This is a genomic window from Parabacteroides sp. AT13 (assembly GCF_002272965.1).
Classification (GTDB): Bacteria; Bacteroidota; Bacteroidia; order Bacteroidales; family Tannerellaceae; genus Parabacteroides; species Parabacteroides distasonis.
In genome coordinates, this window is record NZ_NQMH01000001.1 from 2,328,015 (window position 1) to 2,385,685 (window position 57,671).

Genomic DNA, 57,671 nt, shown 5'->3' on the forward strand with positions numbered 1-57,671 from the left:
ATCAGCGTGTTGCTGAAAGAGGCGGACGCTACTACTCGTGATATTACGCAGGCGATCTCCTATTTGAGAGATATGGCTGATTATGCGGTGGTTAAGAAGTATTTTGAGGCGCATTACCCGGATTTGCCACATTTGATAGTCTTGGCCCCCGTTTGCCGTCCCGGATGGTTGATAGAGACTGAGTGTATAGCGGTCGTGCCGACGGAGTCGTCCTTTAAGCCTTTGTGAAATAATAATAAATGTACGAGATATGGAAGAAAAAGGAGTATATTTGGCTATTCAAACACCAAGACAAGTTAGAAAGAAGCCTATGTATAAAAATGGAATGTACCGGGAAACCGATAAAATGAGTGATCTGATCTGCGAGAACTATCCGATGGTTTTAGTCATGAGCCGCTTTGGTATAGCGCTCGGGTTCGGAGAGAAGAATATCGGGGAGGTTTGCCGGCAGAATGGGGTGGATGCTTGTACTTTCCTGACGGTCGTGAATTTCTTGGTCGAGGAAGTGAATACGCCTGTCGAGAATATCAGCAAATGCCTGTCGATCGAGAACTTGATCCGCTATTTGCATAATGCCCATGATTACTTCTTGAACTTCCGCTTGCCACATATCCGTCGTAAATTGGTAGACGCTATATCCGGGTGCCCGGAGGATGTCGCTTTTGTGATCACGAAGTTTTTCGATGAGTATGCGGAGGAGGTAAATAAACATATGTCTTATGAGGAACGTGCTGTTTTCCCTTATGTCCGTAATTTGTTGGAAGGAAAGAGAGATCCGAAATACAATATTACGATCTTCCGTAAGCGTCATGATCAGATCGAGATGAAGATCACGGAGTTGAAAAATATCCTGATCAAATACTATCCGGGAGCGGGTACGAATATGCTGAATAGTGTCTTGTTCGATATTTTTGCCACGGAGGAAGACTTGGCTTCACATACCCGTGTGGAGGATTATTTGTTTGTACCGGCCATATTGGCTTTGGAAAAACAATTATAAGCATGAATCGATGAGTACAAATCTAAAGATTGCGATAGCCGAACCTTCTGTTATCATAAGGAGCGGACTGGAGAACCTGTTGAAACGGTTACCGGGTTTCCGTATCCAGATGGTGGAGATTCATTCGGTGGAATCTCTTTTCGACTCGCTTCGTATGCACAAACCGGATGTGTTGATCGTGAATCCGGCTTTGCCCGGCTATTTCACGTTGCAACATTTGAAGGAGGAAAGCGGCTGTGCCGAGATGAAATGTATCGCTTTATTATATTCTGTCTCAGACAGTGTGTTATTGCGTTCTTATGATGAACAAATTAACATATACGATAGCCCTGATGAGATCAAGCACAAATTGGAACGGTTGAACGCCGAGGTACTTCCGGATGACGAGCCGGAAGGGGATGACGAGCAACAATCGTTAAGCTCGAGGGAAAAAGAGATCGTAGTCTGCGTCGTGAAGGGAATGACAAACCGGGAGATAGCGGATCGTTTGTTTCTTTCTACGCATACGGTCATCACCCACCGCCGTAATATCGCTCGGAAACTTCAAATTCATAGTGCCAGCGGTCTTACGATCTATGCGATTGTCAATAAGCTGGTCGAATTAGGCGACATTAAACAGTAATCGTATATTTATAAGTAAGTTAAAGGGAATGTGGATAAGCGATAAAAGCGCCTTCCGCATTCCCTTTACTATTAATATAATTAAATTTAATGATCATATCTTATTAACGCTTATCGAAAACTAAAACCCGTTTATTCCTGTTTCTTCTTCAAATCATTAAGCTTATAAGAAATGAAGAAAGCATTTTTACTTGGATTAGCATTGTTATTTTCCTTATCTATGAGCGCACAGCATTTCGCGTTGAAGAACAATCTTCTCTACGACGCGACTACGACTCCGAACTTAGGATTCGAGGTGGGCTTAAGCAAAAAGGTTACATTGGATGTCTCGGCGGGATATAATCCTTTCAAGTTCAATGACGGTAAGAAACTGAAGCATTGGCTTGTCATGCCGGAAGTGCGTTATTGGACTTGCGAGAAATTCAACGGTACGTTTATTGGCGTGCATGCGTTGGGCGGACAGTATAATATCGCCGGGATTAAATTACCCTTTGGCATATTCCCTAATTTGAAGGATCATCGTTATGATGGTTATTTGTACGGTGGCGGACTTACGTTGGGACATCAATGGATACTGAATAAGCGTTGGAGTATAGAAGCCGCTATCGGCGCCGGTTATGCCCGTGTACATTATGATAAGTATAATTGCGGGGAATGTGGCTCCAAGATCGAGACCAAGAACTCGAACTATTGGGGTGTAACGAAAGCGGCCCTTTCTATCATTTATTTTATCCACTAAAAAACGATCTAGAGAGATATGAGACATTTATTGAGTATATGTATCGCTTTATTGTTCCTCGGAGGTGTGAGCCTACAGGCACAGAACGGTGTGCGGGGAACTGTTAGTTTCGAGAATGTAAGCGCAAAGAAGGACGGAAGCCAGCTTATGATGAATTTTACGACCAATCTGAGTAATCTGCGTTTGAAATCCCAAGAGATGGTCATACTGACACCGGTATTGCAATCGGTGGATAAATCGCAGTCTTACCAGTTTAACCCGATCGTGATTACCGGGCGGGCACGTATGAAGGCGTTGAACCGTGAGTTGGGTTTCGATAGTTATGAATTTCCCCAAACTCCTAGCTTGATTATCCGTCAGACGAAGAAGGGGCCGGAATTGATTCCGGTGGAATTGTCCGTACCCTATGCGGGATGGATGCGAAACGCTACCTTGATGGTGGATGAGAATACCACGGGATGCGCTTCTTGTGAGGTCTCAAATGACATCTATGGGGTGATGAGCCGTGTATTGCCTCCGTTAGCCCCTCCCGTTTATGAGCTTAGCTATGTTACTCCTCCGGTAGAACCTGTGAAACAACGGAGCGAGACGCATTCCGCTTATTTAAACTTTGAGGTAGGCAAGTCCGTATTGTTACGTGATTTCAAAGATAACGCTACCGTGCTGAATGAGGTGAATAAGATTGTAACGGAAGTCCGTAACGATAAGAATCTAAGCTTTACCGAATTTAAGGTTACCGGATACGCTTCCCCGGAAGGTGGCTACGATTATAATATGAGATTGTCCGAGAGTCGTGCCAAGGCTTTTGTCGCTTACATGAAAGATAAGGAGAAGATGGATCCTTCCTTGATGAAAGTGAATTGGATGGGTGAGGATTGGATCGGATTGCGTCAAGAGGTTACGAAATCAGATTTGGCGAATAAGAAGGAGATTCTGGAGATCTTGGATATTCAAGATATAAACAAGCGCAAGGCTAAACTACATGCCTTGAACGGAGGTCGGACTTATAAGATATTATTGGATAAATACTATCCTCCTTTAAGACGTATTGATTATACCTTGGCTTATATCGCACGTCCGTTCGACGTGAACGAGGCCAAGCAAGTGATCAAAACGAAACCTCAATATTTAAGTTTGAATGAGATGTTCTTGGTAGCCAATTCTTATGATAAAGGTAGCGATCAGTTCAAGGAGGTATTCGATATCGCCGTTCGTCTTTATCCGACCGACCCGATCGCTCAATTAAATACGGCGGCCCTTGAGATTGAGACTGGTGCTTACGATCCGGCCATCAGTCGTTTGCAAGGTATTAATTTGCCGGAAGCATGGAATAACCTAGGTGTCGCTTATGCGATGAAGAAGGATTATACGACCGCTATGCAATATTTCGATCAAGCTGCCCAAGCCGGCATGCAGGATGCCGCCGCGAACCGGGATGAGCTGGCCGCTTGGTTGGCCGAGCAATAATGGAGATACTTACCTTCGAATATAAAAAAAGCCCCCGTTTCCGGAGGCTTTTTTTGTGCTTATAATTTAGCTTTCCATTCATTCATCAACTCGGTAATGGTTTCCCGTACCGAAGTGATCTTATTCGCTCGCCAAGCGTTACTGCCGGCGAAAGCGTATCCATTCTCGAAATTCCCTTTGAAGGCGTTGTACAAGGCGGTGACGATACAATACGGGCTGCGTGATATATCGCACGTCTTGATACAGTTGAAGGGACAAGCTTTCGGTTGCTTGATTCCCGCCTTCACTTTCTCAAGGAAACTGCAATGGATGGCTCGTCCGGGCATGCCGACGGGACTTTTGATGATCTCTATGTCCTTCTCCTCTGCCTGTATATAGGTCTGTTTGAAGGCTTCCGAGGCATCGCATTCCGTGGTGGTAACGAACCGGGTTCCTAACTGAACGCCTGATGCTCCAAGGTCTATCATGCGTTTGATATCTTCACCCGTATAAATGCCTCCTGCCGCAATTACCGGGATCTTTTTGTCGTATTTCTGCTCGAAATGAGAGACTTCCTCTACGACTTGAGGTAATAATTCTTCCAATGAGAAATGCTGGTCTTCCAACTGGTTTTCCTTATATCCCAGATGTCCACCCGCTTTCGGGCCTTCTAGTACCACCGCATCCGGAAGATAATCATAGTTATTCTTCCATTTCTCGCAGATGATGCGTACGGCACGTGCGCTGGAAACGATGGGAACCAGCTTGGTGACGCTATCTTTCTTGAGGAAAGAAGGCAAGTCCAAAGGCAGTCCGGCACCGCTGAAAATGATGTCTACCTTTTCCGCTATACTGGTTTTCACCAATTCGGCGAAGTCGGAAAGAGCCACCATTACGTTTACGCCGATGATACCTTTCGCTTTTTCCCGGGCCTTGCGGATCTCTTCCGCTAACCCGAGATTCCCAGCTTCCGTATAATTGCTGGGTGACAATTTCTTATATAAAAGTCCGAGACCGGCTGCGGAGATAACGCCGATCCCACCTTCATTTGCAACGGCCGAGGCTAAGCCGGAAAGAGAGATGCCTACGCCCATTCCACCTTGGATGATTGGAATACGAGCCTTTAGGTCTCCGATTGTTAATGTCTTCATTAAAAAAATAAATATAGTGTTTCAATAATCGAGGCAAAGGTAGCACAATATCCCAATAAATGTGCGAAATGGACCAGAATTATCGCGCAAATATTCTAGTCATGTGCAATGTATGGAACGAACCGATTATTTTATGTAAATTCGTCCCTGAATAATTAGGCAAGACGTCTGTAACAGGATTGTAATGTATGTGAAACGGGTGTGAAACAGGAGCGTTGTAACTTTGCGACGCAAATATAGTTTTTATAGTTAGGAATGAAATTAGGAAAAGTTATAGCGCTCATGTTAGTGCTGCTTCCATTCAGTATGGGAGCGCAGGAGGTGGATCAGTCGGTGGAAAAACATATCGATTCCTTGGCTACGGAAGTGACTACCTTGGATAAGGTAGTCCAGAAGCTAAGCAAATTCAAGGTTTCCGCTTATATCCAAGGACAATACCAATATGGACAGGAGGACGCTACCTTGAAAGTGGGCGATAAGAACGAGAACTTGGATAAAGGGTTTAACCGGATCGGTATCCGCCGGGGGCGTATGAAGTTTGAGTACAATGATGGGATCGGAACAGGTGCTGTCCAGATCGAGGTGAATGATAAGGGAGTAAGTTTCCGTGATCTGTATATCGGTATCAAGGACCCTTGGACGAAGCGTAGCCAGTTGATGGCTGGTGTGTTCAACCGTCCTTTCGGTTATGAGGTCTGTTATTCCACGAGTTCTCTCGAATCTCCGGAGAGAGCGACTATTATCCAGTATTTCTTCCCGGATGAGCGTGACTTGGGAGCGATGCTTACCTTACGTACCAAGACTACCAGCCCATTGAGTTTCTTGCGATTGGATGCCGGTCTGTTTGCCGGAAACAGTATTAACCGGGAGACGGATAGCCGGAAAGATTTCATCGGGCGTCTGGGTGCCGAGAAGGCGATAGGCGACTGGGGAAAATGGGGAGCCGGTTTCTCCTATTACCATGGTTTTGTCTACAACCCGACTACCGAGGCGTATGAGATGCGTGGCAATCATTTCGTTAAGAGGGATATGGGAGAGACGGGTACTTATATGAAGCGCCAGTATTTAGGTTTGGATGGACAGTTTAGTTTTCTTTCATCTTTAGGAAAGACCACTCTCCGTGCGGAAGGTTTAATCGGTACCCAACCCGGTATCGCCGGGAGCAGTAAAAGCCCGAACTACAGTACCCGACCGGAGAATTTGCCGGAAAATTCTTTGTTTAAGCGCCCTTTCCTTGGTTACTTCTTTTATTTGGTACAGGATATAGGCGCCTCTCCTTTCTCCGCCGTATTGAAATATGACGTTTACGATCCGAATACGAAGGTGAGTGGAAATGAGGTAGGGGCGGAAAATAGTTTCACCTCAAAAACCGACTTGGCTCAAAGCACGATAGGTATTGGCGGTATCTATAATTTCAATAAACATATCCGTCTACAAGCTTACTACGAGTTTAACTTCAATGAGAAAAGTAACCTCGTGAAGGGCTACGAGAACGACCGGAAAGATAATGTATTGACAGTCCGTCTTCAATATAAGTTTTAATTCATAGGATTGTAATATCTGTTTCATCCCATTGAAATACCGAAGTATTTATTTTGTATCGTAAATAAAAGATAAATACAAAGTAATGAAGAAGACGATTTTATTAGCTGCCATGGCAGCGTGTTTGTTTGCTACGAATGTGTTTGCCCAGAAGATAAAGGGTAGCGATACTTGTTTGCCTCTTACCCAGACTGAAGCCGAGAATTTCATGAATAAGAACAAAGCCGCTAAGATAACGGTGACGGGTGGTGGCTCCGGCGTGGGGATCTCCGCTTTGATGGAAGGCACTACGGATATAGCGATGGCTTCCCGTAAGATGAAATTCGACGAGCGCATGAAGTTGCAAGAAGCCGGAAAGAAAACTAAAGAGGAGGTGATCGCCTACGACGCTCTGGCTGTTGTCGTGCATCCTTCCAACAAGGTATCCAATCTGACCCGGGAGCAATTGGAAGGCATTTTTACCGGCAAGATTAAGAATTGGAAAGAAGTGGGTGGTGCGGATATGAAGATCGTGGCCTATTCCCGCGAGACTTCTTCCGGAACCTACGAGTTCTTCAAGGAGAGCGTGTTGAAAAATAAGAACTATATGAACGGTATCTTGAGCATGCCGGCTACAGGTGCCATTATACAAAGCGTAAGCCAGACGAAAGGAGCCATTGGCTATGTAGGTCTTGCTTATTTGAATAAAGAAGTGAAGCCGATCCATGTATCGTATGATGCCGGAAAATCCTACGTGGAGCCTTCGTTGGAGAACGCGAGGAATAAGACCTATCCGGTTGTCCGTCCGTTGTTCTACTACTATGAGACGAAGAATGCCTCAAAGGTGCGACCGTTCATCGATTATGTGATGTCTGCCGAAGGACAAGCGACGGTGAAGAAGGTTGGTTATATCCCGGTAAAGTAAGCGGAGAATCCGGACAGCGTTGTATGAGCACATCATACAACGCTGTCTAAGGTGCTTCGACAGTACTGTCTAAGGTGTTAAGACAACGCTGTCTTATGTGTTGGGATAAGATTGTCCGTCCGTCTCTTCCAGAAACTGATCCATATACAGATTCTCGCCATCCCATACGATATAAGAGAAGAATTGCATCCAATCCCCGGCTATGAGAATACGGGAGGTACGGCTTAACATCAAGTCCAACATGATGTGGCGATGGCCGAAAATGAAGAAGTTTATATCGGGATGCGTCTTTAGATATTCCTTGGCGAAAACAACCATATATTCTGCGTCTTCCCCTTGATACTTTTTAGCCTCTTGCTTTTCCAGTCCGCTCTTCCGGCTGTTGAGCGACCAGCCTAAAGCGAACCCGAACGTCCAGCGGGGATGTATTCCCGCATATAACCATTGGCAGAACTTGTTCCGGAAAATAGCCCTGATCAGACGGAATGCCTTACTCCGGAAATCTACCTCATCGCCATGCCCGAGGAAGAAACGTTTCCCCAATAAATCGACTGTCAAGGTATCCCGATGGATGATGGCGCCTATCTCTTTCGGCAAGTAGTCGAACATCCAGATGTCATGGTTACCGATAAAGATATGTATTTCTATACCTCTGTCCGCTAACTCGGCCAATTTCCCCAGAAAACGTACATGGCCTTTCGGCACGACGTATTTGTATTCGTACCAATAGTCGAATAGATCTCCCAGAAACCAAATGGCGGAAGCGTCTTCCTTGATGCTATCCAGCCAACGTACCAGTTTCTTCTCGATGGCTAAAGGGTCCTTGTGGAAACGGGCTCCCAGATGTGCGTCTGAGGCGAAATATATTTTCATAGAAAACCTAATTCCAGTTTAGCCTCCTCCGTCATCATGTCCTTGTCCCATTCCGGCTCGAAGACGAGGTTTACCTCTACATTGTTCACCCCATCGACCGCTTCTACCTTCATACGGACATCTTCCAATATGAAATCGGCCGCCGGACAGTTCGGGGCGGTGAGGGTCATATCGATGCGTACATTTTTTTCCTCATCGATATCTACCTTATATATAAGCCCAAGATCGTATACGTTTACGGGTATTTCCGGGTCGTATACCGTCTTCAGCATAGCGACGATCGCTTCTTCTGTTTGGAGAAATTCGTTGTTCATCTTCTTTTGTTTTATACGCGAATATACATTAATACTTCTATATACTAAACCGGGGGAAAAGAGAATTTGTTTCACCGGATCAGCCTTCCTTCGTCTGCATAGCTATAATAGCCGCTATCGGACAGGATGATATGGTCCAGTATCCTAATATCCATCAGCTTCGCCGCCTTTTGGATACGCTCGGTCAAGGCATCGTCGTGCGTACTGGGGCGGAGGCTACCGGATGGATGATTATGGCATAGGATTATACCGGAGGCCAAGGCGTTGATCGCCGCTTTTAATACCAAACGGATATCCACGGAAGTCTGGTTTACTCCGCCCTGACTGATTTTTACCTTTTGTATCACCTTATTTAATGGATTGGTTAGAGCGATCCAGAGTTCCTCATAAGGTAAATCGCATAGTTGGGTACGGAATAGGAGATAGGAGTCTTTGCTGCTTCGGATAGCATCTTGAGGAGACGCCTCTGAGGTTTCCCGCCGTTTCCCTAGTTCCATAGCGGCGCAGATCGTGACCGCCTTCGCCTCTCCGATACCTTTAAAGCCGGAAGTTAATTCTTTGATGGAACGTTTACCCAATGTATTCAGATTGTTGTTTACGGAGTGAAGTATCCGTTGAGAGAGTTGTACGGCCGTCTCCTCATTGTTGCCGGATCCGATCAGTATGGCGATCAATTCGGCATCGCTTAATACGGAAGCGCCTTTTTGAAGCATTTTCTCACGGGGCCTGTCTTCTTCGGCCCATTCCTTGATGGAAAGTTTTCCTGTCTTTTCTTTCATAGTCGGGAAAGGTTTATGATTTGGTTAAAAAAATAGTTCCCGCCTGCTTATCAAGCGGGAACCGTATATTTTGACAAGACCCGGATTACTCGCGGATACGGCCTACGTAAGAACCATCAGTCGTATTGATCTCGATAACCTCGCCCTCGTTGATGAACAACGGAACGCGAACTTCCGCACCAGTCTCTACGGTTGCCGGTTTCAAGGTGTTAGTAGCAGTGTCACCTTTAATACCCGGTTCTGTATAAGTAACTTTTAATTGAACTTTTGTAGGCATGTCGGCGAAAAGAACCGTATCGGTAGATGCATCAGAAACAACGTCTACAATTTCTCCCTCTTTCATGAAATCAACGCCGTTGATCAAGTTTTTGTCGATGATCACGTCATCGAATGTCTCTTGGTTCATGAAATGATAATGCTCGCCTTCCGTATAAGTGAACTGATACGGGCGACGTTCTACGCGTACATCTTCCAACTTCTCACCGATATTGAAACGACGCTCGATCTGACCGCCTTTTACAACATCTTTCAATGTGGTACGCATGATGGTATTACCTTTACCCGGTTTTACGTGAAGGAAATCGACGCAGAAATAGAGTTTTCCGTCCAAACGGATACAAGTTCCTTTCTTAATGTCTTGTGAATTGATCATATTTATTTTCTTTATTTATAATGTTATAGAGTAATCCTTAACGATTTTCGGGGGCAAAAGTAGTACATTCCTGCTAAAGTAGCAAAAAGTTTTGCGTATTTATATGGAAAAATAGTTGCAAATCAACCGAATAACCGGAACCAAGACCGCTGTCATGATACCCATCAAGCCAATCGCCAGTCCGCTTAATGCTCCTTCGATGGCCCCGATTTGAATGGCCGCTGCTGTTCCTACTCCATGGGAGGAAGCCCCTAACGCCAGTCCTTTAGCGATATGGCTATCTATTCCCAGTACCCTCATCACGATAGGGCCCACTATACTGCCAAAGATTCCTACCGCTACGACGATGACGGCGGTAAGTGAAGGTATGCCGCCCGCTTTCTCCGCTATCCCCATAGCGATCGGGGTGGTGACGGATTTCGGTTGGAGCGTGGCGATCAACGCTTGGTCGGCTCCCATCAATTTACCGATGATGATTACGCTTACGATTCCGACAATGGCCCCGACAAATACGGAAGTCAAGATCGAAACGACATTTCCCTTTAGATATTGGATTTGCTCATATAACACATAGCCAAGGGCCACTACGGAAGGCCCCAGCATAAAATGGATCAAATGACTGCTTTGCTGGAACGACTCATATTGAATGCCTAGGACTTCCAGTACCACGATAATCACGAAGATGGTCGTAAGCAAAGGATGCAAAAGACTGATATGGACTTTCTTGTAAAGAGCCAAGGAAGTCAGGTAGGTACCAATTACCAAGGTAAGAGCGAAAATCTCGGAATGCGCCAGATTATCCATGGTCTATTTCCCCTTTTCCAGTTTTTGTTGCACCAACGCTACGCTGGTGATGACTAAAATTGTACTTACTACGGAAGCGATCAGCAGGACTGCCCAATACTCGGAGATGATCCCGAAGGAATTCATAAGCCCTACACCAGCTGGAACGAAGAATAATCCCATGTTTTGGGTAAGAACCGTGGAAAGACGTTTCACCTTTTCAGGTTTTACTTTCTTGAACGCGAGGGCTAAAAATAATAGCACCATCCCAATTACGCTACCCGGTATGAAACCGTCGATAAAGTAGCTGATAAACTCTCCCGTGAAATAGAAGAAGAGAATGTAAAATGCTTCTGTTAGCATAGTTTTTCTACCTTTTTTGATAACCGCTACAAAGATAACAGCTATTTCGTAGATATGTTCTATAACATATTATTTTAACATTGTAGGGACGGCGTCCGTCCCCCCGTGGTATCAAGCTAACGCGGAAGTAATGAACATATAAATCATCATACCGATAATATCGTTGGTAATGGTGATAAACGGCCCGGTCGCCAAGGCCGGATCTATCTTCATCTTATCTAAGGTCATGGGAACTAACGTGCCGAATATACTGGCGAACATTACGACGGCGAATAGGCTTAAAGATACGGAGGCCGTAATCCCCCGGTCTCCCAGCATGAAGAAGTTGTAAATGAACACGACCAGACTGATAATGCTGGCATTGATTAACGAAACTACGGACTCTTTTAGGATTTGCGGTACGATATTCCCTTCCTTCAAGGTATTGTTTGCCAAGCCTTGTACCACGATAGCGGAAGATTGTATGCCTACGTTTCCACCGGTACCACCGATCAGCGGGATAAATAGCGCCATCTTCGGGTTAGTGGCGAAACTGCTCTCGAAACCACCGAGGATAACGGAGTTTCCCAATCCTCCGATCATGCCGATCAGCAGCCAAGGTAGGCGGGCGGCGGTTTGGGTGAATACATTATCCGAGGTTTCCACGTCTTGCGAGATACCGGATGCCAACTGGTAATCACGCTCGTGTTGCTCGCGTACCTCATCCATAACGTCATCGATCGTGATACGTCCTACCAGACGTCCGATACTATCGACTACGGGCAAGGCTACCAAGTCGTATTTCTCGATCGTCTCCGTAACCTCCTCGATACTGTCGCTGTCGCGAACGGAGATCGGGTCTTTTTTCATGACATGCTTGATCTTGGAGACGGATGGGTGGGTAATCAGTTTCTGCAAGGGGAGCACGCCTTTCAAGCGCTCGTCGTCGTCCACTACATATACATAATAGATCTCGCTCATCTCCTCCGCTTGCTTGCGCATCTCGTCGATACATTTGGGCATACTCCAATTCTCGTTCACCACGATCATCTCGGTACCCATCAAACCGCCGGCGGTGTCCTCGTCGTATTTCAACAAGTCCACGATATCACCGGCCTGTTCTACGTCCTCGATATGCGAAAGGATCTCCTCTTGGGTATCCTCGTCCAACTCACGCATCAAGTCAACGGCATCATCCGTTTCCATGTTATCGACGAAACGCTTGGCGATAAGCTCATTGGGAAGTTCCTTCAATAACTTATGACGGTCTTCCTCATCCAACTCCATCAATACATCCGCCGCTTTGTCGCCATCCATCAATAGATAGAGATAAATGGCCTCTTGCAAGTTCAGTTCTTGATAAAGCTCGGCTATATCGGCAGGATACAGTTCATGAAGTACCTCCTGTGCCTTCGCGTCATCTTTGGCCTCGATGATGCTTTTCAGGTTCTCGATGTAATCTTTCGTCAGTTCGATCATTGGACTCTTATATTATTATAGGACATCACCAGCCTGCTTCTCCAGATGCTTTTGGCTGATCAAGGTCAGTTCCACGAATTGCTCCACGGATAACTGTTCCGGGCGCTTGTCGAATATCGGCAAGGCGTAATCCGGGCAATCTTTACCCAATAGGGGTTTCATGGAATTACGAAGCGTTTTTCTTCGTTGGTTGAATGAGGTCTTTACTACGGTCTTGAATAACTTCTCGTCGCATCCCAGCTCCTTGCGGTCGTTACGAGTCATTTTCAATACGGCGCTTTTCACCTTTGGAGGCGGATCGAATACTTTCTCACTGACAGTAAAGAGGTATTCCACGTCGTACCAAGCTTGAAGCAATACGCTCAAGATTCCGTACGTCTTGCTACCGGGACCTGCCGCTAGGCGTTCCGCTACCTCTTTTTGTAACATCCCCGAGCAGCAGGGAATCTGGTCCTTATAATCGAGGACTTTGAAGAATATCTGGCTGGAGATATTATAGGGATAATTACCGATCACACAAAACTGCCCCGGAAATAGCTTCGAGAGATCCAATTTCAGGAAATCCTCGGCGATGATACGTCCTTTCAGATCGGGGAAATTCTGGTTCAGGTAATCTACGGATTCCATGTCCAACTCGACAACGGTCAAATCATGTCCCGCCTCCAGCAAGAACTGGGTAAGGACTCCCATTCCCGGTCCGATTTCCAAGACCGGCAAGGATTTGAAAGTATCGAGTGTGTCCGCAATGCGCTGTGCTATTTGCAGATCCTTTAGGAAATGTTGCCCTAATGCTTTTTTTGGCTTAACTAATCTCATCCACTTTTCGGTGTAATGTGTTTGTTTTTAAATATTATGCTTATCTTTGCGGATGCACAAAAGTACAATAAATAATTTAAAGTTCCCTATACCTAATGGATTTTAAGAGCATTCTACGTACGTTTCTGAAGATAATTCTACCTTTAGCCTTCGGCTGTTTACTCCTTTGGTTTTTGTATCGGAAAATGGATATCACTGAGATTTGGCGAGTAGTCAAGGAGGGGGTTCGTTATGATATTATTCTGGTTTCTTTACTGTTCGGCTTGTTCGCCAATATCGTCCGTGGTTTACGGTGGGGATTGCTGATCAGTTCCTTGGGCGAGCGTTTCAAGATGAGTAACGTGATTTACGCCGTGTTGGGTAATTACGCGGTGAATCTGGTATTGCCCCGTGTCGGCGAGGTATGGCGTTGCGGCATGATCACGAAATACGATAAGATCTCGTTTACCAAGCTTTTAGGTACCTTGTTGATCGACCGTGTGAGCGATACGATCATGGTCGGTTTGATAACCTTGATGATATTCATATTTAATATAAGCTTCTTTACGAGTTTCTTCGCCAAGAACCCGGCTTTGCTCGAAGGGTTCCAATCCATGTTTAATTCGATATGGATTTACGTGGCGGTGATAATTTTTGTCGCTGTAATTTGGTTTGTATTCACTTATATGAGTAACTTTACGCTGGTACAGAAAGCCAAAGGCATGTTGAAGAATATATGGACCGGTATGAAGAGTATCTGGTACATGGAGCATAAGATGCGTTTCGTGATAGAGACGTTATTGATTTGGGGAGGTTATTTCTGTTACTTTTATATAACGTTCTATGCTTTCGACTTTACCAAGGACTTGGGTATCGTGGTCGGGCTGATCACGTTTACGATGAGTAGTATCGGCGTGGCGGTGCCTGTTCAAGGCGGTATCGGACCGTGGCATTTCATGGTGATCGCTACCTTGGTTTGTTTTGGCGTGAACGAGAATGACGCGGCGGCGTTCGCCTTGGTCGTTCATACGGTACAGACGGTATGGACTGGATTGTGCGGATTATTCGGCGTGGTGGCTTTGCCGCTCACCAACCGGGAGAACAAAGAGGCTCCGGTCGCTGTTTCGTGATGAATACAAGATATGTATTAAATATGAACTGAACTAAATTATTAACATCTATGTCAGCAGAAATCAAAGATCTATCTCCGAAGCATGTATGGGGTTATTTTTATGACCTTACGCAAATCCCCCGTCCGACCGGACATATGGAGGCAGTAACCCGTTTTATGATATCCTTTGGTAAAGGATTGGGACTGGAAACCCTGCAAGATGAGGTGGGTAACGTATTGATCCGTAAGCCGGCCACGCCCGGAATGGAAGGTCGTAAGACCGTGACATTGCAGTCTCATCTGGATATGGTTCCCCAAAAAAACTCTTCCGTAAAGCATGATTTCGAGAAAGATCCGATCGACGCTTACATAGACGGTGATTGGGTGACGGCCCGTGAGACGACTTTGGGGGCGGACAATGGCATGGGCGCCGCTCTGGCGATGGCCGTGTTAGCGGACAATAGCTTGCGTCACGGACCGATCGAGGCCCTGTTTACGATTGATGAGGAACAGGGAATGGACGGCGCTTTCGGCTTGAAGCCGCATTTCTTACAGGGTGATATTTTATTGAATTGTGATTCCGAGAAGGAAGGGGAGTTGTTCGTAGGTTGCGCGGGTGGCGCTAACGTGAATGTCTCTTTCCAATTTAAGGAGGATACTTATATTCCGGAAGGTGACGTGGCTGTCAAGGTTAGCTTGTCTGGCTTGAAAGGTGGCCATTCCGGTGTGGATATTCATTTAGGGCGTGCGAATGCGAATAAGTTGATCTTCCGTTTCTTGAAAGAGGCGGTTTGTGATTATGGCGCTCGCTTGTCCTCTGTGGCGGGTGGTTCCTTGCCTAACGCTATCCCTCGTGAGGCTTTTGCCGTGATAACGATTCCGGGTGATAACGTGGAGTCTCTTTGGGAGCTAGTGGCTGATTACCAAGATATGTTCCGTACGGAGTATATGGGTGTGGAGGATCAGATCGATTTCGTCGCGGAGATGGTTGAATTGCCGTCTACGTTGATTCCGGAGGAGATACAGGATGATTTGATCAATGCGATCGAGGGTTGCCAGAATGGTGTGATTAGCATGTTGCATGATTTCCCGGGTACGATTGAGTCTTCCTCTAACTTGGCGATCGTGAAGACATCTGATGAGTTGATCGAGGTGAAGATCTTGGTGCGTAGCTCATCCGAGTCTCGCAGGGATTCTGTTTGCTCAAGTCTGGAAAGTGTATTCGCTTTGGCAGGGGCTAAGGTGGAGGAGTCCGGTCATTATAATGGCTGGCAGCCTAATATCAATTCCCCGATCTTGAACTTGATGAAATCTACCTATCTGGATTTATTTGGTAAGGAACCTGAGGTGAAGGTGATGCATGCCGGATTGGAATGCGGTATCATCCAAGGCGCTTATCCGGATATGGATATGGTTTCTATCGGACCGGATTTGGAATATCCGCACTCACCGGACGAGCGAGTGAATATTCATTCCGTACAGAAGATCTGGGAGTTTATTACAGCTACATTGGAGAGAATCTAAGGATCTCTTTCCTTATAGATATTAAACAAGCCCTCCAGCCTTTGTTCTTCTAACCATTCGGTTAGCGAGAATAGGGCTGGAGGGTTTATTTTTATAGTTTCTCTATATCCTCAAGGGAGAGCCCTGTACATTTTTGGATGATGAGAGGTGCGATTCCCTCGGCTTTCATGTTACGGGCCGTAGATTCTTTCCCTTTCAATATCCCTTTCTCCTCTGCGTAATCGATCGTATTCTTATAATCCCTGTATCGTTTCAGGGCCTCGTCGTATTGTATGCGTTCTTCCTTGCTGAGGTTTGCCACGTCGGCTACTTCTAGCAACTTATCGAAGACCGCCTTTTTTGCCTTGAACGGCATTCTCTCTAAAGTGTCCATATGCTTCAATAAATAAATCCAACGTTCAAAATCGTTCTCGCACTCGTCCGGTTCTTTTTGGAAGTAAGGCAGCTCGAGATAGACTTGCCGTATCCTGTCGCTGAACATCCTTCCGGTTTCCCGGTCCGCCAATATAACATCGGTCCGGAACTTTGAGTTCACGTCCATCTTGTAATTAAGTAGGAATACCCCGTATACGGGTTGTAACGCGAATTTCCAGTCCTTCCCTTTTTGTCCTTGGTTACTGATGGCCCTCGCCAAATAGTACAGTCCCCTGTCGTGGAAATAGGGTTGTGCGCCGGTTTGCATCTCAACCACGAACAGGTTTCCGTTGCTATCCTTGCAATGCACGTCAAAAACGATTCCCCTGTCGTCCAGCGTCTCGGGGGTCTGAATCGGGTTAAGGAACGTGATGTCCTCGATGTCGTGCTCTCCGAAGAACAATTGGTTCAGGAAATCGATTAGTAACTCCTTGTGTACCTCCTGTCCGAATATCCGGTGAAAGCCGAAATCGGTGAAGGGATTGATAAATTTTCCCATAGTGCTTATAGGTTTTAGTGATTAATATGAAAGGGATGGTTCTTTTTCCATCTCTTGCGGTAAAGATACGCTTTTAAAAATAAATACGTACGTCTTTTTGAAAAAACATGTACATGTTTCCGGAAAAAGACGTACGTGTTTTTTGAAGGTCATAATATTACCGTTATATCAAGTATCTTGAAGGAATTTTATGTCGTGAAAACGGTTGTTGTCTTGACTTTTTGCTTGATATAAGGCTTGAATCGTGACAATCCCTTTTTGCTGGCATCGTGAAATAGGGGGAAGGGGAAGACGATAATCGGGGTTTTTCATGGAAAAGTACGGCCTTTTACGCACGATATACGACAAAAGCCTGCACATATAGTCGCGTTGGGTAACGCCTATACTGCCGTTGGGCATTATAAACAGTCACGAATAGGGTTGGCGGTAGTCGTGAATGGGCATTGTAACCCTGTTAGAACCCAGTCGTAACCCTATGGGATAGCCCGAAGAAGTCAATAGATATGAATTACGATGGATTAATTTCGCTATAACGAAAGGCGTTTTTTTAGCATCTGTCTGTTAATTAGTTGATTGCTGTTTTTTTCTTACTTATTTGGGAACGAACTGTACCTTTGTTCGAAAAAATCGATTCTCCGGGAGTTAAGAATACAAAATGTCAAAGTGTTACTTTTGGATAAATATATAAATGTACGTATGTACATTATTATAAAGGCGTAAAGTTTGTATGATTCATAAATACTATTATCGTGTAGAAACGACTAGTTTAAACGATCGATTCTTTTAGTCATTTGCAAAGGTACGCGTTTCTTCGACTTCTGCAACCCTTCCGGGCTATTTTTTTCACCCCTTATCCTCTTTCTTATCAATCAAATAGGCTATCCGTTACGAAACAAGCGATTCCGTAAACGAACCTCTCTTTTCCTCCCTTAAAAAACGACTAATCTAGACGATCGTTTAGACTAGTCGTTTTATGTGATTTTGGAATCGATTTAATAGAGCTAAGTATTTGATTATCTTAATAAACACTAGTATTAATATTAATTTCAGTATTATGAACAAAAAGTTTTCTACTCTTTTGGCGGCTGCTTTGTTCGGAACTTTCTCTGCTTTTGCGGTTGCTCCGACAAATGGTAAGTTGCATCAGATTAAGATTGGAACAGAGGGTACTCAGGTTCTGTCTGTCGTAAAAAATAAGGCGAAGACAGCTGATAGTTTGGTGGTTGTGGATGCTCCGGGAAACTCCGACATCATGAAGGATGTTTACAAGAAGTCTTTGTGGAAGTTCGCTAGCTCCAAGGTAGACAATTCCGAGACGGATGTTTGGACTATGACGAACTATGCTACGGGTAGCGTATTGAGCTTGGATCTTTCCAAGGAAGGTGCTTCTTTCGTAAGTAACGGCCAGTCTAAATGGTTGGTTTCTGCTGAAGGCAAGATCACGGCTATCAAGAATGGTGATACTTATTCTATCCAATTGCAATATTTGGATGAGGATGGAGAAGTTGTAGATGTAGCTGTAGAAGGTGGTAAGACTCGCGTGATTGTGAAAAAGAACAAATCCGCAGAGGCGTTCAATATCGCTAAACCAGCATCTGTTGATGCTATGACTGCCGATCAGATCAACGGTTTGTATGGTACTTCTTCTGTTCTTGATTTCGACAAGAACTTGGATGGCAACCCAATCGACGGCGTGGCTTTCCGTGCTGTGGCTACAGATGCTGAGTCTTATGTAAACGTTCGTTTGAACTCCGGTAAGTATTTGGTAGTTGACTCCGCTCAATGGACGAACACCGTAAACAACAATGTTTATTTCAAATTAGCTACTGATGCTCTTCCTACAGAGGCTGCTAAAGAGAGTTCTGTAAACTCTGCTGTAGGGGCTGAATTGTTGAAGAACGGTCGTGCCGCTGATTTCTATGCATTCCAATTCAAGTTGGATATCGCTGCCGGTTATGTGGTAACTATCACTCCGAAGGGTGTTCCTACTTATGCTCCGACAACTCCGGAAGAAAACAAGGCTCATGCTGGTATGTCTTATGACGTAGCAACAACAACTCGTGCTTTGGTTTACGGTAAGTTCGCTAACAGCTTGGAGGTTTTGACGGCTACTAAGGCTACAGGCGATAAGTTGACAGAGGCTAAGGCTACATTCGGTGTAGTTGATACTCCGGATGCATTGGACGCTGACTATACTTACTATGTACAATTAATATACAAAGATACTACAAAAAAGTGGAATACAGAAGAATGAAGTAATAGAATTGATTTACAGAGGTTTCATTTAAGCAGCCGATTATCTCCAACGCCACCACAATCCTTGCCGAAGCCAAGTCAAGACGTCGCAACGTTACTTGTTCGTAACCACACCATATAGGTGACGAAATTGGCACGAATGGCAAAACAAGGCGTTGTGATATAGTGAGTTACTAACAACTCACGCGACAAATCCAGTTACGGAAAAAGATTGCGTCGTTCCTCCGTGTTTTGCGTACCGACGAAGGATTCTTCACCGACTAATTTTGAACCTAAAAAAATTAAGGACGATGAAGAGTACATTTTCAGTTATCTACTACCTCAAACGTCAGGTAGTGAAAAAGGACGGGACAGTACCCGTCATGGGACGTATCACGGTGGACGGCAGCCAAACACAGTTCAGCTGCAAACTGACCGTCGATCCTAAGCTGTGGGACACCAAAGGAGGACGTGTCACGGGCAGAAGCACGGCTGCACTCGAAACGAACCGTATGCTCGACAAGATGCGCGTACGCATCAACAAGCACTATCAGGAAATCATGGAGCGTGACAACTTCGTCACTGCGGAAAAGGTGAAAAACGCCTTTCTTGGACTGGAACACCGCTACCACACGCTATTGCAGGTGTTCCGGCAACACAACGAGGACTATGCCAAGCAGGTGGAGGCAGGCATGAAAGCCAAAGGCACGTTTGACAAATACAAGATCGTTTACAAGCACCTGCAAGAGTTCCTCACCATCCGCTACCACGTGAAGGACATCGCCCTGAAAGAGCTTACCCCCGCTTTCATTTCCGATTTTGAAATGTTCCTGCGCACGGACAAACACTGCTGCACCAACACCGTGTGGCTGTATGTCTGCCCGCTTCGGACGATGGTGTTCATCGCCATCAACAATGAGTGGCTCACGCGCGACCCGTTCCGCGAGTATGAAATCAAGAAGGAGGAAACGACCCGCAGCTTTCTGACGAAAGATGAAATCCGCCTGCTGATGGAAGGTAAGCTGAAGAATGCGAAGCAAGAACTGTATCGTGATTTATACCTGTTCTGCGCCTTCACGGGCTTGTCGTTCGCCGATATGCGCAACCTGACGGAAGAGAATATCCGCACCTACTTTGACGAACACGAGTGGATAAACATCAACCGCCAGAAGACGGGTGTGGTGTCCAACATCCGTATGCTCGACATAGCGAAGCGCATCATCGACAAATACCGTGGGCTGTGTGGGGACGGCAGGATATTCCCCGTACCCCACTATAACACGTGCCTTGCCGGAATCCGTGCCGTCGCCAAGCGTTGCGGTATCACCAAGCATATTACATGGCATCAAAGCCGCCACACGGCCGCCACGACGGTGTTCCTCTCCAACGGCGTACCCATCGAAACGGTCAGTTCCATGCTGGGACACAAAAGCATAAAGACAACGCAGATATACGCGAAAATAACCAAAGAGAAGCTCAATCAAGACATGGAGAACCTTGCCGCGAGATTGAACCAAATCGAAGAATTTGCAGGTCGTACCATCTAAAACAGAGAAGCCATGAAACGTGACATAATCATCATTGAGGACAAGGCGGTCAGCGTAACCGGTAACGATGTATGGATGACCGCCGGAGAAATCGCCAGACTGTTCCACACGGGTGTCCCGGCAGTGAACGCCGCCATCAAAGCCATCCTCAAAACGGACGTGCTGAACGACTACGAGGCATGCCGCTACATCCAACTTGAAAACGGTCTGTATGCGGATGTTTACTCGCTTGAGATAATCATCCCCGTCACCTTTCGGCTGAGCACATACCATGCCCATCTTTTCCGCCGCTGGCTGATGGACAAGGCACTTGCAAAAGACAAGCATACCGCCTACATGTTATTCGTACATAGCGGAAAAGGCGGTTACTGCTGAAAAGACGATGAAAATCAATTAAAAACGGACAACCATCAAGCTGTCCGTTTTAACTTTAAAATAGTCAATTTTGAATATACAAATTATGTGCTAAAGAATATGAGGTATCAAAATTGAGATGGCTTATATAACATCTCATACTTTAACGAGCCACAATCAATGTACATATCATATTCCGCAATTCCTTTTTCTTGTGCTATATAATGCAAAGTTTTCTTGTGGATGTTTGAAATTCTCTCTCCATAATAGATTGCTTTAGGAACAATTTTCAGGCTTGTTGCACGAGAATGTGCGGCAGGTTGTTTCTCTGAATGAATAATACGCCATTCATTTTCATATTCCCACTGTGTGGATTTGTGAATAGCCATTTTCAAATGCGATAGTGAATCTATATTTTTAACATCCAGCCCCAAGCTCTTTGCTATATACCATTGAATAAAACTATTTGCATCAAAGCGGTTATTATCATATATAACAGGCAAGATACAACAATTCATTTCTCCTTGTTCTAATAAGAACCTTAAATCATATTCCAATGCAAACCCTTCATGATTTTGGGCATAGTGACTCCACATTATAACAGAATCTATGCTTTCACTTAAACATGCTATTGTAGATACGACCTTTAATGTATCCCCCATTTTTAATAGGATTTCTTTCAATATGTTTTCCATTACAACACTAAAAAGAGCTAATGTCAATGGATTTATGCCGTTACACGATATTACCTGTTTTTTTAAACCTGTCAAATTGTTTCTTCCGAAAAATTGGATTACACTTGGAGGAAATTCGAAATCTTTAGTTTCAAGTATCTGTTTGAATTGTTCAAGAAATTCTTCTGTACAACAAGCTCTCATTTGCTCTTGAATATTATCCAAACTATAATAAACAAGAGTGTCATAGGGGTCATTAAACTTATCAGCAGTAACAGCATAAACCAGATCCTTGTCAAAAGCATCAAGGTTTAATGTTGAACAACTCCTATATCTATACAGTTTTTGTGGCAACATTGACATCAATGCTGCACTTATAGGATAGATTCGGGATTTTATGTCCTCTTGCTCAATTCCTTCAGGAATTATTGTGGATTCTAACAATTTTGCAAATTCACTCCGAAGCATAATGGTATTCGTTTTAACCACAAAGGTACGCATTTTATTCCGGAATGTCAGGACATTACTCCATCGGTTTGCGGTAATTCGCCTCCAGCAGTTCACGCAATCCCGATTCGGGGTAAAGCACCTTCCCGCCTAAAAGGATAAAGGGCAACACTCTGTTGTTACGGTATTCCTGCAAGGTACGGCGGCTCACACGGAGCAACTCCGCCACCTCCCTGTCCGTCAGGTAACGTTCCCCGTCCAGCGGTGGACGGTAGTTTTCCAAAAATGCAGAGAGCCATTTAGAGCCTTTGCGCATATTCTGCACCACGGTGGCAAGCGGCTCGTCCTCCAGTGTAAAAACATCGTTGTTCTCGTTCATCATAACTTTGGATTCAGTGGGTGAATAATAAGATTACCTGCCGCCGGGATAGAGCGTACCGATAAGCGGAATCAGCCTCCTAACTTCTTCCGGCTTGTAATAGAACCTGCGGTTTATCTGCGAGTAGCCGATAAGCCGCTTGTCGCGCAACGTCTGCAACGTGCGCGGGCTTATTCTCAACTGCCCGCAGACCTCCTCGCCCGTGAGCCATCTTTCCATGCGCCCCGTGTCGCTTTTGCGCCTCAGTGCGGCGACCTTCTCCGAGAGTGCGCCGAATGTCGCCACCATCATCTCGAAAGTCTTTTTCTCAATTGATACTATTTCCATATTCATGCAATTATCGGTTTGCCCGCAAAGGTAACGATACACTCCCGGACACGTGCCGTTTTCCACTGAAAGGCTGCCTGTTGCGCCGTTTGACCGGGTTACGGAGCCATCTTCCGTAAAAATCTTACGTGAGTCACGTAGTGAGTTGTTAAAGCCCCTTTTGTTTATTGCCGAATTTTGCCGCAGATACAAAAAGAAAGGACTGAATATGAAAGTGATAACAATGGAAAGTTCCGTCTTCCGGTCATTGACGGAACAGATAGCGGAGATTGCGGCACACGTCCGTGCCGTCTCCGGTGACAAGAGAGCGGCATCGCCCGACAGGTTGCTCACCACACGCGAGGCGGCGCACCTGCTTAACGTGAGTACCCGCACCCTCCAGCGTATGCGCAGCGAGCAACGCATCGGCTATGTCGTGCTTCGCGGCAAATGCCGCTACCGGCAGTCGGAAATCGACCGCCTGCTTGATGAGAGTACCGTCAACGAGGACGCGGCGACACCGCAGGAACTGAAACGCAACCACACGTTGCGCACGGGCGGCAACCCCAAAGGAAGGAGGACATAGGTCATGGAACTGCTCACACGAAACAACTTCGAAGGCTGGATGCAGAAGTTGATGGAACGGCTCGACCGTCAGGACGAACTGCTGCTGGCGATGAAGGCTGAGGGGAAACAGCCTACTATCACGGAAAGCATCCGCCTTTTCGACAATCAGGACTTGTGCATGCTGCTTCAGATAAGCAAGCGCACCCTGCAACGCTACCGCAGTGTCGGCGCATTGCCCTACAAGACACTGGGCAAGAAAACCTATTACAGCGAGGAGGACGTGCTGACATTCCTTTCCAACCATATCAAGGACTTCAAAAAGGAAGATATAGCCTTCTACAAGGCTCGTATCCATAATTTCTTTCATAAATAACCCATTAAAACATTTTTCAGATGGCAAAGAAAAAAGACGAAAAGGACGTGCTGGTGGTCCGTGACGAGAAGACGGGCGAGATCAGCGTGGTTGCCGGGCTGAACGCGGACGGCACACCCAAGCGCACCCCCGCGAAAGCGGAAAACGCGCAGAGTTTCCTGCAATTCGACCGACACGGCGACGTGCTGGACAACTTCTTCAAGAACTTCTTCCGGCAGTGCAAGGAACCCAGCCGCTTCGGTTTTTACCGCATCGCGGCAGACCAAGCCGAAAATCTCTTGGAGGTGATGAAGCAACTGCTGAAAGACCCCGAAGCGAACAAGGAGCTGCTTGCCCCTCACAAGGTGGACACCTCCGACTACGAGAAAAAGGTGCAGGAAGAACTGGCAACCGAAAAACAAGAACCTCAAAAACAGGAAAACATGGAGCAACAAAAAGAACAACAGGAAGATCCCGAACAGACGCAGGGCAAACGGGGCTACCAGCCCATCGACGAGAGCAAAATCAACTGGCAGGAGCTGGAGGACAGATGGGGCGTGAAGCGTGACGACCTTGAAAAGTCCGGCGACCTTACGAAGATGCTCCACTACGGCAAGTCCGACTTGGTGAAGGTCAAGCCCACCTTCGGCGGCGAAGCATTCGAGCTGGACGCCCGCCTTTCCTTCAAGAAGGACGGCGAGGGAAACATCAGCCTCGTGCCGCACTTCATCCGCAAGGAGCAGAAACTGGATGAATACAAGGAACACAAATTCTCCGACGACGACCGGAAGAACCTGCGCGAGACGGGCAACCTCGGCAGGGTCGTGGACATCGTGGAGAAGGAAACGGGCGAGATTATCCCCTCCTACATCAGCATCGACCGCAAGACGAATGAGATCACGGACATTCCGGCGAGCAAGGTACGCATCCCGGAGCGCATCGGCAAGACGGAAATCACCAAGCAGGAGCAGGATATGCTCCGCGCCGGACTGCCCGTGCGCGACAAGCTCATCGAGCGCAACGACGGCAGGAAGTTCGTCACCACTCTGCAAGTGAACGTGGAGCAGCGCGGCGTGGAGTTCGTGCCGGGAACCGGAAGGTCGCCCCGTACCGTACAGACGCAGGAAACCAAAGGCGACACGTCGAAAAGTCAGGCGCAAGGCGGGGAAAATGCCACACAGACCAAGAAGGAGCAACGCCGCAACACGTGGACGAACGAGGACGGCAGCATCCGCCCCATCAGCAAATGGAGCGACGTGAACTTCACCGAACAGCAGAAAGCCGACTATGTGGCGGGCAAAGCCGTGAAACTGGAGAACGTGACCGACAAGCAGGGCTTCCATGCCACGATGTATATCAAGTTCAACCCGGAGAAGGGTCGCCCGTACCGCTACGAAACAAATCCCGACATCGGGCAGCAGGTCGCCCCGTCCAACGAGAGCCGCACGCAGGTGGCGGTGAACAACGAGGGCAAGACCAACGAGGCGACAAAGAACCTGAAAGAGCCTTTGCAGAAAGGTCAGACCACTCCGAAGGACGCCCGCCAGCAACAGCAGCAGGACAAGCCGCAGAAGAAAACGGGCAAGGGCATGAAAGTATAGACCGATGTCCGCCACTGAATCCAAAATAAAATCCAAAGTATCAACAAAAAAGAAGAAGACATGAAGACAATCATTGCAGAAAAGCCCTCCGTGGCACGTGAAATCGCCCGCATCGTGGGCGCGACAAAGAGAGAGGAAGGATATTTCGAGGGAGGCGGCTATGCCGTGACATGGGCATTCGGACACCTTGTCCAGCTCGCCATGCCCGATGGCTACGGCGTGCGCGGTTTCGTCCGTGACAACCTCCCGATTATCCCCGACACCTTCACGCTCGTCCCCCGTCAGGTCAGGACGGAGAAAGGCTACAAGCCCGATAGCGGCGTGGTGTCGCAGATAAAAACAATCAAAAGGCTGTTCGGCACCAGCGACCAAATCATCGTGGCAACCGATGCCGGACGCGAGGGTGAACTTATCTTCCGCTACCTCTACCACTACACGGGCAGTACCACTCCTTTCGTGCGCCTGTGGATAAGCTCGCTCACCGACAAGGCTATCCGCGAGGGATTGCGCAACCTCGAAGACGGCGGCAAGTATGACAACCTATACCTCGCCGCCAAAGCGCGAAGCGAATCCGACTGGCTCGTGGGCATCAACGGCACGCAGGCTCTCTCCATCGCCGCCGGACACGGCACATACTCCGTGGGGCGGGTGCAGACACCAACGTTGGCTATGGTATGTGAACGCTACTGGGAGAACCGCCGCTTCACGCCCGAAGCCTTCTGGCAACTCCATATCGCAACGGACGGTTGCGACGGCAAGGTCGTGAAATTCTCATCCTCTGAAAAATGGAAGTCGAAAGAACCGGCAACGGAGCTATATAATAAGGTAAAGGCGGCAGGCTTCGCAACGGTAACGAAAGCCGAGCGCAAGGAGAAAACGGAGGATACCCCGTTGCTGTACGACCTGACCACGCTTCAGAAAGAAGCCAACGCCAAGCACGGCTTCACGGCGGAGCAGACGCTTGAAATCGCGCAGAAGCTCTACGAGAAGAAGCTGATAACCTATCCGAGAACGGGTAGCCGCTACATCCCCGAAGACGTGTTTGCCGAAATTCCCAAACTGCTCGCTTTCATCGGCACACAGCACGAATGGAAAGACAAGGTGCGGGCAAAAGCCATCCCGACACGCCGCAGCGTAGACGGCGGCAAGGTGACAGACCACCATGCCCTACTCGTCACGGGTGAGAAACCGCTCTTCCTCTCCAAAGAGGACAATACCATCTATCAGATGATTGCCGGGCGCATGGTCGAGGCATTCTCTGAAAAATGCGTCAAGGACGTGACCGCTGTCATGGCGGAATGTGCCGGAGTGGAGTTTACCGTGAAAGGCAGCGTCATCAGGCAAGCCGGATGGCGTGCTGTCTATGGCGAGGAAAACAAGGAGGAAACCACCATTCCCGGCTGGCAGGAAGGCGACACGCTGACACTGAAAGCCTCTTCCATCACAGAAGGGAAGACTAAGCCCAAGCCGCTACATACCGAAGCCACCCTGCTGTCCGCAATGGAAACGGCGGGCAAGGAAATCGAGGATGACGCACTGCGGCAGGCGATGAAGGACTGCGGCATCGGTACTCCCGCCACACGCGCCTCCATCATCGAAACGCTCTTCAAGCGCGGTTACATGGAACGCTGCAAGAAATTGCTTGTCCCCACCGAAAAGGGGCTTGCACTCAATTCCGTGGTGAAGACGATGCGCATCGCCGATGTCGCCATGACAGGCGAATGGGAGAAGGAACTGGCACGCATCGAGCGTGGGGAGCTGTCCGCCGATACCTTCCGCAAAAAGATAGAGGCGTACACGCGGGAGATTACCTCCGAACTGCTCTCATGCGACAAACTCTTCGGCAGCCGCGATTCCGGTTGCGCGTGTCCCAAGTGCGGCACGGGCAGGATGCGGTTCTACGGCAAGGTGGTACGCTGCGACAACACGGAGTGCGGGCTTCCCGTGTTCCGGCTGAAAGCGGGACGCACCCTGTCCGACGATGAAATCAAAGACCTGCTCACCGAAGGGCATACCCAGCTGCTCAAAGGCTTCAAGAGCAAACAGGGCAAGAGCTTCGATGCCGTCGTCGCCTTTGACGGGGAATATAACACGACGTTCGTGTTCCCGGAGGCTAAAAAGGGCAAGAAATTTTCAGGACGGAAGAAATAGTATTAACTTTGCCACTTGTTCAGAGTAATGAATTGTTCTTCGATACCGGATTACACTCATACTTTGGATTTAGTGGCGGCACTCGGAGGGATACCGAGTGCCTTTTTCTTCCTTTTTTCCAACCGATTATCCCGTTAAATATCAATCCACTAAACTCCAAAGTAATGAACAACAAGAAGAACAACGAAGGGCAGTCCGACTTTTCCTATTACGGTCTGTACCTGATGGACTACCTCCGCACGAACAAGTTTGAACAGGCTACCGACACCGCTTTCATACGGGAACGCGCCGATCGTGCCGCCGAAACGTATGAAAAGGCGCGGATTGAAGGCTATCCCACCGACGGTGCGCAGGAACTGGCGATGGAAACACTGCTGCGCGGGTTGCACTATTCCCGGTACGCCATGCTCCACGAAGTCGTGGAGAACGAGTTTGCCAACGAAGTGCCGGAAGAGAAACAAGAAGCCTTTATCCATAAACTCCTGCCGCTTGTCGGCAACGTGTTCTCCGTCTATGACCTTTCGGACGACAACTTCGCCCTGTCTTCCGATTACGACCTGCTCTACACGGAGCTGACGGGAGCAACCGTCCTTTACTTAGACGAATATGGCGTTTAACCGCAAACAGAAACTGCGGGACAACATCGAGGCGATACGGACGGCATTCATCCTTGACAGGGAAAATAGGACAGCGACAACCGAAGAGCGTGCCATACTTCAAAGGTACTGCGGTTTCGGCGGTCTGAAATGTATCCTCAACCCTGCAAAGGAACTGACGGATGCCGTCCGGTGGGCGAAATCCGACCTCGAACTGTTCGCCCCGACGGTGGAGCTGCACAGGCTTATCCGTGAGAACAGCAAGGACGAAACAGAGTACAAGCGGTTTGTGGATTCGCTGAAAGCGTCCGTGCTGACCGCTTTCTACACCCCCAAAGAGATAACCGACACCATCGCGGACGTGCTGGCAGATTACAGCGTCCGCCCCGCCCGTATGCTCGAACCGTCGGCAGGTGTCGGCGTGTTCGTGGATTCCATGCTGCGGCACAGCCCCAATGCGGATGTGATGGCTTTCGAGAAGGATCTGCTCACGGGTACAATCTTGAGGCATCTCTATCCCGACCAGAAAATGCGCACCTGCGGTTTTGAGAAAATCGAAAGACCGTTCAACAATTATTTCGACTTGGCGGTGTCCAACATTCCGTTCGGTGACATTGCCGTGTTCGACGCGGAGTTTCAGCGGAGCGACTCTTTCGGCAGACGCTCCGCCCAGAAAACCATCCACAACTATTTCTTTCTCAAAGGACTGGATGCCGTGCGTGACGGCGGTATCGTGGCGTTCATCACCTCGCAAGGGGTATTGAATAGCACCAAGACCTCCGTGCGTAACGAGCTGTTCAGTCAGGCCAATCTGGTATCCGCGATACGCCTGCCCAACAACCTGTTCACGGACAACGCGGGCACGGAGGTGGGCAGTGACCTGATTGTCCTGCAAAAGAACCTCAGCAAGAAGGAAATGTCGCAGGACGAGCGGCTGATGACCGTGATACAGACGGACACGAAAACCGCCCTGACCGACAACGCCTATTTCATCCACCACCCGGAACGCATCGTGCATACGATGGCGAAACTTGACACAGACCCCTACGGGAAGCCCGCTATGGTTTATCTGCACGAGGGCAAGGCAGCAGGCATCGCCGGGGATTTGCGCCGTATGCTCGACGAGGATTTCCATTACAGGCTTGCCATGCGCTTGTATTCGGGTTCAATCCGGCAGGCAGGAACGGAAGAAAAAGTTGCCGTTCAAAATAAAGTAGAGCGTCCTGCCATAAAATTGGAAACAGTATCCTCGGCGCAGACGGTGGAAACTCCGACAGAAAAGCCGCAACCCGCAGATGAAAAGCCGGAGATAGAACCGCGCCCGCAATATTCCGCAGGCGTGCAGCTCACCCTGCTTGACCTCTGGGGGATGACGGAAGAGGTCAGCCAACCGAAAACCTCCAAAAAGAAAAAGACGGTGAAAAAGGCAGTTACGGCAAAGTCCACTCCGCCCAAACCGAAAGTCACGGTTACACCGACAGCTCCAACTGCAAAACCCGCAATGGAGAATAAGGAGGTGAAAGCGGAGAACACCGCCAAGCCTGCCGACCCGGACGACATCTATGCCACACTGGACTGGGATACCAATCCTCCCATCAACGGTTTCTATGAAATGATGATGGGTTTGACGCCGGAGCGTAGGAAAGAACTTCGGGAACTGGCAAGGCAGCATAACGAGAAACAAGTGGCGGAAAAGACGGAAGTGAAAGCCGTGCCGGAAACTTCCCGTGAGCAGCCACGACAGGAGGAAACACAGCCGGAGGCAGTCGCCGCACCTGCCGTTACAGATACCCCATCGGAAGCGGTGGGGACTTTCCTTTTCCCCGACATCGAAGCGGAAAAGCCGAAGGAGGAAGTCGTGGACCTTTCTCCGCGTGCCTACCACCGCACGCCGGAGATGCACCTGCGCGAAGGGTCGCTGGTGGCTGACCGGGGGCGTCATAACATCGGCTACCTGAAAGACATCACGCCATACGGGGCGACATTCCAGCCGCTCGACCTGAAAGGATACCAGAAGGAAAAGGCGTTGTTGTATGTGTCGCTGCGTGACGCCTACGAGCGTCTGTACCGTTATGAATCGCTCCGGCGCGAGGCAAATGTTCCGTGGCGAGAGCATCTGAATACCTGTTACGATGAGTTTGTCATGCGCTACGGCAACCTCAACGCCAAGCAGAACGTGAAGTTAGTGATGATGGATGCGGGCGGGCGCGACATCCTTTCGCTGGAACGGATGGAAAACGGAAAGTTCGTCAAGGCGGACATCTTCGAGCATCCTGTTTCCTTCGCGGTGGAGAGCCATGCCAACGTAGGCTCTCCCGAAGAAGCCCTGTCTGCGTCGCTCAACAAATATGGTACGGTCAATCTCGACTATATGCGGGAGATAACCGACAGCACGGCGGAGGATTTGCTCACTGCCCTGCAAGGGCGCATCTACTACAATCCGCTCGTGACCGGTTACGAAATCAAAGACCGTTTCATCGCCGGAAATGTCATAGAGAAAGCGGAACGCATAGAGGCATGGATGGGTGACAATCCCGAAAATGAGCGTATGCCGGAGGTGAAGCAGGCGTTGGAGGCTCTGAAAGATGCCGAGCCGCAGCGCATCGCCTTCGAGGATCTGGACTTCAATTTCGGGGAACGCTGGATTCCGACGGGTGTCTATGCCGCCTACATGAGCCGGCTGTTCGACACGGAGGTGAAAATCGCCTATTCCGCAAGCATGGACGAGTTTTCGGTGGTGTGCGGCTACCGCACCATGAAAATCACGGACGAGTTTCTGGTGAAGGGGTATTACCGGAACTATGACGGTATGCACCTCCTAAAACACGCCCTGCACAACACCTGCCCTGACATGATGAAGTCCATCGGCAAGGACGAGCATGGCAACGACATCAAGATGCGCGACAGCGAGGGAATACAACTCGCCAACGCCAAGATTGACGAGATACGAAACGGCTTCTCCGAATGGCTCGAAGAGCAGTCGCCACAGTTCAAGGAGCGGCTGACGACGATGTATAACCGCAAGTTCAACTGTTTCGTGCGCCCGAAGTATGACGGCTCGCATCAGACTTTTCCCGACCTCAATCTGAAAGGGCTGGCAAGCCGGGGCATCAGGAGCGTCTATCCCTCGCAGATGGATTGCGTCTGGATGCTGAAACAGAACGGCGGCGGAATTTGTGACCACGAGGTTGGAACCGGCAAGACGCTGATAATGTGCATCGCCGCGCATGAAATGAAGCGTCTGAACTTGGCGCACAAGCCGATGATTATCGGGCTGAAAGCCAATGTTGCGGAGATTGCCGCCACCTATCAAGCGGCATATCCCAACGCGAGGATTCTGTACGCTTCGGAGAAAGACTTTTCGACCGCCAACCGCGTGCGTTTCTTCAACAACATCAAGAACAACGACTACGATTGTGTCATTATGTCGCACGACCAGTTCGGCAAGATACCGCAGTCGCCGGAGTTGCAGCAGCGCATCCTGCAAGCGGAGCTTGACACGGTGGAGGAAAACCTCGAAGTGCTGCGCCAGCAGGGAAAGAACGTATCGCGGGCGATGCTGAAAGGTCTGGAGAAGCGCAAGCATAACCTTGAAGCGAAATTGGAGAAGGTGGAACACGCCATAAAGTCACGCACGGACGACGTGGTGGACTTCAAGCAGATGGGCATCGACCACATTTTCATTGATGAATCGCACCAGTTCAAGAATCTGACTTTCAACACGCGCCACGACCGTGTGGCGGGATTGGGGAACAGCGAGGGAAGCCAGAAGGCACTGAACATGCTCTTTGCTATCCGCACCATACAGGAGCGCACGGGCAAGGACTTGGGGGCGACCTTCCTCTCCGGCACGACTATCAGCAACTCGCTGACTGAGCTGTACCTGCTGTTCAAGTACCTGCGCCCGAAGGAGCTGGAACGGCAGGACATTCGATGTTTTGATGCGTGGTCGGCGATATTTGCCAAGAAGACAACGGATTTTGAGTTCAACGTGACGAACAACGTGGTGCAGAAGGAGCGTTTCCGCTACTTCATCAAAGTGCCGGAGCTTGCCGCCTTCTATAATGAAATCACGGACTACCGCACGGCGGAGGATGTGGGCGTGGACCGTCCCAACAAAAACGAGATACTGCACCACATACCGCCCACGCCGGAGCAGGAGGACTTCATACAGAAGCTGATGCAATTCGCCAAGACGGGCGACGCCACCCTGTTGGGCAGACTGCCGCTTTCGGAAACGGAGGAAAAGGCGAAGATGCTTATCGCCACGGACTATGCCCGGAAGATGGCACTCGACATGCGCATGATAGACCCGCATTACGAAGACCACCCCGACAACAAGGCGAGCCACTGTGCCAAAATAATCGCGGAGTATTATCAAAAATACGACGCGCAGAAAGGCACGCAGTTCGTTTTCTCTGACTTGGGGACTTACCAGCCGGGCGATGGGTGGAACGTCTATTCGGAAATCAAGCGCAAACTGACGGAGGACTACGGCATACCGCCAAGCGAGGTGCGCTTCATTCAGGAGTGCAAGACCGACAAGGCTCGGAAGGCGGTGATAGATGCCATGAACGCCGGGACGGTGCGTGTGCTGTTCGGCTCCACCTCCATGCTCGGAACGGGTGTGAACGCACAGAAACGGTGTGTGGCAATTCATCATCTCGATACGCCGTGGCGACCGTCCGACTTGCAACAGCGTGACGGACGCGGAGTTAGGGCAGGTAATGAGATTGCCAAACATTTCGCCGGGAACAACGTGGATGTAATCATCTACGCGGTGGAGAAGTCACTGGACAGCTACAAGTTCAACCTCCTGCACTGCAAGCAGACTTTCATAAGCCAGCTCAAAAGCGGTGCGATGGGTGCGCGTACCATCGACGAGGGGGCAATGGACGAAAAATCGGGCATGAATTTCTCGGAATACATGGCGTTGCTCTCCGGCAATACCGACCTGTTGGACAAGGCGAAACTGGAAAAGCGGATCGCATCGCTCGAAGGGGAACGCAAGTCGTTCAACAAGGGCAAGCGTGATTCGGAGTTCAAGCTGGAGTCAAAGACCGGCGAGTTGCGCAACAACACGGCTTTCATAGATGCCATGACGGAGGACTGGAACCGCTTCCTGTCGGTGGTGCAGACCGACAAGGAGGGCAACCGCCTTAATATAATAAAGGTGGACGGAGTGGATTCCGCCGATGAGAAGGTCATCGGAAAGCGTTTGCAGGAGATAGCCAAGAATGCCACGACCGGAGGGTTGTACACGCAGGTCGGTGAACTTTACGGTTTTCCGATAAAGGTGGTGAGCGAAAGGATACTCAAAGAGGGATTGGAGTTCACCGACAACCGCTTCGTGGTCGAGGGGAACTACAAGTACACCTACAACAACGGGCATCTGGCGATGGCTGACCCGTTGGCCGCCGCCCGCAACTTCCTCAACGCGATGGAGAGGATACCCTCCATCATCGACCAGTACAAGGCGAAGAACGAGGTGCTGGAGATGGAGATACCGCAGTTACAGGAGATAGCGGGTAAGGTGTGGAAGAAGGAGGACGAGCTGAAGCAGTTGAAGTCCGAACTTGCCGCCCTTGACCGAAAAATTCAGCTGGAGCTTGCGCCACCCACGCCCGAAGTCGCAGAAAAGGAGAATGAAGGGCAACAGCTCAAGCCGGAAGCGGAAGATGTGAGGAACAGGCAGGCGCAATATCCCGAAAATGCACCGCCGCAGATACGCAGTCCGGCGGATAGTATCGTTGCCAACCATGTCATAATCGGGCGTCCGGGACTGTATGCCAAGGAGGAAACCCGGTCCAAAGGATTGAAAATATAACCTAAGGAATTTTATCTGAAGTATTAATAAGGGCTATCCCAAAAGGTCTAAAAGTAAATTTTATCCTTTCTGCAAGTATCTGTAGGATGGCAACTGCATTTTTTTTCTTTTTGGGCAGCCCTTATTAAAATTTATTCTTATTTTAGGTTATATACATTCATGTCCATTTATGTAAAAAATCCTGCTGACCTTGTTTATGTCTTGTCAGTCACCATTTGCAAAACCATATTTGACCCTCAAAGAGGCTGAATTTGATAAGCAACTTGCTACATACTCATAATAAGGAGCTAAATAGAACACGAATGGGAAATACTCAAATGCCAAACTAAAGAAGATATTGGCCAAAATAAACGTTATACCGAGAGAGAAACTTGATTTTTTTCAACTTCCTAAAACGTTGTTGTTCAAACATTTCTACTTATTTGTACTTACCAGTTGAACCTACGCTTCCCTAATAAAATGTCTATGGTAAAAAAAGTTAAAAAATCCTCCCACTTTTGTTAGATATATTTTTTTTGTGTAATTTTGCAATCGTTATGCGGCAGTAATAATATACATATTAATACGAGTTAGTAATCCTGTAGTTCTCACATGCTACGAGGAGGTATTAAAAGGTGCGTTTCGACAATGCATCTATTGTAGTATATTATTGCTTAATCCAAATGAATATTATAAATTTAGGAATTCTTGCTCACATTGATGCAGGAAAAACTTCCGTAACCGAGAATCTGCTGTTTGCCAGTGGAGCAACGGAAAAGTGCGGCCGTGTGGATAATGGTGACACCATAACAGACTCTATGGATATAGAGAAACGTAGAGGAATTACTGTTCGGGCTTCTACGACATCTATTATCTGGAATGGAGTGAAATGCAATATCATTGACACTCCGGGACACATGGATTTTATTGCGGAAGTGGAGCGGACATTCAAAATGCTTGATGGAGCAGTCCTCATCTTATCCGCAAAGGAAGGCATACAAGCGCAAACAAAGTTGCTGTTCAATACTTTACAAAAACTGCAAATCCCGACAATTATATTTATCAATAAAATTGACCGTGACGGTGTGAATTTAGAGCGTTTGTATCTGGATATAAAAACAAATATGTCTCAAGATGTCCTGTTTATGCAAACTGTTGTCGATGGATTGGTTTATCCGATTTGCTCCCAAACATATATAAAGGAAGAATACAAAGAATTTGTATGCAACCATGACGACAATATATTAGAACGATATTTGGCGGATAGCGAAATTTCACCGGCTGATTATTGGAATACGATAATCGATCTTGTGGCAAAAGCCAAAGTCTATCCGGTACTACATGGATCAGCAATGTTCAATATCGGTATCAATGAGTTGTTGGACGCCATCTCTTCTTTTATACTTCCTCCAGAATCAGTCTCAAACAGACTTTCAGCTTATCTCTATAAGATAGAGCATGACCCCAAAGGACATAAAAGAAGTTTTCTAAAAATAATTGACGGAAGTCTGAGACTTCGAGACATTGTAAGAATCAACGATTCGGAAAAATTCATCAAGATTAAAAATCTAAAGACTATTTATCAGGGCAGAGAGATAAATGTTGATGAAGTGGGTGCCAATGATATCGCGATTGTAGAAGATATAGAAGATTTTCGAATCGGAGATTATTTAGGTGCTAAACCTTGTTTGATTCAAGGATTATCTCATCAGCATCCCGCTCTCAAATCCTCCGTCCGGCCAAATAAGCCCGAAGAGAGAAGCAAGGTGATATCCGCTCTGAATACATTGTGGATTGAAGACCCGTCTTTGTCCTTTTCCATAAACTCATATAGTGATGAATTGGAAATCTCGTTATATGGTTTGACCCAAAAGGAAATCATACAGACATTGCTGGAAGAACGATTTTCCGTAAAGGTCCATTTTGATGAGATCAAGACTATCTACAAAGAACGACCTATAAAAAAGGTCAATAAGATTATTCAGATCGAAGTACCACCCAACCCTTACTGGGCCACAATAGGGCTGACTCTTGAACCCTTACCGTTAGGGGCAGGGTTGCAAATCGAAAGTGACATCTCCTATGGTTATCTGAACCATTCTTTTCAAAATGCCGTTTTTGAAGGGATTCGTATGTCTTGCCAATCTGGTTTACATGGATGGGAAGTGACAGATCTGAAAGTAACTTTTACTCAAGCCGAGTATTATAGCCCGGTAAGTACACCTGCTGATTTCAGACAGCTGACCCCTTATGTCTTCAGGCTGGCTTTGCAACAGTCAGGTGTGGACATTCTCGAACCGATGCTCTGTTTTGAGTTGCAGATACCCCAAGTAGCGAGTTCCAAAGCTATTACAGATTTGCAAAAACTGATGTCTGAGATTGAAGACATCAGTTGTAATAATGAGTGGTGTCATATTAAAGGGAAAGTTCCATTAAATACAAGTAAAGACTATGCCTCAGAAGTAAGTTCGTACACTAAGGGCTTAGGCATTTTTATGGTTAAGCCATGTGGGTATCAAATAACAAAAGACGGTTATTCTGATAATATCCGCATGAACGAAAAAGATAAACTTTTATTCATGTTCCAAAAATCAATTTATGAATTAATACAAAACAAGAAGAAAATATGAACAAGCAATTCATTATCACGAATTTCGCCGCATTTGCTCTCATGCTGTTCCTGCCGACCGGATGCAGGCAGGCGGACGGCAAGCAGGATGCGGTGCAGAGTTATCGGGTCATAAAGGTCGCGGCAAGTCCGGTGGAAATCTCCGAGTCCTATTCCGCCGCCATACGCGGACGGCAGGATGTGGACATCCTGCCGCAAATATCCGGGCGCATTATCCGTCTGAAAGTGAAAGAGGGTGAACGGGTGAAGACCGGTCAAGTATTGGCTGTAATTGACCAAGTGCCCTATCGGGCGGCATTACGCACGGCGCAGGCCAATGTCAGCGCGGCACAGGCAAAAGTGGAAACGGCAAGAATCGAGCTGCGGGGCAAGCAGGCATTGTTTGACGAGAAGGTCATATCCGACTACGAGCTTTCTCTCGCCCGGAACCAACTGGCAGTGGCGTGTGCTGAACTCGAACAGGCAAAGGCACAAGAATCGGATGCACGCAACAATCTCTCCTATACGGAAATCAAAAGCCCGAGCAACGGAGTAGTAGGCACATTGCCCTATCGCATCGGTGCGCTTGTCGGTCCCAATATGGCACAGCCTTTCACGGTCGTGTCCGACAATGCGGAGATGTATGCCTATTTCTCCATTTCGGAGAATATGCTACGGCGATATTCGGCTCGCTATGGCTCGATTGACAGCATGATAGCCGGGACGCCGGAAGTGGGCCTGCAACTCAACGACGGCAGCCTGTACAAGGCGAAAGGACGTATTGAAACCGTAAGCGGCGTGGTGGATCCTGTTACCGGAACGGTACAAATCAAAGCCCTGTTCCCCAATCCCGACCGCGAACTGTTGAGTGGCAGCATCGGCAATGTCATCCTTCAAAACCCGAAAACGGAGGCCGTAACCATTCCCATGACCGCCACCGTGGAACTGCAGGACAAGATTATCGCTTACCGTCTGAAAAACGGACAGGCGGAAGCCGCCTATCTCACGGTGGACCGCCTGAACGACGGCAACCGGTTTATCGTAAAAGAAGGTCTTTCGGTCGGTGACACCATTGTCGCCGAAGGCGTGGGACTGGTGAGAGAAGGCATGAGCATAACCCCTAAAAACGAAACGAAATGAACCTGCGATTTTTTATAGACCGCCCGGTGTTTTCGGGCGTTATCTCGGTGGTGATTGTACTGTTGGGCATGATTTCCATGTTTTCCTTGCCGGTGGAACAATACCCCGACATCGCACCTCCGACCATCAACGTATTCGCAACTTATCCGGGAGCAAACGCTGAAACCGTGCAGAAGGCAGTGATAACCCCTCTGGAAGAAGCCATCAACGGAGTGGAAGACATGACCTATATGACTTCCACGGCATCGAATACGGGAGATGCTTCCATCAACATCTATTTCAAACAGGGAACCAACGCGGACATGGCGGCGGTAAACGTGCAGAACCGCGTGAACGGCGCACTGAGCCAACTTCCGGCGGAAGCCACCAAGACCGGTGTCACCACTGAAAAGCAGCAGAATGCCGAACTGATGACTTTCGCGCTCTATTCGCCCGATGACCGCTTCGACCAGACCTTCCTGAGCAATTACGTGAAAATCAATGTCGAGCCGAGGCTGAAACGTATCAGCGGCGTGGGAAAGGCACAGTTGTTCGGTTCCAACTACAGCATGCGACTTTGGCTGCGTCCCGACAAGATGGCGCAATACGGGCTTATCCCCGATGACATCTCTGCCGTACTTGCACGACAGAACATCGAGGCCGCCACCGGCTCCTTCGGTGCCAATCATCCTACCGCCAATGAATACACGATGAAATACCGCGGACGCTTGTCCGGAGCGGAAGAGTTCGGTGAGCTGGTCGTCAAGTCACTGCCGGGCGGCAATGTGCTTCGGTTGAAAGAGGTTGCCGATGTGGAACTGGGCGATGAATACTACAACTATTCCTCCGAGGTGAACGGGCATCCGGCAGCTATGATGCTCATCAACCAGAAAGCCGGGTCCAATGCATCAAGCACCATCAAGGAGATTCACGAAGTGCTTGACGACCTTAGCCGGGACTTGCCCGAAGGGACGGAATTCGTGGTGCTTACCGATACCAACAAGTTCCTGTATGCCTCCATCCACTCTGTCCTCCGCACCTTATTGGAAGCGATACTTCTGGTCATCGTGGTGGTGTATGTGTTCTTGCAGGACATCAAGTCAACGCTTATCCCTACCATATCCATCTTCGTTTCCATCATCGGCACATTTGCCGTGATGTCCATGATTGGATTCTCCATCAACCTGCTCACCCTGTTCGCGCTTGTGCTTGCCATCGGAACCGTGGTCGATGATGCCATTGTGGTGGTGGAAGCGGTGCAGGCGAAGTTCGATGAGGGCTATCAATCAGCAGTTCTCGCGGCTGATGATGCCATGAAAGGCGTTTCGTCGGCTATCCTGACCTCTACCATAATCTTTATGGCAGTGTTTTTCCCCGTAGCCATGATGGGCGGGACTTCGGGAGCGTTCTACACGCAGTTCGGTATCACGATGGCTGTTGCCGTGGGAATCTCGGCAGTCAATGCCTTCACACTCTCACCGGCACTTTGCGCGCTGCTGCTGAAACCCTATATCGATGAGCAGGGCAACACTAAGAACAATTTTGCAGCCCGTTTCCGTAAAGCGTTCAATGCCGTCTTCGACAGTCTGAGCCGACGCTATGTACGTGGAGTGATGTTCATTATCCATCGCCGATGGCTGTTGTGGAGCATCATAGGCATTTCTTTCGGGTTGCTGGTGCTGCTGGTCAATGTCACAAAGACGGGACTTATTCCCGAAGAGGACACCGGGACGGTCATGGTGAGCATGAACACGAAGCCCGGCACATCCATGGCTCAGACAAGTAAGGTGATGGAGCGTATCAACAGCCGTCTCGACAGCATCGGCGAGATTGAATACAGCGGTGCGGTAGCCGGTTTCTCTTTCAGCGGTTCCGGTCCCTCGCAGGCGATGTATTTCGTGACACTCAAAGACTGGGAGGATCGTAAGGGAGAGGGGCAGTCGGTGAATGATGTCATCGGAAAGATTTATGCCGCCACTTCAGATATTCCCGATGCCACGGTGTTCGCCATGTCGCCTCCGATGATTGCCGGGTACGGCATGGGAAACGGTTTCGAGCTTTATTTGCAGGACAAGGCGGGCGGAAACATCGCCGCTTTCAAGGAAGAGGCGGACAAGTTTGTCGAAGCCTTGTCGCAACGACCCGAAATCGGCGAAGTCTATTCCTCCTTTGCCACGGACTATCCGCAATACTGGGTGGATATCGATGCCGCCAAATGTGAGCAGTCGGGTGTGTCGCCCGCAGATGTGCTTTCCACATTGTCGGGCTATTATACCGGACAATATGTTTCCGACTTTAACCGGTTCTCCAAGCTCTACCATGTGACCATGCAGGCTCCGGCGGAATATCGTGTGAATGCGGAATCCCTGCACCACATGTATGTGCGCGCCTCCGATGGCGGCATGTCGCCTTTGAGCCGGTTCGTGCGCCTGACCAAGACCAACGGCCCGTCAGACCTCACCCGTTTCAACCTGTTCAACGCCATCTCGATTAGCGGGTCGCCGGCGCAGGGTTACAGTTCAGGGCAGGTGCTCGAAGCCATCGGCGAGACGGCACGTGAAGTGCTTCCGTCAAATTACACATACGAGTTTGGCGGCATTTCGCGTGAGGAAAGCAAGACGACCAACAATGCCACGCTTATATTCCTGCTCTGCATGGTTCTGGTCTATCTGATTCTGTGCGCCTTGTATGAGAGCGTGTTCATACCCTTCGCGGTTCTGTTGTCGGTGCCTTGCGGACTAATGGGCAGTTTCCTGTTTGCGTGGCTCTTCGGTCTGGAGAACAACATCTACATGCAGACCGGATTAATCATGATTATCGGCCTGCTTGCCAAGACCGCCATCCTGCTTACCGAATACGCCGGCAAGCGGCGGTCGGAAGGCATGACGCTGGCACAGGCAGCATACAGTGCGGCAAAAGTCCGCCTGCGCCCTATATTGATGACTGTGCTGTCCATGGTGTTCGGTCTTGTCCCGCTGATGATGGCGCACGGAGTGGGTGCCAACGGCAGCCGTTCGCTTGCCACAGGTGTAATCGGTGGAATGATTGTCGGTACTTTGGCTCTGTTGTTCCTTGTGCCGTCATTGTTTATTGTATTCCAATATATTCAAGAACGTGTTAAGCATAATTAAATGAAGAAGACAGTAATATATATCATATTGTCAGGATGGATGTTTGCCGGTTGTGGCACATACAGCCGGTATCATCGTCCTGACCTCTCAACGGAGAATCTGTATCGGGACGTACCGGCGGACATTGATACAACGACCATCGCGTCCCTGTCGTGGCGGGAAATGTTTACCGACCCGAAACTCCAGTCCTTGATTGAAACCGGACTTGAACGGAACACAGACCTCAATGTGGCACGGTTACGCGTGGAAGCGACAGAAGCCGTCCTGATGACTGCCAGACTATCATATCTTCCATCACTGGGACTGACTGCCGAAGGTAATGCCAATAAACATGACGGAGCAACGGCAAAGACATATAATGTGGGAGCGTCGGCAAGCTGGGAACTGGACATCTTCGGCAAACTTACGGCGGCAAAGCGTGGTGCAGCCGCCGCGTTACAAGGAAGCCGTGCCTACCGGCAGGCCGTACAGACACAGCTTGTCGCCACTATTGCAGACAGTTACTACACCCTTGCCATGCTTGACGCACAAATGGCAATAAGTAACCGGACTTTGGAGAACTGGCGGACTACCGTACGTACTCTTGAAGCGTTGAAAAAAGTGGGGAAATCAAACGAAGCCGGCGTATTGCAGGCAAAGGCGAACGTGATGCGACTCGAAGCATCCCTGTTATCCATACGCAAGAGTATTTCCGAAACAGAAAATGCCCTGTCTGCGATACTTGCCATGCCGTCACACTCGATTGGACGAAGTAATCTGGCCGAGGCTGCTTTCCCCGATACTGTCTCGATTGGAGTCCCTTTGCAACTGCTTTCCAACCGTCCCGACGTGCGTCAGGCTGAAATGGAACTGGCGCAGGCGTTCTACGCCACCAATGCGGCTCGTGCCGCCTTCTATCCCAATATTACCCTCTCGGGGACTCTTGGATGGACTAATAACGGCGGTGGCGTAATCGTAAATCCCGGACAATGGTTGCTCAATGCCATCGGTTCCCTGACACAGCCCTTATTCAACCGGGGCACAAACATCGCCAACTTGAAGATAGCCAAAAGCCGTCAGGAAGAAGCCAAACTGTTGTTCCGGCAATCATTGCTGAACGCTGGAAAAGAAGTGAACGATGCTCTGACTGCATGGCAGACGGCAAAATCGCAAATTGAAATCAATGCTCGACAGGTTGAAACATTATGCGATGCTGTGCGAAAGACAGAATCGCTTATGCGTCATTCCAATGCCACCTATCTGGAAGTGTTGACCGCCCAACAGTCTCTTCTCGAAGCGGAAGTGCAACAGCTACAAACTCGTTTTGAACGCATACAAAGTGTAATCAAACTTTATCATGTGTTGGGAGGAGGAATGTAACTGCAATAAATAGAAAAATTTGAAATTATTATTAGTGTTATTCATCTCGGATATTTTTCGTGATTCTGCCGCATGTAGATATTGTACGAAAGCAATATTTGGATTGTAAAATATCAAGCCAATGAAAATACTTTTGCAGCATAAAATATTTATAGGATACTTTCTTTTAATGGCGATCATTGGCAGCATGGTCGCTATTGTTCTGCACGAGCGTAGTCGTGTACAGAAAATAGAGAATGAATCAATCGCTATTTTTCAAACCCAGCACAATATCAATACCACACACCGCTATGTGACCACGTTAGTAACTTATGGTGAATCCGTCATGGTATGGAATGATGAGGATTCTGGGTGAAGTATAAGAATATCAGAGAAGGGGAACAATTGCATTTCGATTTGCATTTTCTTAACCGCATAAAGAAACAGTTCCCGGGGATAAAAGCTATTTCGCCTGAAATAACAGGACCTTATTCGCAAGTGATGAATAAAGCTAAAAGCGGACTTTTTAAGATTATAGGAATCAATGAAAACTATATGGGAATTAAGATACTTAAAATCAACGAAGATGGACGATATTTTAATAAAGGAGATGACGAGAATACCCGTAATGTTACCATTATCGGCGAAAATGTCAGTACGACCTTATTTAATAATCAAAAAGCGTTGGGTAAGTCGATCAACATTGCCGGTATTGATTTTAAGGTGATAGGCGTACTAAAGAATGATGATATTTTCAGCGCTTCGGAAATCAATTCGGTATATGTGCCCTTCTCAAGTTACATAAACTGTATTGACAATAAGACTCCATTGCGCGCTTTCTGTTTATATCTGAACAAAGAAGTTGATTCCAAGCGATTTGAGAATGAGCTGAGAGCCTTCATCGCTAATAAATACCAATTTGCTTATTCTGATAAGCAAGCCTTACAGATAATCAATTTTGAGACACAAACATCTGCTTTTGAGGGACTCTTTGATGGATTGAAAATGTTTATCTGGATCGTAGGAATTTGTTTTCTGATAAGTGGTATTGTTGGAGTAAGCAACATCATGTTTGTCGTGATCAAAGAAAGGAGTAGCGAAATAGGCATCCGTAAGGCTGTAGGAGCAACTCCTAAATCCATTCTTGTGTTAATGCTGACGGAATCTGTCATCATAACTGTAATCTCCGGTATCATCGGATTGATATCAGGTGCAGCTATTCTTGAGATTATAAATTGGTTGCTCGAAAGCGCCCGTCACGCGACAATGATAAAGCATGCAGAAATAGATATAAATGTAGCTGTTCTCGCTTTGGTTATCTTGATTTTGTCCGGTGTCATTGCCGGAGCATTTCCGGCTATGAAAGCATCTGTTATACAACCCATTGACGCCATTAGAAACGAAAATATAGGATAATGAAGACATTTAAGATTATATTAATTTGCATCTTTTCCGCCACACTGGCATTTGTTGCTTTTCGTTCTTCGCTAAGAGGTACAAAGGCAATTTACGAAACTACACAACCACAATATCGCGAGATCAAAGAGGAAATAAACATATCCGGCAATGTTTTTCCGATGAAGGAGATCGAAATAAAATCGCAGATATCGGGAGTCCTGGACAAGATTAATGTTTCGATAGGAGATAAAGTGCGCATAGGAGATTAAATATAAATTCAAGCAATCATAGCCCGTAATTCACTGAATTTGGCTATCTTTGCATAACATTTGAGAAAAACGGCGATTGGCAGGAGCTTTTCGCCGCCAACATATAGGATAAGACCGCAAGGCGTTTCAAGCGAAAATCTGGTAAATTGGAACTACGGAGACGATTGCGTGATGCTTATGCTATGCTTACGCATAGCGTGCATTCACGTACTCTCCGTAAAGGCTTTACCAGAGCCATCGCTTGAAGGTAGTGTGAATTGCACGCTACTTTTTTACCCTTGCCTAACGAAAGGAAACGATTATGGGTAAAGTTCAGATTCTCGCCGTACTGACGATGGACGGATGTCTTTCTTCAGAGTTATATGATAAAGCACATCAGGATTTGTGCCTTGACCGTTGCGGTCTTGATGAAATCAGGAAGAAAGCCTTTTACCGTGTGACACCGGACTATTCCATTTCAATGCTGCACGAATGGAGAAAAGACTGCACAAACATCCGTTACCTCGCGGAAGCCACACCGGACACGGCAGACTATATAAACGGACTGCTGCGGATGCACGCTGTGGATGAAATCATACTATACACCGTTCCTTTCATATCCGGAAGCGGACGACATTTTTTTAAGTCGGCTCTGCCAGAGCAACACTGGACGCTTTCCTCTTTGAAAAGCTATCCCAACGGTGTATGTCGCATTATCTATATCCTTGATAAAAAAGCAAGATAGCCAAAATGTGCGGCAAGCATACATTTCTATTTTCAGGAATAGAATAAATGTTCCGATTACAAACAATTTAAGTCGGAGATAATTTGTCCTTGTGAAAAAATACTGAATTTTATACCTCTGAAATCCAGCACTTTGTAAAATTGAGTGTTGGATTTTTTATTTTCTGCCGCGTTTTTTGCCAATTATATTCATGTGCGCACGCAGAAAACAAAGTGTAATTTTCAAAATTGACAGAACCATGAATTATTTCTTGCTGGCGGAAACCGACTTTTTCCGCCTGATAAACGAAGCCGGCGACTGCAATATGGAAACGGCATACACGGCTTTCGCCACCCAAGTGATCGAACTGTGCAACGGCGGCATGGACATGAACCTTACCGTCATCGCGCTTGCCTACATCGAAATCGAGTTGCAGCACCATCCCGTACGTAATCTGTCAGAAGAAAAAAGAGAGATTGCCGCCTACGTCAGCAAGGCTCTGTCTTTCGTAAGAAAGATGCAGAAATTCCTTGCCACGCCCCAAGTGCCACCACTAATATCCGCCAACAACGCAACAGAAACCACCGCCAGCCTTCTTCAATGGACGGGCAATGCCATCGACCTCGTGGAACTTATCTACGGCATAGACGTGATGGGCTGCATCAACAACGGCAATATGCCGCTCAAACAGCTCGCCCCACTTCTCTATAAGATATTCGGGGTTGATTCTAAAGACTGCTACCGCTTCTACACTGATATCAAACGCCGGAAGAACGAAAGCCGCACCTACTTCCTTGACAAAATGCAGGAAAAACTGAACGAGAAGATGCTCCGTGACGAAGAGATGGAGCGTATGAGAAGATAGACTAAGAATCCCTAAAGAATAACGGGCGGAGCAAGTTTGATACTTTGTTCCGCCCGCTTTCATTGCCTCACGTCAGCCCGGTTATTTCTGCTGTAACAGGTGTTTCAGATTGTCGTCGTTGGCAATCCGCTCCAGTTCCTCCTGAACAATCTGCTTGACTTCCTCCTTGATGCGCCTGTAATTCGCCTGCACCGTTTCCTTCATGTGGTCGTTGCCATCCTCGTCCGTGAAGTCGGTAATGACGGGTATCTTCTTGTAGGCTTTTTCCTCGCGTTTCACCTTCTCTGCATCCACGACAATCTCGCAGTGAAAAATCTTCTGTTCAATGCGCTCGTTGAAGTTATCGGACACAGAACCGACAAACATTCCCTGCGTCAAGCCGGAAATCTTGCTGGGCGGGATAAGCGCGTCCATCTGCGTATTGATAGAGGTGGAAACGTCCTGCCGGTTGATGGAAATGGACTGCCGTTTCTGCAAGACCTTTCCGAAGCGTTCGGATAGCGTCTTGGCGGTTTCACCCACCACCTGCCCGGAGAAGATATTACCGACGGTGTTCATCACGACTTTAGCTTCCTTATCGCCATAGTCGCGCACCAACTGGCTGAAATCCTGAAAGCCCAGACACACGGCAACCTTGTTGCTTCGTGCGGTGGCAATAAGGTTGTCCAGCCCCTTGAAATATATCGTCGGTAGTTCATCTATAATGACCGACGACTTCAGCATCCCCTTCTTGTTGATGAGCTTTACGATACGGGAGTTATACAGACCGAGAGCCGCACCATAAATATTCTGACGGTCGGGATTGTTACCCACGCACAGGATTTTCGGCTCTTCGGGATTGTTGATATCCAGCGTAAACTCGCTGTCCGACATTACCCAATAGAGTTGCGGGGAAATCATGCGCGAGAGCGGAATTTTCGCCGATGCTATCTGCCCTTGAAGCTGCTCAGCCGCCCCACCGAGCCAAGCATCCATGAATGGTGAGAGGTAGTTTTCAAGTTCGGGATATGAAGAAAGAATCGGGAAAATATCCTCGTAACGGCGGTTCAGGAACTCAATGGCATGGGGAAACGTGCAATACTTACCACCCTTATAGATTTTGAGATACCATATAATACTGGCAAACAAGATAATAGGTGATTCCACGAAGAAGTCACCCTGCTTCTGCACCCACGTTTTATTGAGATTGAGCATAATCGTGTACGCACTCTCGTAAGCGTCTGTAATATCCTCCATGAAATCCGGGTGAATGGGATTGCACCGATGAGAGCGTCGCGGGTCGTCGAAGTTGATCACATAGAACTTCGGCTTTACCTTGTAGCCGTCCGGGTGGTTCAGCAAATGGTTGTAGGCAATAGTAGATAGGTCGGGATACTTGAAATCGTAGATGTATTGACTAAAGCCCTTTTCAATCTGTTGCTTGATAAAATTGTTTACCACGGCATAGGACTTGCCGCTGCCCGGCGTACCCAACACGATGGACGCACGGAAGGGATTAACTACATTGATCCAACCGTTGTTCCAGCGTTTCCTGTAATAGAAACGTGTCGGCAGATTGACCGAATACTCACTTTCTATGAGCCGTGTTTCCTGCATGAAACTCTCGTTCTCGTTGTTGAATACATCGTCCATGAGGTTGTGCTTCAACAGGCGGCTCATCCACAGACCACCCATCAACAGGCAGACATAGCCCGTTCCAATGGTAAGGACATACAGTCCCGTCACCGCTTCAAGCGGCAGCGGCAGGGGCAGCAACCACCAGTTCAGGAAAAACAGCACGAACCCGACGGCAAATGCTGTCCAGATTCTCCCCCAAGTGATTTTCTCACCCTTGACACCCTTCGTACCCAGACAGGACAAGGCAAGCAAAAGGACGGAAAACAGCTTCGTGTAGAGAATGGAATGGAACAGCCCCGCCGTGCGGTCGAAGTTCAGAAGGATTTTGTCCACCACGCCGATGTTCACGCCCCACAGCCGGATGGCTTCGTAGCAGAACCAGTACACGTTCATGACCACTAAAATGATACTCACGGCACGCAGAAAATCCATGATTTTCGCCAATGCCCTCAAATCGTCTTCTTGTTGTGACATACATTGATTTTTTAATTGTTGATACTCTGATTACATACCCAAGCCCTTGCGTTTTTTCTTCTTTTTGCGCTTCATCGCCCGGATGAAGGCTTCCTCTTCAGCGTCCACTGCCGGACCTTCGGGGGCAAACAGGTTCATGCCGCTGGAATGGCTTTCGTATTCCCCTCCGGAATATCCTTGCCTGTTCTCCAGTTCCTCCACCGGAACGGAGAGCGGAATCGGCGGCTGTCCGGCATAAGGCAGCGTGAAGTGTTCCTGCAAGGCGTTGGCAGAAAGTTCCTTGCCCATGCGTGAGCCGTTTAACACGCAGCCCGTGCGGTGGTCGATGAACGTGGCTCCATAGATGCGCCCTTCCTCCGTGTAGCGTAGCACGGTGTCGATGCCCTTCCTTTTGAGCGTGGCAACAAACTTCTCCTTGTCATACGTGCCTTCCAGCACGGAAAAGACGGTGCGTTTCGTCATGTCAGCAAGTTTCCTGTCCTTAATCTCCTGCTTGGAACGGGCAAACTTCTTCTGTACGGCTTCATAGCCGACGGACTTCCCGAACAGTGAGGACTTGAAAGGATTACCGACCTTGTTACCCTTATCGTCCGTGACGGAATAGACCAGCCCGTGATACTCACGTCCGCGCACATTGCCATGCGCTTCCTCCACCGTCATATTATATAAGGAAAGAAGGGCGCGGTATTCGCCCATCGTCTGAAACTTGTATCTGCGGTTCAGTTCTCTAATCAGATTCCCCGCCTGCTTCTTCACGTCGCCCGCAGAAGCGTCCACTTTGCGCAGCGGCGTATCAAGACGGCGGTTCTTGCGTTCCGCGTCGTGCAGCCCGTATTTCCGTTCCAGTTCGCGTGTTATCTGCTTGCTCCGGTAAAAGTTATTCCGGGTGTCTATGCTCCTGCCTTCCTCGTCCACCCTGACCGTCACAATATGCAGATGGTGGCGGTCGATGTCCTCATGCTTGAAAACGAGATACGGCTGGTTGCCGAACCCCATCTTCTCCAGATACTCCCGTGCGATGTCCTGAAGTTCTGTGTCCGTCAAAATATCGTCGGGATGCGGATTGAGCGAGATATGCACCACCGGTTTCTTCACCTTCGACCGCACGGGCATCAGAGCGAGAAAGTCCTCCATAGCCCGGTGGATATCCACCGTCCCCGAACCGTCATTGTAGATGCGGTTGGTTGTCAGAAGCCGCCCTTTCGCCTCGTTGATCTTTTCCCCGTTGTAGGCAAGTGCGCCGTACAACGAGTTTCCTACACTGATTTTTGCGACCATTTTTCCTGCATCTCTCTTGAAAGTTCCACAATCCGGCGGCTCAGTTTCACGAGTTCGACGGTCTGTTGCTCCAGCTTGTAGAGCAACGCCATCGCCTTTTTCTCGGAAAAATGCAGCCTCAGTTCCTTCACGACTTGGTTGTAGTTCGTGCCTATCGCGCGGAACTGCGCATGAAAATCGGACAGTTTGGTGTAGTAATCCACCAGCGTCTTGTCCACTTTCAGCACTTTGAACGGCTGCCCGAAGAAGTGCGCTTTCAGGAAGACCGACTTGGCGTAAACGCCCGACTTCTCGAACATGGAGAGGAAACGGTTGTGTTCCTCCTCGCTGAAACGGACGGTGTAGCGGAACACCGCCGGATCGAGTTTGGGATTTCTCCCGCCTTTGTTTCTTCTTTTTTCACTCATATTACTTTGGATTTAGCGGTTTGACGGCATAAGCCGCCGCTTCGAGGCACAGCACCGCAGGTTTGAGAGGCTTCCCGACTTCGGAGGGTAAGCCCGCCCCCCTGCAAGGGCAAGGCGTTTTCGTGGCTGCTCAAAATATTTTGAGCGGCTGAAAACATACCTTGCTATGTTCAGGCGAACATAAAAATCCGTCGGGGCCGGATTGGGGGAATGCCTTTCAAACTCCGGGCTGCGCCACCTGCGGCGAACCCTGCCGTTCGGGTGCAAAGTTACGCCCTTAAAGCGGTATCGGACAGAGGCTTGACCCGGACAATCAGTGCCAACCGGCGCAACATGCCGCCACTTGTCGGGGAAGTGATACAGGTTCAAAAATATCCTTGTTTATTTGCAGCATGATTCAAGAAACGAACGATTTGAAGATATGAAAAATGAGGCTTTCAAATACCCGGCAAACCGCTTCGGCGGCTATTTGCCTGACCGGATACCCGAACCTTCGGATACCCGGTTTTACAATGACGCGGTGATTCACGGATTCAATGACTTCATGACGCAATGTCGTCATTCATCAGTTATCCGAATCCCTGCCCCACCGTTGAAGCGGATACGTGACGAACCGGACAGTCAGAGATTCGCGGACGCGGATATACATGTCACCGATTCCGTATCGGAGCAGGAAAACAATTCATCAACCATTAAAACCAACAGAACCATGAGTAATGAAACATTCGTTGCATTCGCAACACAGAAAGGGGGTATCGGCAAATCCACCGTCACGGCACTTGCCGCCAACTACCTCCACAACGTGAAAGGACACAATGTCGCAGTCATAGACTGCGACACCCCGCAGCACAGCATACACGGGTTGCGTGAACGTGAAACGGGACTTATCGGCGGGAGCCTCTATTTCAAGGCACTCGCGTGTGACCACTTCCGCAAGATAAGGAAGAACGCCTACCCGGTCATCGCAAGCGACGCCCTTAACGCCCTCGATGATGCCGAAAGGATGCTTGCCGAAGAAGAGGTGAAACCCGACATCGTGTTTTTCGACATGCCGGGAACCCTGAAAAGCAACGGCGTGGTCAAGACCCTCTCGCAGATGGACTACATCTTCGCGCCCATGAGTGCCGACCGTTTTGTCGTGGAAAGCACCCTGCAATTCGCTGTGATGTTCCGTGACAACCTCATGACGACGGGACAGGCGAAAACAAAAGGGCTGTACCTGTTCTGGACGATGGTGGACGGCAGGGAGAAGAACGGGCTTTACGACCTGTATGAGGATGTGATCGCCGAGATGGGGCTGCCGGTGCTGTCCACCCGCCTGCCCGACAGCAAGAAGTTCCGGCGCGACCTCTCGGAAGAGCGCAAGAGCGTGTTCCGCTCGACCATCTTCCCGATGGATGCGTCCCTGCTGAAAGGGAGCGGCATCCGTGAGTTCTCGGAAGAGATAAGCCGTATCATCAGACCTCAATAATCATGGGCAGCAGGAAAGTGAACACCGAAGGCATTGACGAGGAACTGTTGATAGCCTCCATCGGCAGACGCAGGCAGGACGGGACCCTGTACCACGCGCAGGAGCCGCCCGCGCCTGCTCCCGAAGAAAAAAGCGTCCCTGAAACGGAACCGCCGCCCGCGCAATACACGGCAAAGGAAAAACCGCAGAGGGACACTGTCCGCCGCAAACGGCAGGAGGACGACTATTCCGGGCTGTTCCTCCGCCGCAACGAGATAAAGACGCGCCAGTGCGTCTATATCAGCCGCGATGTCCACAGCAAGATTCTCAAAATCGTGAACGACATCGCCGGGCGTGAAATCTCGGTAGGCGGCTACGTGGACACCGTGCTGCGCCAACATCTGGAACAGCACAAGGAGAAAATAAACGAACTGTACAAGAAACAACGTGAAGACTTGATTTGAATATGGAAAAGAACCAGAAAAACAGAAGTCCGCAGCATGACGGCGGCGGTATGCTTGCCCAAGTGCAGGCGAGTGTGGAAATCCTATCCCCCGTGCCGTTAGGCGGCAAATGCGGTGAAAAGGACTATGAACGGCTGTTCATCCGTGAAGCCGAAGTGAAGGCACGCGAGGGAAAGATGGCGTATGTGCGTCCGGAGTACCACGACCGCATCATGCGCATCACCCGTGTGATCGGGCATGACAAATTGTCGCTGTCCGCCTACATCGACCATGTGCTTACGCACCACTTCAACCAGTGCGAGGAGGCGATAAAGAGCCTTTACGCCCAGAATTACGACGCAGTATTTTAACCCTCAAAAAGAGAACGTGCATGAGTGAAACAATAAGCATGACTGATATTCTGCTGACCGTATCGGTCGGCTGCAACCTGTGGTTCCTGTTCCTGCTCCTTTATGACAGGATCATGGAAACCAGACTTGTCCGCTTCCTAAGAAGCATAGCCGGAGTGTGGCGGTCGTTGGGCGGCACGGCGGCAAAGCCCGAAACGGTAAGGGACACACCGCCCGCAGACACCCCGGACATCATCGGCAAGAGCCGTTTCAGGATGGCATCGCCCCGGACAACCGCTGCCATACCGACGCAAGAAGCCGCCACTTCGGAAAAAGGCATTGAGCTGACGGAGGAAGAGACTACTTTTGACGACGGAAACACGGAAACCGTGTCCCGTCCCGCACAAGTCCCGGAGGATAAACTCGACGAAACCTTCACGAGCCTCACGCCTTCGGAACTGGAGTTCGGGGAGGACGAGCCGGAGGAAGAAACGCCCGACGCGCCGAGGGCATCGGGAAGCAGTTTCGACGAGATAGACGATGCGGTCAGAACCGCCAAGAACCCGGAAGCGACAACGACGGAACGGGAGCGGGCGGCAAAGGTCTTCACCGACATGGAAGGGACGGAGCTGTACGAGAAGCTGATGACCGGCTCGTCTGAAATGAGCATCCGCATCAAGGGACTTATCGAAATCCGGCTGAAGAAGAATAAACCGAAAAAGGATTTTGTCGTCCCGGACAGTATTGAGAACTTCGACATCCGCAACTATGTATAACGACTAAAAAAGAATGAGAATGAAAACGTAAGACGGCATCACCCACGCGCACGGCGGTACAAGGTACAGCCAATTCGCAACGGACACACCCAAGTCCGTAGAAACAAACGGGCAACCCACTAAACCAAAGTAAAGTAATCGAGTATCAACCGCCCGACAAAGGACCATCCACCCTTTGGACGGCACAAAACAAGAACAGTTTATGAACAAGAACAACAGACAGAAACTTATCCTCTCTGCGGCACTTCTGGTTGCCGCAACCGCCTCCGCCTTCGCGCAGGGAAACGGCATCGCGGGCATCAACGAAGCCACCTCTATGGTGAGTTCGTACTTCGACCCCGGCACGAAACTCATCTACGCCATCGGCGCGGTAGTCGGGCTTATCGGGGGCGTGAAAGTGTATGGGAAATTCTCGTCCGGCGATCCCGACACATCCAAGACTGCCGCCTCGTGGTTCGGGGCGTGCATCTTCCTGATTGTCGCCGCCACCATCCTGCGCTCATTCTTCCTTTAATAAACAATGTATGGCTGAATACCCGATAAACAAGGGTATCGGCCGTCCGGTAGAGTTCAAGGGTTTGAAGGCTCAGTACCTCTTCATCTTCTGCGGAGGTCTGCTGGCTCTCTTCGTCCTGTTCGTCATCCTCTACATGGTCGGCATCGACCAGTGGGTATGTATCGGCTTCGGCGTGGCATCGTCTTCCATCCTCGTATGGCAGACCTTCGCGCTGAACGCCCGGTACGGCGAACACGGACTGATGAAATTAGGGGCAACAAGGAGCCATCCCCGATACCTTATCAACCGGCGGCGGATCACCCGATTATTCAAACGGAAACGAAAGGAAGAAACGACATGAGGAATACATCCAAAATGACAACACTGGAAAACAAGTTCCCGCTATTGGCGGTGGAGCAAGGTTGCATCATCTCCAAAGACGCCGACATCACGGTGGCTTTCGAGGTGGAACTGCCGGAGCTTTATACCGTGACGGGTGCGGAGTACGAGGCTATACACGGCTGCTGGTGCAAGGCGATCAAGGTGCTGCCGGACTTCTCCGTCGTCCACAAGCAGGACTGGTTCATCAAGGAGAAGTACACGCCGGAACTTCACAAGGACGACATGAGTTTTTTGAGCCGCTCTTTCGAGCGGCACTTCAACGAGCGACCGTACCTGAAGCACACGTGCTACCTCTACCTGACCAAGACGACGAAGGAGCGTAACCGGATGCAGAGCAATTTCAGCACGCTGTGCCGGGGGCATATCATCCCGAAGGAACTGGACAAGGAAACAGCCGCGAAGTTCATGGAGGCTGCGGAACAGTTCGAGCGCATCATCAACGACAGCGGCTTTGTCAGGCTGCGCCGCCTCTCCACCGACGAGATCGTGGGGACAGACGGCAAAGCCGGACTGATAGAGCGTTACTTCTCGCTCATGCCCGAAGGCGACGCCACGTTACAGGACATAGACCTCTCGGCACGGGAGATGCGCATCGGCGACAATCGCCTGTGCCTGCACACCCTGTCCGACGCGGAAGACCTTCCCGGCACGGTGGCTACCGACACACGGTATGAGAAACTCTCCACCGACCGCTCGGACTGCCGCCTCTCCTTCGCCTCCCCGGTGGGGCTGCTGCTCTCCTGCAACCACATTTACAACCAGTACGTGATTATCGACAACAGCGAGGAGAACCTTCAAAAATTCGAGAAGTCCGCAAGGAATATGCAGTCGTTATCCCGATACAGCCGGAGCAACAGCATCAACCGCGAGTGGATAGACCGCTACCTGAACGAGGCGCACTCCTACGGGCTGACCTCGGTGCGGGCGCACTTCAACGTCATGGCGTGGAGCGACGACGCGGAAGAGCTGAAGCACATAAAGAACGACGTGGGCAGCCAGCTGGCAAGCATGGAGTGCGTGCCGCGCCACAACACCATCGACTGCCCGACACTTTATTGGGCGGCTATGCCCGGCAACGCGGCGGACTTTCCGGCGGAAGAGAGTTTCCACACCTTCATCGAACAGGCGGTGTGCCTCTTCACGGAGGAAACCAACTACCGCAGCTCGCTCTCGCCCTTCGGCATCAAGATGGTGGACAGGCTCACGGGAAAACCGCTGCACCTCGACATCAGTGACCTGCCGATGAAGCGGGGCATCACCACGAACCGTAACAAGTTCGTATTAGGTCCTTCGGGCAGTGGCAAGTCGTTCTTCATGAACCACCTCGTGCGGCAATACTACGAGCAGGGCGCGCATGTGGTATTGGTGGACACGGGAAACTCCTATCAAGGGCTATGCGAGATGATACGGCGCAAGACGGGCGGCACGGACGGCGTGTATTTTACCTACACGGAGGAGAAGCCCATCAGCTTCAACCCGTTCTATACCGACGACTACGTGTTCGACGTGGAGAAAAAGGACAGCATAAAGACGCTGCTGCTGACGCTCTGGAAGTCGGAGGACGACAAGGTGACGAAAACCGAAAGCGGGGAATTGGGCAGTGCCGTGAGTGCCTACATCGAGCGCATCAGGGCTGACCGGAGCATCGTCCCCTCGTTCAACACCTTCTACGAGTACATGCGCGACGACTACCGCAGGGAACTGGCGGAACGCGACATCAAGGTGGAGAAGGAGGACTTCAACATCGACAACATGCTCACCACCATGCGGCAGTATTACCGGGGCGGACGCTACGACTTCCTGCTCAACTCGGCGGAGAACATCGACCTGCTGGGCAAACGGTTCATCGTCTTCGAGATCGATTCCATCAAGGACAACCGCGAACTGTTCCCGGTAGTGACCATCATCATCATGGAAGCCTTCATCAACAAGATGCGGCGTCTGAAAGGTGTGAGAAAGCAGCTTATCGTGGAAGAGGCTTGGAAGGCTCTCTCGTCGGCGAACATGGCTGATTACCTGCGCTATATGTACAAGACGGTGCGCAAATACTTCGGTGAGGCAATCGTGGTGACGCAGGAGGTGGACGACATCATTTCCTCGCCCGTCGTCAAGGAGAGCATCATCAACAACTCGGACTGTAAAATCCTGCTTGACCAGCGCAAGTACATGAACAAGTTCGACCAGATTCAGGCGTTGCTCGGACTGACGGAGAAGGAGAAGTCGCAGATACTCTCCATCAACATGGCGAACAACCCCTCACGGCTCTACAAGGAGGTGTGGATAGGCTTGGGCGGCACGCAGTCGGCGGTCTATGCCACCGAGGTGAGCGCGGAAGAGTATCTGGCGTACACCACCGAGGAAACGGAAAAGGTGGAGGTGTACCGTCTGGCGGAGCAATTGGGCGGCGACATCGAAGCCGCCATCCGACAGCTTGCCGAAAGACGGAGAAACAAGCAGTAAGTAATCAATAATCGGTAAAACAGATTTATCAACGAAAAAAGAAAAGCGTATGAGCATATCAAGAATGAAGATGCTGCAAGTCAGCAAGTGTCTGATCGGATTGGCGGTCATGGTGCTGCAATCCTGCGACGTGGCGGAGAACCGCCGCGACCTGCTGTGCGGGAATTGGGAAAGCGTGGAGGGCAAGCCCGACGTGCTTATCTACAAGGAGGGCGAAGCCTACAAGGTGACGGTATTCAAACGGAGCGGCATCCGCCGCAGGCTGAAACCGGAAACCTACCTCTTGCAGGAGGAGAACGGCAACCTGTTCATGAACACCGGCTTCCGCATCGACGTGGCGTATAACGAAGCCACCGACGTGCTGACCTTCTCACCGAACGGGGACTACGTGCGTGTGAAGCCGCAGCCGGAAACTCCGGCAGGAAAATAAGAACCGCTAAAATCCAAAGAAACATGAGAACAAGAATAACATTCGTCATCTGCCTGTGCCTGCTTCTCGCGGGCAGGGCTTCCGCCCAATGGGTCGTGAGCGATCCGGGCAATCTGGCGCAGGGCATCATCAATGCCTCGAAGAACATCATCCACACCTCGAAGACCGCCACGAACATGGTGAATAACTTTCAGGAAACGGTGAAAATCTACGAGCAGGGCAAGAAGTATTACGACGCCCTCAAATCCGTGAACAATCTGGTCAAGGACGCCCGCAAGGTGCAGCAGACCATACTGATGGTAGGCGACATCACGGACATCTACGTGACCAGCTTCCAGAAGATGCTGCGCGACGACAACTTCACGGTGGAGGAACTCGGAGCCATCGCCTTCGGGTACACGAAGCTGCTGGAGGAATCCAATGACGTGCTTACGGAGTTGAAGAACGTGGTGAACATCACCACGCTCTCCATGACGGACAAGGAGCGCATGGACGTGGTGGAACGCTGCCACTCCAAGATGAAGCGTTACCGCAACCTCGTGAGCTACTACACCAACAAGAATATCAGCGTGAGCTACCTGCGTGCGAAGAAGAAAAACGACCTTGACCGCATCATGGGGCTGTACGGGAGCATGAACGAAAGATACTGGTAGCCTATGGAGTTCGACAACCTTCACCAGATTCTCCGCTCGCTCTACGAGCAGATGATGCCGCTGTGCGCCGACATGGCGGGCGTGGCGAAAGGCATCGCCGGGCTGGGCGCGCTCTTCTATGTCGCCTACCGGGTATGGCAGTCGTTGGCGAGAGCCGAACCGATAGACGTCTTCCCGATGCTCCGTCCCTTTGCCGTCGGTCTGTGCATCATGTTCTTCCCTACGGTGGTGCTTGGCACGATAAACAGCGTCCTCTCGCCCGTCGTGCAGGGTACGGCGAAACTGCTCGAAACGCAGACTTTGGACATGAACAAGTACCGGGAGCAGAAGGACAGGCTGGAATACGAGGCGATGGTGCGCAACCCCGAAACCGCCTACCTCGTGTCCAACGAGGAGTTTGACAAGCAACTGGAGGAATTGGGCTGGTCGCCCTCCGACATGGTGACGATGGCGGGGATGTATATCGACCGGGGGATGTACAAGATGAAGAAGGGCATCCGCGACTTCTTCCGCGAGATACTGGAACTGATGTTCCAAGCCGCCGCCCTCGTGATAGACACCATCCGCACCTTCTTCCTCGTGGTGCTGGCGATACTCGGTCCGATAGCCTTCGCCATATCGGTGTGGGACGGCTTCCAAAGCACGCTCACGCAGTGGATATGCCGCTACATTCAGGTCTATCTGTGGCTGCCCGTGTCGGACATATTCAGCACCATACTCGCCAAGATTCAGGTGTTGATGCTCCAGAGCGACATCGAGCGCATGCAGACCGACCCCAACTTCTCGCTGGATTCCAGCGACGGGGTGTATATCGTGTTCATGATAATCGGCATCATCGGCTACTTCACCATTCCGACGGTGGCGGGCTGGATCATCCAAGCCGGGGGCATGGGCGGCTACGGGCGCAACGTGAACCAGATGGCGGGACGCGCCGGAGGCATGGCGGGAAGCGTGGCGGGTGCTACCGCAGGCAACATGGTCGGACGTGCCGGGAAACTGCTGAAATAATCAATGTGGAATT

General features: G+C 49.3%; 52 protein-coding genes and 1 pseudogene (1 of these 53 only partly in view). 37 read left to right on the plus strand and 16 right to left on the minus strand.

The features are described 5' to 3' along the window. The 5 genes from CI959_RS09630 to CI959_RS09650 all read left to right on the plus strand — a co-directional run. Positions 1–228, plus strand: partial view of a Rid family hydrolase gene (locus tag CI959_RS09630; RefSeq protein ID WP_008780679.1) — the 3' portion only. It extends 927 nt beyond the left edge of the window; the window shows 228 of its 1,155 coding nt (coding positions 928–1,155); its start codon lies off the left edge, out of view; it ends in the stop codon at positions 226–228. Positions 229–310: 82 nt separating this feature from the next. Continuing rightward, complete coding sequence (locus tag CI959_RS09635; RefSeq protein WP_010185248.1) at positions 311–1,000, plus strand: hemerythrin domain-containing protein; 690 nt, start codon at positions 311–313, stop codon at positions 998–1,000. Between the two features lie 10 nt (positions 1,001–1,010). After that, positions 1,011–1,622: a response regulator transcription factor gene (locus tag CI959_RS09640; protein ID WP_005861184.1), complete on the plus strand. Its 612-nt coding sequence runs from the start codon at positions 1,011–1,013 to the stop codon at positions 1,620–1,622. Between the two features lie 171 nt (positions 1,623–1,793). Further along, positions 1,794–2,360, plus strand: a complete 567-nt coding sequence (locus tag CI959_RS09645) for a DUF3575 domain-containing protein (RefSeq protein ID WP_005861186.1) — start codon at positions 1,794–1,796, stop codon at positions 2,358–2,360. 18 nt (positions 2,361–2,378) lie between these two features. Beyond that, on the plus strand, positions 2,379–3,827 hold the full coding sequence (locus tag CI959_RS09650; protein WP_008773891.1) for a DUF3868 domain-containing protein: 1,449 nt from the start codon (positions 2,379–2,381) through the stop codon (positions 3,825–3,827). 59 nt (positions 3,828–3,886) lie between these two features. Here the strand turns inward: CI959_RS09650 and CI959_RS09655 are convergent, their stop codons facing one another. Next, positions 3,887–4,957 (minus strand): nitronate monooxygenase family protein, encoded by a 1,071-nt coding sequence (locus tag CI959_RS09655; RefSeq protein WP_005861189.1) that lies wholly within the window; start codon positions 4,955–4,957, stop codon positions 3,887–3,889. A gap of 255 nt (positions 4,958–5,212) precedes the next feature. On the opposite strand from CI959_RS09655, the gene CI959_RS09660 reads away from it, so the two are divergent. Both CI959_RS09660 and CI959_RS09665 read left to right on the plus strand, forming a co-directional pair. Continuing rightward, a complete protein-coding gene (locus CI959_RS09660) occupies positions 5,213–6,499 on the plus strand; it encodes a hypothetical protein (RefSeq protein ID WP_008780680.1) in 1,287 nt (428 codons plus the stop codon). Between the two features lie 85 nt (positions 6,500–6,584). Then, on the plus strand, positions 6,585–7,403 hold the full coding sequence (locus tag CI959_RS09665; RefSeq protein ID WP_005861193.1) for a PstS family phosphate ABC transporter substrate-binding protein: 819 nt from the start codon (positions 6,585–6,587) through the stop codon (positions 7,401–7,403). 93 nt (positions 7,404–7,496) lie between these two features. Here the strand turns inward: CI959_RS09665 and CI959_RS09670 are convergent, their stop codons facing one another. From CI959_RS09670 to rsmA, 8 genes are all read right to left on the minus strand, one after another. Further along, positions 7,497–8,276: a UDP-2,3-diacylglucosamine diphosphatase gene (locus tag CI959_RS09670; RefSeq protein ID WP_005861197.1), complete on the minus strand. Its 780-nt coding sequence runs from the start codon at positions 8,274–8,276 to the stop codon at positions 7,497–7,499. Beyond that, complete coding sequence (locus tag CI959_RS09675; RefSeq protein ID WP_005861198.1) at positions 8,273–8,590, minus strand: metal-sulfur cluster assembly factor; 318 nt, start codon at positions 8,588–8,590, stop codon at positions 8,273–8,275. The genes CI959_RS09670 and CI959_RS09675 overlap by 4 nt, the downstream gene beginning before the upstream one ends. A 71-nt stretch (positions 8,591–8,661) precedes the next feature. Continuing rightward, positions 8,662–9,369 (minus strand): DNA repair protein RadC, encoded by a 708-nt coding sequence (radC, locus tag CI959_RS09680; protein WP_005861199.1) that lies wholly within the window; start codon positions 9,367–9,369, stop codon positions 8,662–8,664. 85 nt (positions 9,370–9,454) lie between these two features. Then, complete coding sequence (gene efp / locus CI959_RS09685; protein ID WP_005861200.1) at positions 9,455–10,021, minus strand: elongation factor P; 567 nt, start codon at positions 10,019–10,021, stop codon at positions 9,455–9,457. A gap of 99 nt (positions 10,022–10,120) precedes the next feature. Beyond that, on the minus strand, positions 10,121–10,825 hold the full coding sequence (locus CI959_RS09690; protein ID WP_005861201.1) for an LrgB family protein: 705 nt from the start codon (positions 10,823–10,825) through the stop codon (positions 10,121–10,123). Positions 10,826–10,828: 3 nt separating this feature from the next. After that, entirely contained in the window at positions 10,829–11,167 is a 339-nt protein-coding gene (locus tag CI959_RS09695; RefSeq protein WP_095231438.1) for a CidA/LrgA family protein, read from the minus strand. Between the two features lie 111 nt (positions 11,168–11,278). After that, on the minus strand, positions 11,279–12,625 hold the full coding sequence (mgtE, locus tag CI959_RS09700) for a magnesium transporter (RefSeq protein ID WP_005861206.1): 1,347 nt from the start codon (positions 12,623–12,625) through the stop codon (positions 11,279–11,281). A 15-nt stretch (positions 12,626–12,640) separates the two neighbouring features. After that, complete coding sequence (rsmA, locus tag CI959_RS09705) at positions 12,641–13,441, minus strand: 16S rRNA (adenine(1518)-N(6)/adenine(1519)-N(6))-dimethyltransferase RsmA (RefSeq protein WP_005861207.1); 801 nt, start codon at positions 13,439–13,441, stop codon at positions 12,641–12,643. A 95-nt stretch (positions 13,442–13,536) separates the two neighbouring features. On the opposite strand from rsmA, the gene CI959_RS09710 reads away from it, so the two are divergent. Together CI959_RS09710 and CI959_RS09715 are read left to right on the plus strand one after the other, a co-directional pair. Further along, complete coding sequence (locus CI959_RS09710; protein ID WP_005861208.1) at positions 13,537–14,550, plus strand: lysylphosphatidylglycerol synthase transmembrane domain-containing protein; 1,014 nt, start codon at positions 13,537–13,539, stop codon at positions 14,548–14,550. Positions 14,551–14,600: 50 nt separating this feature from the next. After that, positions 14,601–16,055 (plus strand): aminoacyl-histidine dipeptidase, encoded by a 1,455-nt coding sequence (locus CI959_RS09715; protein ID WP_005861209.1) that lies wholly within the window; start codon positions 14,601–14,603, stop codon positions 16,053–16,055. Positions 16,056–16,146: 91 nt separating this feature from the next. Here CI959_RS09715 and CI959_RS09720 read toward each other — a convergent pair whose 3' ends face one another. Further along, positions 16,147–16,968 carry an Rpn family recombination-promoting nuclease/putative transposase gene (locus CI959_RS09720; protein ID WP_011966904.1) on the minus strand — a complete coding sequence of 274 codons (822 nt, stop codon included), beginning with the start codon at positions 16,966–16,968 and terminating at the stop codon, positions 16,147–16,149. Between the two features lie 1,054 nt (positions 16,969–18,022). Here CI959_RS09720 and CI959_RS09725 point away from each other — a divergent pair. From CI959_RS09725 to CI959_RS09735, 3 genes are all read left to right on the plus strand, one after another. Next, positions 18,023–19,222: a hypothetical protein gene (locus CI959_RS09725; protein ID WP_255223114.1), complete on the plus strand. Its 1,200-nt coding sequence runs from the start codon at positions 18,023–18,025 to the stop codon at positions 19,220–19,222. Between the two features lie 292 nt (positions 19,223–19,514). Then, positions 19,515–20,750 carry a site-specific integrase gene (locus CI959_RS09730; RefSeq protein WP_032542969.1) on the plus strand — a complete coding sequence of 412 codons (1,236 nt, stop codon included), beginning with the start codon at positions 19,515–19,517 and terminating at the stop codon, positions 20,748–20,750. A 12-nt stretch (positions 20,751–20,762) separates the two neighbouring features. Then, on the plus strand, positions 20,763–21,125 hold the full coding sequence (locus CI959_RS09735; RefSeq protein ID WP_005809276.1) for a hypothetical protein: 363 nt from the start codon (positions 20,763–20,765) through the stop codon (positions 21,123–21,125). A gap of 107 nt (positions 21,126–21,232) precedes the next feature. On the opposite strand, the gene CI959_RS09740 is transcribed toward CI959_RS09735, so the two are convergent. The 3 genes from CI959_RS09740 to CI959_RS09750 are packed head-to-tail and all read right to left on the minus strand — an operon-like array spanning position 21,233 to position 22,937. After that, complete coding sequence (locus CI959_RS09740) at positions 21,233–22,246, minus strand: DUF2971 domain-containing protein (protein WP_005809274.1); 1,014 nt, start codon at positions 22,244–22,246, stop codon at positions 21,233–21,235. A gap of 55 nt (positions 22,247–22,301) precedes the next feature. After that, positions 22,302–22,607 (minus strand): helix-turn-helix domain-containing protein, encoded by a 306-nt coding sequence (locus CI959_RS09745; RefSeq protein ID WP_032538125.1) that lies wholly within the window; start codon positions 22,605–22,607, stop codon positions 22,302–22,304. 30 nt (positions 22,608–22,637) lie between these two features. Continuing rightward, positions 22,638–22,937, minus strand: a complete 300-nt coding sequence (locus tag CI959_RS09750) for a helix-turn-helix domain-containing protein (protein ID WP_095231473.1) — start codon at positions 22,935–22,937, stop codon at positions 22,638–22,640. Positions 22,938–23,139: 202 nt separating this feature from the next. Between CI959_RS09750 and CI959_RS09760 the strand changes: the two genes are divergently transcribed. The 15 genes and pseudogenes from CI959_RS09760 to CI959_RS09830 all read left to right on the plus strand — a co-directional run bounded on the left by CI959_RS09760 (position 23,140) and on the right by CI959_RS09830 (position 45,414). Further along, positions 23,140–23,496 carry a helix-turn-helix domain-containing protein gene (locus CI959_RS09760; RefSeq protein ID WP_025072716.1) on the plus strand — a complete coding sequence of 119 codons (357 nt, stop codon included), beginning with the start codon at positions 23,140–23,142 and terminating at the stop codon, positions 23,494–23,496. Positions 23,497–23,499: 3 nt separating this feature from the next. Beyond that, the gene (locus tag CI959_RS09765; RefSeq protein ID WP_004291454.1) at positions 23,500–23,850 is read left to right on the plus strand and encodes a helix-turn-helix domain-containing protein; all 351 of its coding nucleotides are present in this window, start codon (positions 23,500–23,502) and stop codon (positions 23,848–23,850) included. A gap of 20 nt (positions 23,851–23,870) precedes the next feature. After that, the gene (locus CI959_RS09770; protein ID WP_004371700.1) at positions 23,871–25,430 is read left to right on the plus strand and encodes a DUF3945 domain-containing protein; all 1,560 of its coding nucleotides are present in this window, start codon (positions 23,871–23,873) and stop codon (positions 25,428–25,430) included. A 60-nt stretch (positions 25,431–25,490) separates the two neighbouring features. Next, entirely contained in the window at positions 25,491–27,581 is a 2,091-nt protein-coding gene (locus CI959_RS09775) for a type IA DNA topoisomerase (RefSeq protein ID WP_004371701.1), read from the plus strand. 164 nt (positions 27,582–27,745) lie between these two features. Continuing rightward, complete coding sequence (locus tag CI959_RS09780) at positions 27,746–28,198, plus strand: DUF1896 domain-containing protein (RefSeq protein WP_095231474.1); 453 nt, start codon at positions 27,746–27,748, stop codon at positions 28,196–28,198. Beyond that, entirely contained in the window at positions 28,188–34,004 is a 5,817-nt protein-coding gene (locus CI959_RS09785) for an N-6 DNA methylase (RefSeq protein WP_095231439.1), read from the plus strand. The genes CI959_RS09780 and CI959_RS09785 overlap by 11 nt, the downstream gene beginning before the upstream one ends. A 662-nt stretch (positions 34,005–34,666) precedes the next feature. Next, a complete protein-coding gene (gene tet(Q) / locus CI959_RS09790; RefSeq protein ID WP_095231440.1) occupies positions 34,667–36,613 on the plus strand; it encodes a tetracycline resistance ribosomal protection protein Tet(Q) in 1,947 nt (648 codons plus the stop codon). After that, positions 36,610–37,731, plus strand: a complete 1,122-nt coding sequence (locus CI959_RS09795) for an efflux RND transporter periplasmic adaptor subunit (protein ID WP_005809248.1) — start codon at positions 36,610–36,612, stop codon at positions 37,729–37,731. Before tet(Q) ends, CI959_RS09795 begins: the two co-directional genes overlap by 4 nt. After that, positions 37,728–40,841, plus strand: coding sequence for an efflux RND transporter permease subunit (locus tag CI959_RS09800; protein ID WP_005809243.1), 3,114 nt, complete (start codon positions 37,728–37,730; stop codon positions 40,839–40,841). The genes CI959_RS09795 and CI959_RS09800 overlap by 4 nt, the downstream gene beginning before the upstream one ends. Continuing rightward, complete coding sequence (locus tag CI959_RS09805; protein ID WP_005809240.1) at positions 40,842–42,200, plus strand: efflux transporter outer membrane subunit; 1,359 nt, start codon at positions 40,842–40,844, stop codon at positions 42,198–42,200. Positions 42,201–42,321: 121 nt separating this feature from the next. After that, positions 42,322–42,549 (plus strand): annotated as a pseudogene (locus CI959_RS09810) (hypothetical protein); the annotation flags it as partial. A gap of 2 nt (positions 42,550–42,551) precedes the next feature. Next, positions 42,552–43,595, plus strand: a complete 1,044-nt coding sequence (locus CI959_RS09815) for an ABC transporter permease (protein ID WP_005809236.1) — start codon at positions 42,552–42,554, stop codon at positions 43,593–43,595. After that, positions 43,595–43,846, plus strand: coding sequence for an efflux RND transporter periplasmic adaptor subunit (locus CI959_RS09820; RefSeq protein ID WP_005809234.1), 252 nt, complete (start codon positions 43,595–43,597; stop codon positions 43,844–43,846). Before CI959_RS09815 ends, CI959_RS09820 begins: the two co-directional genes overlap by 1 nt. Positions 43,847–44,147: 301 nt before the next feature. Further along, positions 44,148–44,570, plus strand: coding sequence for a dihydrofolate reductase family protein (locus CI959_RS09825; protein ID WP_004291474.1), 423 nt, complete (start codon positions 44,148–44,150; stop codon positions 44,568–44,570). 238 nt (positions 44,571–44,808) lie between these two features. Next, the gene (locus CI959_RS09830) at positions 44,809–45,414 is read left to right on the plus strand and encodes an RteC domain-containing protein (protein ID WP_032543186.1); all 606 of its coding nucleotides are present in this window, start codon (positions 44,809–44,811) and stop codon (positions 45,412–45,414) included. A gap of 81 nt (positions 45,415–45,495) precedes the next feature. Here CI959_RS09830 and mobC read toward each other — a convergent pair whose 3' ends face one another. From mobC to mobA, 3 genes are read right to left on the minus strand one after another with little or no spacing between them, the layout of a single operon-like run. Continuing rightward, positions 45,496–47,505, minus strand: coding sequence for a conjugal transfer protein MobC (gene mobC / locus CI959_RS09835; protein ID WP_032543187.1), 2,010 nt, complete (start codon positions 47,503–47,505; stop codon positions 45,496–45,498). 30 nt (positions 47,506–47,535) lie between these two features. After that, positions 47,536–48,783, minus strand: a complete 1,248-nt coding sequence (mobB, locus tag CI959_RS09840; protein WP_032543188.1) for a conjugal transfer protein MobB — start codon at positions 48,781–48,783, stop codon at positions 47,536–47,538. Next, the gene (mobA, locus tag CI959_RS09845) at positions 48,762–49,190 is read right to left on the minus strand and encodes a conjugal transfer protein MobA (protein WP_005809224.1); all 429 of its coding nucleotides are present in this window, start codon (positions 49,188–49,190) and stop codon (positions 48,762–48,764) included. Before mobA ends, mobB begins: the two co-directional genes overlap by 22 nt. Positions 49,191–49,611: 421 nt before the next feature. On the opposite strand from mobA, the gene CI959_RS09855 reads away from it, so the two are divergent. The 10 genes from CI959_RS09855 to traJ all read left to right on the plus strand — a co-directional run bounded on the left by CI959_RS09855 (position 49,612) and on the right by traJ (position 57,658). Then, entirely contained in the window at positions 49,612–50,661 is a 1,050-nt protein-coding gene (locus CI959_RS09855) for a ParA family protein (RefSeq protein ID WP_007366517.1), read from the plus strand. A 2-nt stretch (positions 50,662–50,663) separates the two neighbouring features. Beyond that, on the plus strand, positions 50,664–51,104 hold the full coding sequence (locus CI959_RS09860) for a DUF3408 domain-containing protein (protein WP_007366516.1): 441 nt from the start codon (positions 50,664–50,666) through the stop codon (positions 51,102–51,104). Between the two features lie 2 nt (positions 51,105–51,106). Further along, positions 51,107–51,454, plus strand: a complete 348-nt coding sequence (locus CI959_RS09865; protein ID WP_028899187.1) for a DUF3408 domain-containing protein — start codon at positions 51,107–51,109, stop codon at positions 51,452–51,454. A 20-nt stretch (positions 51,455–51,474) separates the two neighbouring features. Beyond that, positions 51,475–52,209 carry a hypothetical protein gene (locus CI959_RS09870; protein WP_007366514.1) on the plus strand — a complete coding sequence of 245 codons (735 nt, stop codon included), beginning with the start codon at positions 51,475–51,477 and terminating at the stop codon, positions 52,207–52,209. 202 nt (positions 52,210–52,411) lie between these two features. Then, positions 52,412–52,723 (plus strand): DUF4134 domain-containing protein, encoded by a 312-nt coding sequence (locus tag CI959_RS09875; protein WP_009016663.1) that lies wholly within the window; start codon positions 52,412–52,414, stop codon positions 52,721–52,723. Positions 52,724–52,733: 10 nt separating this feature from the next. Further along, positions 52,734–53,066, plus strand: a complete 333-nt coding sequence (locus CI959_RS09880; RefSeq protein ID WP_007366512.1) for a DUF4133 domain-containing protein — start codon at positions 52,734–52,736, stop codon at positions 53,064–53,066. After that, entirely contained in the window at positions 53,063–55,567 is a 2,505-nt protein-coding gene (locus CI959_RS09885; protein ID WP_005850488.1) for a TraG family conjugative transposon ATPase, read from the plus strand. The genes CI959_RS09880 and CI959_RS09885 overlap by 4 nt, the downstream gene beginning before the upstream one ends. Positions 55,568–55,616: 49 nt before the next feature. Beyond that, positions 55,617–55,997 carry a DUF3876 domain-containing protein gene (locus CI959_RS09890; RefSeq protein WP_007366509.1) on the plus strand — a complete coding sequence of 127 codons (381 nt, stop codon included), beginning with the start codon at positions 55,617–55,619 and terminating at the stop codon, positions 55,995–55,997. 23 nt (positions 55,998–56,020) lie between these two features. Beyond that, positions 56,021–56,650, plus strand: a complete 630-nt coding sequence (locus tag CI959_RS09895; protein ID WP_007366508.1) for a DUF4141 domain-containing protein — start codon at positions 56,021–56,023, stop codon at positions 56,648–56,650. A 3-nt stretch (positions 56,651–56,653) separates the two neighbouring features. Further along, a complete protein-coding gene (traJ, locus tag CI959_RS09900) occupies positions 56,654–57,658 on the plus strand; it encodes a conjugative transposon protein TraJ (protein ID WP_007366507.1) in 1,005 nt (334 codons plus the stop codon). Positions 57,659–57,671: the final 13 nt, after the last annotated feature.

Excerpts from the sequence above, each read along its gene's own strand:
- CI959_RS09650 (WP_008773891.1), top strand. The coding sequence starts at position 2,379 with ATGAGACATTTATTGAGTATATGTATCGCTTTATTGTTCCTCGGAGGT.
- CI959_RS09885 (WP_005850488.1), top strand. The coding sequence starts at position 53,063 with ATGAGGAATACATCCAAAATGACAACACTGGAAAACAAGTTCCCGCTA.
- efp (WP_005861200.1), bottom strand. The coding sequence starts at position 10,021 with ATGATCAATTCACAAGACATTAAGAAAGGAACTTGTATCCGTTTGGAC.
- CI959_RS09710 (WP_005861208.1), top strand. The coding sequence starts at position 13,537 with ATGGATTTTAAGAGCATTCTACGTACGTTTCTGAAGATAATTCTACCT.
- CI959_RS09665 (WP_005861193.1), top strand. The coding sequence starts at position 6,585 with ATGAAGAAGACGATTTTATTAGCTGCCATGGCAGCGTGTTTGTTTGCT.
- CI959_RS09795 (WP_005809248.1), top strand. The coding sequence starts at position 36,610 with ATGAACAAGCAATTCATTATCACGAATTTCGCCGCATTTGCTCTCATG.
- CI959_RS09640 (WP_005861184.1), top strand. The coding sequence starts at position 1,011 with ATGAGTACAAATCTAAAGATTGCGATAGCCGAACCTTCTGTTATCATA.
- mgtE (WP_005861206.1), bottom strand. The coding sequence starts at position 12,625 with ATGATCGAACTGACGAAAGATTACATCGAGAACCTGAAAAGCATCATC.
- CI959_RS09740 (WP_005809274.1), bottom strand. The coding sequence starts at position 22,246 with ATGCTTCGGAGTGAATTTGCAAAATTGTTAGAATCCACAATAATTCCT.
- CI959_RS09730 (WP_032542969.1), top strand. The coding sequence starts at position 19,515 with ATGAAGAGTACATTTTCAGTTATCTACTACCTCAAACGTCAGGTAGTG.
- CI959_RS09690 (WP_005861201.1), bottom strand. The coding sequence starts at position 10,825 with ATGGATAATCTGGCGCATTCCGAGATTTTCGCTCTTACCTTGGTAATT.
- rsmA (WP_005861207.1), bottom strand. The coding sequence starts at position 13,441 with ATGAGATTAGTTAAGCCAAAAAAAGCATTAGGGCAACATTTCCTAAAG.
- CI959_RS09785 (WP_095231439.1), top strand. The coding sequence starts at position 28,188 with ATGGCGTTTAACCGCAAACAGAAACTGCGGGACAACATCGAGGCGATA.
- CI959_RS09855 (WP_007366517.1), top strand. The coding sequence starts at position 49,612 with ATGAAAAATGAGGCTTTCAAATACCCGGCAAACCGCTTCGGCGGCTAT.
- CI959_RS09715 (WP_005861209.1), top strand. The coding sequence starts at position 14,601 with ATGTCAGCAGAAATCAAAGATCTATCTCCGAAGCATGTATGGGGTTAT.
- CI959_RS09765 (WP_004291454.1), top strand. The coding sequence starts at position 23,500 with ATGGAACTGCTCACACGAAACAACTTCGAAGGCTGGATGCAGAAGTTG.
- CI959_RS09655 (WP_005861189.1), bottom strand. The coding sequence starts at position 4,957 with ATGAAGACATTAACAATCGGAGACCTAAAGGCTCGTATTCCAATCATC.
- CI959_RS09635 (WP_010185248.1), top strand. The coding sequence starts at position 311 with ATGTATAAAAATGGAATGTACCGGGAAACCGATAAAATGAGTGATCTG.
- CI959_RS09720 (WP_011966904.1), bottom strand. The coding sequence starts at position 16,968 with ATGGGAAAATTTATCAATCCCTTCACCGATTTCGGCTTTCACCGGATA.
- CI959_RS09775 (WP_004371701.1), top strand. The coding sequence starts at position 25,491 with ATGAAGACAATCATTGCAGAAAAGCCCTCCGTGGCACGTGAAATCGCC.
- CI959_RS09760 (WP_025072716.1), top strand. The coding sequence starts at position 23,140 with ATGAAAGTGATAACAATGGAAAGTTCCGTCTTCCGGTCATTGACGGAA.
- CI959_RS09805 (WP_005809240.1), top strand. The coding sequence starts at position 40,842 with ATGAAGAAGACAGTAATATATATCATATTGTCAGGATGGATGTTTGCC.
- traJ (WP_007366507.1), top strand. The coding sequence starts at position 56,654 with ATGGAGTTCGACAACCTTCACCAGATTCTCCGCTCGCTCTACGAGCAG.
- CI959_RS09895 (WP_007366508.1), top strand. The coding sequence starts at position 56,021 with ATGAGAACAAGAATAACATTCGTCATCTGCCTGTGCCTGCTTCTCGCG.
- CI959_RS09820 (WP_005809234.1), top strand. The coding sequence starts at position 43,595 with ATGAAGACATTTAAGATTATATTAATTTGCATCTTTTCCGCCACACTG.
- mobA (WP_005809224.1), bottom strand. The coding sequence starts at position 49,190 with ATGAGTGAAAAAAGAAGAAACAAAGGCGGGAGAAATCCCAAACTCGAT.
- CI959_RS09780 (WP_095231474.1), top strand. The coding sequence starts at position 27,746 with ATGAACAACAAGAAGAACAACGAAGGGCAGTCCGACTTTTCCTATTAC.
- CI959_RS09735 (WP_005809276.1), top strand. The coding sequence starts at position 20,763 with ATGAAACGTGACATAATCATCATTGAGGACAAGGCGGTCAGCGTAACC.
- CI959_RS09695 (WP_095231438.1), bottom strand. The coding sequence starts at position 11,167 with ATGCTAACAGAAGCATTTTACATTCTCTTCTTCTATTTCACGGGAGAG.
- CI959_RS09870 (WP_007366514.1), top strand. The coding sequence starts at position 51,475 with ATGAGTGAAACAATAAGCATGACTGATATTCTGCTGACCGTATCGGTC.
- CI959_RS09745 (WP_032538125.1), bottom strand. The coding sequence starts at position 22,607 with ATGATGAACGAGAACAACGATGTTTTTACACTGGAGGACGAGCCGCTT.
- CI959_RS09645 (WP_005861186.1), top strand. The coding sequence starts at position 1,794 with ATGAAGAAAGCATTTTTACTTGGATTAGCATTGTTATTTTCCTTATCT.
- CI959_RS09890 (WP_007366509.1), top strand. The coding sequence starts at position 55,617 with ATGAGCATATCAAGAATGAAGATGCTGCAAGTCAGCAAGTGTCTGATC.
- CI959_RS09880 (WP_007366512.1), top strand. The coding sequence starts at position 52,734 with ATGGCTGAATACCCGATAAACAAGGGTATCGGCCGTCCGGTAGAGTTC.
- CI959_RS09865 (WP_028899187.1), top strand. The coding sequence starts at position 51,107 with ATGGAAAAGAACCAGAAAAACAGAAGTCCGCAGCATGACGGCGGCGGT.
- CI959_RS09800 (WP_005809243.1), top strand. The coding sequence starts at position 37,728 with ATGAACCTGCGATTTTTTATAGACCGCCCGGTGTTTTCGGGCGTTATC.
- CI959_RS09675 (WP_005861198.1), bottom strand. The coding sequence starts at position 8,590 with ATGAACAACGAATTTCTCCAAACAGAAGAAGCGATCGTCGCTATGCTG.
- CI959_RS09830 (WP_032543186.1), top strand. The coding sequence starts at position 44,809 with ATGAATTATTTCTTGCTGGCGGAAACCGACTTTTTCCGCCTGATAAAC.
- mobB (WP_032543188.1), bottom strand. The coding sequence starts at position 48,783 with ATGGTCGCAAAAATCAGTGTAGGAAACTCGTTGTACGGCGCACTTGCC.
- CI959_RS09860 (WP_007366516.1), top strand. The coding sequence starts at position 50,664 with ATGGGCAGCAGGAAAGTGAACACCGAAGGCATTGACGAGGAACTGTTG.
- radC (WP_005861199.1), bottom strand. The coding sequence starts at position 9,369 with ATGAAAGAAAAGACAGGAAAACTTTCCATCAAGGAATGGGCCGAAGAA.
- CI959_RS09725 (WP_255223114.1), top strand. The coding sequence starts at position 18,023 with ATGAACAAAAAGTTTTCTACTCTTTTGGCGGCTGCTTTGTTCGGAACT.
- CI959_RS09660 (WP_008780680.1), top strand. The coding sequence starts at position 5,213 with ATGAAATTAGGAAAAGTTATAGCGCTCATGTTAGTGCTGCTTCCATTC.
- CI959_RS09875 (WP_009016663.1), top strand. The coding sequence starts at position 52,412 with ATGAACAAGAACAACAGACAGAAACTTATCCTCTCTGCGGCACTTCTG.
- CI959_RS09670 (WP_005861197.1), bottom strand. The coding sequence starts at position 8,276 with ATGAAAATATATTTCGCCTCAGACGCACATCTGGGAGCCCGTTTCCAC.
- CI959_RS09825 (WP_004291474.1), top strand. The coding sequence starts at position 44,148 with ATGGGTAAAGTTCAGATTCTCGCCGTACTGACGATGGACGGATGTCTT.
- CI959_RS09770 (WP_004371700.1), top strand. The coding sequence starts at position 23,871 with ATGGCAAAGAAAAAAGACGAAAAGGACGTGCTGGTGGTCCGTGACGAG.
- CI959_RS09750 (WP_095231473.1), bottom strand. The coding sequence starts at position 22,937 with ATGAATATGGAAATAGTATCAATTGAGAAAAAGACTTTCGAGATGATG.
- mobC (WP_032543187.1), bottom strand. The coding sequence starts at position 47,505 with ATGTCACAACAAGAAGACGATTTGAGGGCATTGGCGAAAATCATGGAT.